The 42,503-nt window shown below is 71.4% G+C and carries 39 protein-coding genes, 1 tRNA gene and 1 riboswitch; of the genes, 29 read left to right on the top strand and 11 right to left on the bottom strand.

The genetic code is table 11. The features are described from left to right. Window positions 1-183: 183 nt before the first annotated feature. The 7 genes from ACFRKB_RS36955 (at window position 184) to ACFRKB_RS36925 (ending at window position 10,052) form a co-directional block, all read left to right on the top strand. On the top strand, window positions 184-1,488 hold the full coding sequence (locus tag ACFRKB_RS36955; protein WP_383110989.1) for an extracellular solute-binding protein: 1,305 nt from the start codon (window positions 184-186) through the stop codon (window positions 1,486-1,488). Between the two features lie 5 nt (window positions 1,489-1,493). Then, window positions 1,494-2,483, top strand: a complete 990-nt coding sequence (locus ACFRKB_RS36950; RefSeq protein WP_383110988.1) for a carbohydrate ABC transporter permease — start codon at window positions 1,494-1,496, stop codon at window positions 2,481-2,483. Between the two features lie 2 nt (window positions 2,484-2,485). Next, complete coding sequence (locus ACFRKB_RS36945; protein WP_365977354.1) at window positions 2,486-3,319, top strand: carbohydrate ABC transporter permease; 834 nt, start codon at window positions 2,486-2,488, stop codon at window positions 3,317-3,319. 11 nt (window positions 3,320-3,330) lie between these two features. Continuing rightward, window positions 3,331-4,974 (top strand): beta-N-acetylhexosaminidase, encoded by a 1,644-nt coding sequence (locus ACFRKB_RS36940; protein WP_383110987.1) that lies wholly within the window; start codon window positions 3,331-3,333, stop codon window positions 4,972-4,974. A 277-nt stretch (window positions 4,975-5,251) separates the two neighbouring features. Continuing rightward, window positions 5,252-6,148: an FAD binding domain-containing protein gene (locus tag ACFRKB_RS36935; protein WP_383110986.1), complete on the top strand. Its 897-nt coding sequence runs from the start codon at window positions 5,252-5,254 to the stop codon at window positions 6,146-6,148. After that, the gene (locus tag ACFRKB_RS36930) at window positions 6,145-7,740 is read left to right on the top strand and encodes a 2Fe-2S iron-sulfur cluster-binding protein (protein WP_383110985.1); all 1,596 of its coding nucleotides are present in this window, start codon (window positions 6,145-6,147) and stop codon (window positions 7,738-7,740) included. Before ACFRKB_RS36935 ends, ACFRKB_RS36930 begins: the two co-directional genes overlap by 4 nt. Beyond that, window positions 7,737-10,052 (top strand): xanthine dehydrogenase family protein molybdopterin-binding subunit, encoded by a 2,316-nt coding sequence (locus ACFRKB_RS36925; protein WP_383110984.1) that lies wholly within the window; start codon window positions 7,737-7,739, stop codon window positions 10,050-10,052. The genes ACFRKB_RS36930 and ACFRKB_RS36925 overlap by 4 nt, the downstream gene beginning before the upstream one ends. Window positions 10,053-10,136: 84 nt before the next feature. On the opposite strand, the gene ACFRKB_RS36920 is transcribed toward ACFRKB_RS36925, so the two are convergent. After that, a tRNA-Cys gene (locus ACFRKB_RS36920) sits at window positions 10,137-10,211 on the bottom strand. A 206-nt stretch (window positions 10,212-10,417) separates the two neighbouring features. Between ACFRKB_RS36920 and ACFRKB_RS36915 the strand changes: the two genes are divergently transcribed. The 5 genes from ACFRKB_RS36915 to ACFRKB_RS36895 all read left to right on the top strand — a co-directional run bounded on the left by ACFRKB_RS36915 (window position 10,418) and on the right by ACFRKB_RS36895 (window position 16,698). Continuing rightward, window positions 10,418-11,917: an MFS transporter gene (locus ACFRKB_RS36915; RefSeq protein ID WP_383110983.1), complete on the top strand. Its 1,500-nt coding sequence runs from the start codon at window positions 10,418-10,420 to the stop codon at window positions 11,915-11,917. Window positions 11,918-11,988: 71 nt separating this feature from the next. After that, complete coding sequence (locus ACFRKB_RS36910; protein WP_383110982.1) at window positions 11,989-12,864, top strand: aldo/keto reductase; 876 nt, start codon at window positions 11,989-11,991, stop codon at window positions 12,862-12,864. 144 nt (window positions 12,865-13,008) lie between these two features. Beyond that, window positions 13,009-14,796, top strand: coding sequence for a DEAD/DEAH box helicase (locus ACFRKB_RS36905; protein ID WP_383110981.1), 1,788 nt, complete (start codon window positions 13,009-13,011; stop codon window positions 14,794-14,796). Window positions 14,797-15,135: 339 nt separating this feature from the next. Continuing rightward, window positions 15,136-15,777, top strand: coding sequence for an IclR family transcriptional regulator (locus tag ACFRKB_RS36900; protein ID WP_030355108.1), 642 nt, complete (start codon window positions 15,136-15,138; stop codon window positions 15,775-15,777). A gap of 126 nt (window positions 15,778-15,903) precedes the next feature. Beyond that, window positions 15,904-16,698, top strand: coding sequence for a S16 family serine protease (locus ACFRKB_RS36895; RefSeq protein ID WP_383110980.1), 795 nt, complete (start codon window positions 15,904-15,906; stop codon window positions 16,696-16,698). Here ACFRKB_RS36895 and ACFRKB_RS36890 read toward each other — a convergent pair. From ACFRKB_RS36890 to ACFRKB_RS36875, 4 genes are all read right to left on the bottom strand, one after another. Beyond that, window positions 16,631-18,061 carry an MFS transporter gene (locus tag ACFRKB_RS36890; protein ID WP_383110979.1) on the bottom strand — a complete coding sequence of 477 codons (1,431 nt, stop codon included), beginning with the start codon at window positions 18,059-18,061 and terminating at the stop codon, window positions 16,631-16,633. The genes ACFRKB_RS36895 and ACFRKB_RS36890 overlap by 68 nt on opposite strands. Continuing rightward, window positions 18,058-18,267 (bottom strand): hypothetical protein, encoded by a 210-nt coding sequence (locus ACFRKB_RS36885; protein ID WP_383110978.1) that lies wholly within the window; start codon window positions 18,265-18,267, stop codon window positions 18,058-18,060. Before ACFRKB_RS36885 ends, ACFRKB_RS36890 begins: the two co-directional genes overlap by 4 nt. 13 nt (window positions 18,268-18,280) lie before the next feature. Beyond that, window positions 18,281-18,928 (bottom strand): ArsR/SmtB family transcription factor, encoded by a 648-nt coding sequence (locus ACFRKB_RS36880; RefSeq protein WP_383110977.1) that lies wholly within the window; start codon window positions 18,926-18,928, stop codon window positions 18,281-18,283. 100 nt (window positions 18,929-19,028) lie between these two features. Then, window positions 19,029-19,961, bottom strand: a complete 933-nt coding sequence (locus ACFRKB_RS36875) for an NAD(P)-dependent oxidoreductase (RefSeq protein ID WP_383110976.1) — start codon at window positions 19,959-19,961, stop codon at window positions 19,029-19,031. A gap of 112 nt (window positions 19,962-20,073) precedes the next feature. On the opposite strand from ACFRKB_RS36875, the gene ACFRKB_RS36870 reads away from it, so the two are divergent. Next, entirely contained in the window at window positions 20,074-20,436 is a 363-nt protein-coding gene (locus ACFRKB_RS36870; RefSeq protein WP_383110975.1) for a winged helix-turn-helix transcriptional regulator, read from the top strand. Here the strand turns inward: ACFRKB_RS36870 and ACFRKB_RS36865 are convergent. Then, on the bottom strand, window positions 20,423-20,917 hold the full coding sequence (locus tag ACFRKB_RS36865; protein WP_383110974.1) for an Lrp/AsnC family transcriptional regulator: 495 nt from the start codon (window positions 20,915-20,917) through the stop codon (window positions 20,423-20,425). The genes ACFRKB_RS36870 and ACFRKB_RS36865 overlap by 14 nt on opposite strands. Window positions 20,918-21,058: 141 nt before the next feature. On the opposite strand from ACFRKB_RS36865, the gene hppD reads away from it, so the two are divergent. After that, window positions 21,059-22,213 (top strand): 4-hydroxyphenylpyruvate dioxygenase, encoded by a 1,155-nt coding sequence (gene hppD / locus ACFRKB_RS36860; RefSeq protein WP_383110973.1) that lies wholly within the window; start codon window positions 21,059-21,061, stop codon window positions 22,211-22,213. A gap of 73 nt (window positions 22,214-22,286) precedes the next feature. On the opposite strand, the gene ACFRKB_RS36855 is transcribed toward hppD, so the two are convergent. Then, entirely contained in the window at window positions 22,287-23,816 is a 1,530-nt protein-coding gene (locus tag ACFRKB_RS36855; RefSeq protein ID WP_383110972.1) for a tetratricopeptide repeat protein, read from the bottom strand. Window positions 23,817-23,914: 98 nt separating this feature from the next. On the opposite strand from ACFRKB_RS36855, the gene ACFRKB_RS36850 reads away from it, so the two are divergent. Beyond that, the gene (locus tag ACFRKB_RS36850; protein ID WP_383110971.1) at window positions 23,915-25,282 is read left to right on the top strand and encodes an FAD-binding oxidoreductase; all 1,368 of its coding nucleotides are present in this window, start codon (window positions 23,915-23,917) and stop codon (window positions 25,280-25,282) included. A 46-nt stretch (window positions 25,283-25,328) separates the two neighbouring features. Here the strand turns inward: ACFRKB_RS36850 and ACFRKB_RS36845 are convergent, their stop codons facing one another. Further along, window positions 25,329-25,805, bottom strand: coding sequence for an SsgA family sporulation/cell division regulator (locus tag ACFRKB_RS36845; RefSeq protein WP_383110970.1), 477 nt, complete (start codon window positions 25,803-25,805; stop codon window positions 25,329-25,331). A gap of 371 nt (window positions 25,806-26,176) precedes the next feature. On the opposite strand from ACFRKB_RS36845, the gene ACFRKB_RS36840 reads away from it, so the two are divergent. Beyond that, window positions 26,177-27,694: an RDD family protein gene (locus ACFRKB_RS36840; protein WP_463291767.1), complete on the top strand. Its 1,518-nt coding sequence runs from the start codon at window positions 26,177-26,179 to the stop codon at window positions 27,692-27,694. Window positions 27,695-27,806: 112 nt separating this feature from the next. Further along, window positions 27,807-28,592, top strand: a complete 786-nt coding sequence (locus tag ACFRKB_RS36835; protein ID WP_383110968.1) for an RDD family protein — start codon at window positions 27,807-27,809, stop codon at window positions 28,590-28,592. On the opposite strand, the gene ACFRKB_RS36830 is transcribed toward ACFRKB_RS36835, so the two are convergent. Continuing rightward, the gene (locus ACFRKB_RS36830) at window positions 28,578-28,868 is read right to left on the bottom strand and encodes a hypothetical protein (RefSeq protein ID WP_365972458.1); all 291 of its coding nucleotides are present in this window, start codon (window positions 28,866-28,868) and stop codon (window positions 28,578-28,580) included. The two genes, ACFRKB_RS36835 and ACFRKB_RS36830, sit on opposite strands and share 15 nt — an antisense overlap. Before the next feature lie 415 nt (window positions 28,869-29,283). On the opposite strand from ACFRKB_RS36830, the gene ACFRKB_RS36825 reads away from it, so the two are divergent. Beyond that, complete coding sequence (locus ACFRKB_RS36825; RefSeq protein WP_383110967.1) at window positions 29,284-31,698, top strand: immune inhibitor A domain-containing protein; 2,415 nt, start codon at window positions 29,284-29,286, stop codon at window positions 31,696-31,698. A gap of 124 nt (window positions 31,699-31,822) precedes the next feature. Continuing rightward, window positions 31,823-32,143, top strand: coding sequence for a hypothetical protein (locus tag ACFRKB_RS36820; RefSeq protein ID WP_030355093.1), 321 nt, complete (start codon window positions 31,823-31,825; stop codon window positions 32,141-32,143). A gap of 106 nt (window positions 32,144-32,249) precedes the next feature. Here ACFRKB_RS36820 and ACFRKB_RS36815 read toward each other — a convergent pair whose 3' ends face one another. Both ACFRKB_RS36815 and ACFRKB_RS36810 read right to left on the bottom strand, forming a co-directional pair. Beyond that, window positions 32,250-32,852 (bottom strand): isochorismatase family protein, encoded by a 603-nt coding sequence (locus ACFRKB_RS36815; protein ID WP_383110966.1) that lies wholly within the window; start codon window positions 32,850-32,852, stop codon window positions 32,250-32,252. Window positions 32,853-33,051: 199 nt separating this feature from the next. Beyond that, complete coding sequence (locus tag ACFRKB_RS36810) at window positions 33,052-34,380, bottom strand: nicotinate phosphoribosyltransferase (protein ID WP_383110965.1); 1,329 nt, start codon at window positions 34,378-34,380, stop codon at window positions 33,052-33,054. Window positions 34,381-34,520: 140 nt separating this feature from the next. Between ACFRKB_RS36810 and clpS the strand changes: the two genes are divergently transcribed. The 10 genes from clpS (at window position 34,521) to ACFRKB_RS36760 (ending at window position 42,259) form a co-directional block, all read left to right on the top strand. Beyond that, entirely contained in the window at window positions 34,521-34,826 is a 306-nt protein-coding gene (clpS, locus tag ACFRKB_RS36805; RefSeq protein ID WP_030355090.1) for an ATP-dependent Clp protease adapter ClpS, read from the top strand. Then, a complete protein-coding gene (locus ACFRKB_RS36800) occupies window positions 34,826-35,404 on the top strand; it encodes a DUF2017 domain-containing protein (protein ID WP_383110964.1) in 579 nt (192 codons plus the stop codon). The genes clpS and ACFRKB_RS36800 overlap by 1 nt, the downstream gene beginning before the upstream one ends. Before the next feature lie 333 nt (window positions 35,405-35,737). Beyond that, window positions 35,738-37,201, top strand: coding sequence for an amino acid permease (locus ACFRKB_RS36795; protein ID WP_383110963.1), 1,464 nt, complete (start codon window positions 35,738-35,740; stop codon window positions 37,199-37,201). An 85-nt stretch (window positions 37,202-37,286) separates the two neighbouring features. Next, window positions 37,287-37,700 (top strand): M67 family metallopeptidase, encoded by a 414-nt coding sequence (locus ACFRKB_RS36790; RefSeq protein ID WP_030355087.1) that lies wholly within the window; start codon window positions 37,287-37,289, stop codon window positions 37,698-37,700. 5 nt (window positions 37,701-37,705) lie between these two features. Next, a riboswitch (cobalamin riboswitch) is annotated at window positions 37,706-37,851 on the top strand. Between the two features lie 49 nt (window positions 37,852-37,900). Further along, on the top strand, window positions 37,901-38,899 hold the full coding sequence (locus ACFRKB_RS36785) for an ABC transporter substrate-binding protein (RefSeq protein ID WP_383110990.1): 999 nt from the start codon (window positions 37,901-37,903) through the stop codon (window positions 38,897-38,899). 9 nt (window positions 38,900-38,908) lie between these two features. Beyond that, window positions 38,909-39,949 (top strand): FecCD family ABC transporter permease, encoded by a 1,041-nt coding sequence (locus ACFRKB_RS36780; protein WP_383110962.1) that lies wholly within the window; start codon window positions 38,909-38,911, stop codon window positions 39,947-39,949. After that, window positions 39,946-40,722 (top strand): ABC transporter ATP-binding protein, encoded by a 777-nt coding sequence (locus tag ACFRKB_RS36775; protein ID WP_383110961.1) that lies wholly within the window; start codon window positions 39,946-39,948, stop codon window positions 40,720-40,722. Before ACFRKB_RS36780 ends, ACFRKB_RS36775 begins: the two co-directional genes overlap by 4 nt. Before the next feature lie 69 nt (window positions 40,723-40,791). Beyond that, window positions 40,792-40,905, top strand: a complete 114-nt coding sequence (locus ACFRKB_RS36770) for a putative leader peptide (RefSeq protein ID WP_365972467.1) — start codon at window positions 40,792-40,794, stop codon at window positions 40,903-40,905. A gap of 101 nt (window positions 40,906-41,006) precedes the next feature. Next, entirely contained in the window at window positions 41,007-41,309 is a 303-nt protein-coding gene (locus tag ACFRKB_RS36765; RefSeq protein WP_383110960.1) for a MoaD/ThiS family protein, read from the top strand. Continuing rightward, the gene (locus ACFRKB_RS36760) at window positions 41,309-42,259 is read left to right on the top strand and encodes a PLP-dependent cysteine synthase family protein (protein ID WP_383110959.1); all 951 of its coding nucleotides are present in this window, start codon (window positions 41,309-41,311) and stop codon (window positions 42,257-42,259) included. Before ACFRKB_RS36765 ends, ACFRKB_RS36760 begins: the two co-directional genes overlap by 1 nt. The last annotated feature ends 244 nt before the right edge of the window (window positions 42,260-42,503 follow it).

The following is a 42,503-nucleotide window of genomic DNA, read 5'->3' as shown; positions in this document are numbered from 1 at the left end:
CCGGGACGCGCGTGCACACGCGCGTCCCGGAGGCCGTCTCGCGTTGTGCTCCGTCCGGGCTTCGCGTCACAGATTGGTTGAGACCACTTGTCGGCGACTTCCAGCCGCGCTTAATCTCCTGCGAGTTGTGCAGCACGAAACGTTCGTTGCGCATGGTGCAACGCCGACCCGTAGGGATCCCGGATGAAGCTTTCCTCCCGCATTGCCGTCCCGGTGGCGGCACTTGCGCTCGCCGGCCTCACCGCCACCGCCTGCGCCCCGCAGACCTCCGACACCAGCGCGACGAAGGACGAGAAGAGCGGCACGCTGCGCGTCTGGCTCTTCCAGGAGGTCAACAACAAGCCCAAGGAGCAGGTCGTCGACGCCGCGGTCGCCGCCTTCGGCAAGAAGCACGAGGGGACGAAGGTCGAGATCGAGTACATCCCCGTCGAGACCCGCGCCCAGCGCATCAAGGCCGCCTTCAACGATCCGAAGAGCGCGCCGGACCTGATCGAGTACGGCAACACCGACACGGCCGGATACGTCAAGGACGGCGGACTCGCCGAGGTCACCGAGGAGTTCAACGCCTGGGACGAGGCCAAGGACACCGACCCGACGGCCCGGCAGTCCGTCACGGTCGACGGCAAGATCTACGGAGCGCCCCTCTTCGTCGGCGTCCGCGCGCTCTACTACCGCACCGATGTCTTCGAGGAGCTGGGGATGGCCGCCCCCAAGTCCCAGGCCGAGCTGATCGCCACGGCCAAGAAGGTCCGCAAGGCGAAGCCGGAGCTGTACGGGCTCGCGGTCGGCGGCGCGTACACCTATGGCGCGATGCCGTTCCTCTGGGCGAACGGCGGCGAACTGGCCCAGGAGAGCGGCGGTACGTACAAGGCCGCCGTCAACAGCCCGGCCGCCCGCAAGGGCATCGAGGCGTACACCTCCCTCTTCGGCGAGGACAACTGTCCGGCCGCCAAGTGCGCCTCGATGGGCGGCAACGCGACGGTGACCGCCTTCGCGTCCGGGAAGGCCGCGATGGCGATCGGCGGCGACTTCAGCCACCAGGCCGTCGAGGCGGGCACGGTGAAGGGCAAGTACGCGGTCGTGCCGCTGCCCGGGGTCGAGGAGGGCTCGGTCGCGCCGGCCTTCGCGGGCGGCAACAACATCGGCGTACTCAAGAGCAGCGCGCACCGCACGCTCGCCGTCGACCTGATGAAGTCGTTCACCGGCAAGGAGACCCAGGCCAAGCTGTTCGACGCGATGGGCTTCCTGCCGACGTACACGGACGTACTGGCCGACTCGGCGAAGAAGCAGCCGTTCATCGAGCCCTTCGTCCAGACCCTGGGCGCGGGCGCCAAGTTCGTCCCCGCGTCGCCGGCCTGGGCGCAGATCGACTCCTCGCTCGTCCTGCCGACGATGTTCCAGGAGATCGTCAGCGGCCGTAAGGACGTCGCCGCGGCATCGGACGACGCGGCGAAGAAGATGGACGCGGCGTTCTCGTCCGCGGGCTGAGCGCCATGACGACCGAAACCGGCCGGATCGACTCCGGCCGTACGGCCACCGGGGGCCCGGGGCCGGTACGCGAGGCCCGGCAGGCGCCCCGGAAGGCCCGGCGGACCCCCCGCCGGGCCGGCCGGGCCGGCTGGACCCCCTGGCTCTATCTCGCGCCCGCGCTCGTCGTCCTCGGCGGGCTGCTGGTCTACCCGATCTACCAACTCGGCCTGATCTCCTTCCTGGAGTACACCCAGGCGCAGGTCAGCGGCGGGGAACCGACCTCCTTCAAGGGCTTCGGCAACTACTCCGCGCTCTTCGGCGACAGCCAGTTCTGGCAGGTGCTGCTGGCGACCGTGCTGTTCGCCGCGGCGTGTGTCGTCGCCACCCTCGCGGTCGGCTGCGCGCTCGCCGTCCTGCTGACGCGGGTACGGGCCGCGCCCCGGCTCGCGCTGATGCTCGCCGCGCTCGGCGCCTGGGCCACCCCCGCGATCACCGGCTCCACGGTCTGGGTCTTCCTCTTCGACCCGGACTACGGCCCGGTCAACCGGCTGCTGGGGCTCGGCGACTTCTCCTGGACGTACGGCCGCTACAGCGCCTTCGCACTTGTCCTGTTCGAAGTGGTCTGGTGCTCGTTCCCGTTCGTGATGGTGACCGTCTACGCGGGCATCAAGGCCATCCCCGGCGAGGTGCTGGAGGCCGCCTCGCTCGACGGCGCCTCGCAGTGGCGGATCTGGCGGTCGGTGACCGCGCCCATGCTGCGGCCGATCCTGGTGGTCGTCACCATCCAGTCGATCATCTGGGACTTCAAGGTCTTCACCCAGATCTATGTGATGACGAACGGCGGCGGAATCGCCGGCCAGAATCTCGTGCTCAATGTCTACGCCTATCAGAAGGCCTTCGCGTCCTCGCAGTACAGCCTGGGCTCGGCGATCGGCGTGGTCATGCTGCTGATTCTGCTGGCGGTCACGCTCGTCTATCTGCGACTGATCCGACGCCGGGGAGAAGAACTGTGAACCTGCTCGGTATTCGCCGTCCCTGGCGGCTGCTGGCCGAGGCATCGGCCCTCGTCATCGCCGTGATCGTGGCCTTTCCGCTGTACTGGATGATCCTCTCCGCGTTCAAACCCGCCGGCGAGATCCAGTCGACGGAAGCCCGTCCCTGGACGCTCTCGCCGTCGCTCGACTCGTTCCGCCGGGTCTTCGAACAGCAGGAATTCGGGCGGTACTTCCTGAACAGTCTGGCGGTCGCGGGAACGGTCGTGATCGCCTCCGCGCTCATCGCGTTTCTGGCCGCGACGGCCGTCACCCGGTTCCGTTTCCGATTCCGTACGACCCTCCTCATCATGTTCCTCGTCGCGCAGATGGTGCCGATCGAGGCGCTGGCCATCCCGCTGTTCTTCCTGATGCGGGACGCCGGGCTGCTCAATACGCTCGGCTCGCTCGTCCTGCCGCATCTCGCCTTCTCGCTTCCGTTCGCCGTCTGGATGCTGCGCGGATTCGTCAAGGCCGTCCCCGAGGCGCTGGAGGAGGCCGCGTACATCGACGGCGCGAGCCGTACCCGTTTCCTGTGGCAGATCCTTTTCCCGCTGGTCTTCCCCGGGCTTGTCGCGACGAGTGTCTTCTCCTTCATCTCGACCTGGAACGACTTCCTGTTCGCCAAGTCCTTCATCATCAGCGACACCTCCCAGTCGACGCTTCCGATGGCGCTGCTGGTCTTCTTCAAACCGGACGAGAACGACTGGGGCGGCATCATGGCCGCGTCTACGGTGATGACCGTTCCCGTGCTGGTTTTCTTTGTGCTCGTACAACGGCGCCTGGTCTCCGGACTCGGCGGCGCCGTCAAGGATTAGAGGTGGACTTCATGGATCTGATCCCGGACCCCAGGCGGGCCTGGCCGGCGCAGCCGGGAGCGGGCGCGTTCCCGCTCGACGGCGAGACCGTGATCGAGGCAGGGCCCGGTACGGAGGGCGTGGCGCGGTGGTTCCGTACCGCCGTCGGAGCCGCGACGGGGCTGCCGTTCGCGGACGACGCCGGGGTCATCGGCGCCGACGACAACCGGATCGTCCTGGGGATCAGCCCGGACATCGCCCGCGAACTGGGCACCGAGGGCTACCGGATCAGCGTCGACGCCGCGGCGATCCGGGTCGAGGGCGGCGCCGCCGCCGGGGTCTTCTGGGGCGCGCAGACCCTCCGCCAGCTGCTCGGGCCCGACGCGTACCGCGGGGCGCCGCTCGACTCCGCGCGCGAGTGGTCCGTACCGATGACCCTCATCGAGGACGCGCCCCGCTTCGGCTGGCGCGGGCTGATGCTCGACGTGGCACGCCACTTCATGCCCAAGGACGGCGTCCTGCGCTATCTGGATCTGCTCGCCGCCCACAAGCTGAATGTCTTCCACTTCCATCTCACCGACGACCAGGGCTGGCGCGTCGAGATCAAGAAGCATCCGCGACTGACCGAAGTCGGCTCCTGGCGCCCGCGCACCAAATGGGGCCACCGCGCCTCCGAGCTCTGGGAAGAGAAGCCGCACGGCGGTTACTACACCCAGGACGACATCCGCGAGATCGTCGCGTACGCCACCGAGCGGCATATCACCGTCGTCCCCGAGATCGATATCCCGGGACATTCGCAGGCCGCCATCGCCGCGTATCCGGAACTCGGCAACACCGATGTCATCGACACGACCTCCCTCACCGTCTGGGACACCTGGGGCATTACCGCGAACGTACTCGCCCCCACTGACAACACCCTGCGGTTCTACGAGGACGTCTTCGAGGAACTGCTCACGCTCTTCCCCTCGACCTTCATCCACATCGGCGGGGACGAGTGCCTCAAGGACCAGTGGAAGGAGTCCCCGGCCGCCCAGGAGCGGATCGCCGCGCTCGGTCTCGCGGACGAGGACGGGCTCCAGTCCTGGTTCATCCGGCACTTCGACCGCTGGCTCGCCGAGCGCGGCCGGCGGCTGATCGGCTGGGACGAGATCCTGGAAGGCGGGCTCGCGCCGGGCGCCGCCGTCTCGTCCTGGCGCGGATACGCGGGCGGGATCGCCGCCGCGAAGGCCGGCCACGACGTCGTCATGTGCCCCGAGCAGCAGGTGTATCTGGACCACCGTCAGGCGGCCGGCGACGACGAGCCGATGCCCATCGGGTACGTACGCACCCTGGAGGACGTCTACCGCTTCGAGCCGCTGCCGCCCGAGCTCACCGAGCAGGAGGCGGCCCATGTCCTCGGCACCCAGGCCAATGTCTGGACCGAGGTGATGCAGGACAGCTCCCGCGTCGACTACCAGGTCTTCCCGCGGCTCGCCGCCTTCGCGGAAGTCGCCTGGTCGGACCTTCCGGCCCCCGCCGAACGTGATTTCGCCGACTTCGAGCAGCGCATGGCGGAGCACTACCGGCGCCTTGACGCACTCGGGGTCGAATACCGGCCGCCCGGCGGTCCGTTGCCCTGGCAGCGCCGCCCGGGCGTGCTGGGGCGCCCGATCGAGGGGGCGCCCCCAAACGTGTGAGCCCACCGGGAGATGGCTGCCCCAGAACGGTGTCCCTGGGACCGTGGTAGTCCGTAAGGATAAGTCGTATAACGACCGCTGAAGAGTGGCATTCCGTATGTGACGGCGAAGAGGTGCGAAACCGGACCTTCCCCCTGGTGGGGGACGGATGCGTCCTTCGCGGACCCTCGCGTCGGGCGGGCCGGAAGATGTGCCAGAGTTGCCACGTCCGGTCTGTGAGCACGTACGGTACGGCCACACGGGCGGGACACCGGGACACCGGAAAGGGGCAGCTGGGTTGACCACGCACGCACCGCAGACGGCGCAGTTCGTGACGCTGCCGGCCACGCTGGACGAGGCCGTGGCGGCACTCACCGCGATGCCTGCCGCCGTGCCCGTCGCGGGTGGGACCGATCTCATGGCGGCCGTCAACAAGGGCCAGCTGCGGCCCGCGGGACTCGTCGGCCTCGGCCGGATCAGCGAACTGCGCGGCTGGCACTACCAGGACGGTCACGCCCTGCTCGGCGCCGGTCTCACCCACGCGCGCATGGGCAGGCCGGACTTCGCGGCCCTCATCCCCGCGCTCGCCGCGTCCGCGCGCGCGGCGGGCCCGCCCCAGATCCGTAACGCCGGGACGCTCGGCGGCAATATCGCCACCGCGGCCCCCACCGGCGACGCGCTGCCCGTACTCGCCGCGCTGGAGGCCGATCTGGTGGTCGGCGGGCCCGGCGGCGCGCGCCGTGAGATCCCCGTCTCGCATCTGCTGGCCGGCCGCGAGATGCTCGCGCCCGCCGAACTCATCGGCTTCGTACGGGTGCCGCTGCTGCACGCCCCCCAGGTCTTCCTCAAGGCGACCGGACGGACCGGGCCCGGCAGGGCCACCGCGTCCGTGGCCGTCGTGCTCGACCCGGCGCGGCGCGGGGTGCGGTGCGCGGTCGGCGCCATCGCCCCGATGCCGCTGCGCCCGCTGGAGGCGGAGCACTGGATCGCCTCACTGATCGACTGGGACGGCGCGCGCGGGCTCGCGCAGGAGGCGCTCGCCGCCTTCGGCGAGTACGTCGCCGCGGCCTGTATCCCGGACCCGCCGGCGCCGGCCGACGGGGGCGAAGTGCCCCCGGCGTCGCCCGCCGTACTGCATCTGCGGCGCACGGTCGCCGCGCTGGCCCGACGAGCACTGGGGAGGGCGCTGTCGTGACCACCAACGAGAACTCCGGTGGCGGCACCGGGGCCCCCGAGGGCCAGGGCGGCTGGCAGCCGCTCCCGCAGGGCGGGGAGTACGACGGCGAGTCGACCGCCTTCGTGCACCTGCCCCCGGAGGACACCTTCGACGCGCCGCTGGCCGCGCCGGGGCACGGATACGTACCGCCGCAGATCGTGCCGCCCGCGCAGGCGGACCCGTCGGCGGCCGACGCCCAGGGCGGGGTCCACTGGCCGGACCCGCAGCAGGGCGGCGGGGCGCAGGACCACGCGCCGTACGCGCAGGGCGGCTATGTCCAGGGCGGATACGCGCAGGGGGGGTACGACCACGGCGGCTACGGGCCCGGCGGCGGCTACGAGCCGCAGGGGACCGGCCAGTGGAACTTCAGCGACACGGGCACGGGCGCGGGCACGGGCACGAGTGACGGCTCCGACGCCGGGGCGGTCGCGGGCGGATCCGAGCTGACCGGCCAGTGGACGATCCCGATCGCCCAGGGTGATCTTCCGGACGAGTCGGGCGAGTTCAGCAAGTCGGTGCTGGCGTCCCAGTGGAACGGCGGCGCCCCGCCGGCGACCCTGCCGGGCGGCGCCGCGGCGCCGTGGGCGACGGAACCGGCACCGCCCGGCGCGGACGCCGGCGTATTCGCCGCCCCGGAGAGCGTCGAGGCGCCGGCTGTCCCGGACGCACCGGCGCCCGTGGAGCCCGAGCCGTCCGCCGTCCTGCCGGACGCCGTACCGGACCTCGCGCACGAGCCCGGCCCGGGGACCCTGCCCGAGGCGGCTCCGGAGACCGTTCCCGAGATCCAGGCCGAGCTCCCGGTCGAGATGCCGGCCGAGCCCGAGCATGCCGCCGAGCCCGTGGCGGAGACCGCGCCGGAGTCCGCACCGGAATCCGTGACCGCGCCGGAAACCGATCCCGAGCCCGAGCCCGCGCCCCTCACCAGCAGCAACGACAGCGCCGAACACCCCTCCGGCTCCTACGTCCTGCGCGTCAACGGCGCCGACCGCCCCGTCACGGACGCCTGGATCGGCGAGTCGCTGCTGTACGTGCTGCGCGAGCGCCTCGGCCTCGCGGGCGCCAAGGACGGCTGCTCCGAGGGCGAATGCGGCGCCTGCAACGTCCAGGTCGACGGCCGGCTCGTCGCCTCCTGCCTGGTCCCCGCCGCCACCGCCGCCGGTTCCGAGGTCCGTACGGTCGAGGGGCTGGCCGCCGACGGCGAACCCTCCGACGTCCAGCGGGCGCTGGCGAAGTGCGGGGCCGTGCAGTGCGGGTTCTGCGTCCCCGGCATGGCCATGACCGTCCACGACCTCCTGGAGGGCAACCACGCCCCCAGCGAGCTGGAGACCCGCCAGGCGCTCTGCGGCAACCTCTGCCGCTGCTCCGGCTACCGGGGCGTGCTCGACGCCGTCAGCGAGGTCGTCGCCGGGCGCAGGGCGAGCGCGGAGGCCGCCGCCGCGGCCTCCGAGGAAGCCCGTATCCCGCACCAGGCACCTCCCGGGGCCGGCGGCGTCCAGCCCCCGCAGGCGAACCCGCACGCCGATCCGCACACCAACTCGCACCCGCACTCGCCCGACGGAGGCATGGCGTGAGCAACGACGCGGCCACCGGGCCCCCGACGCTCGACGGCCCCCAGCAGGAGCCGCCCGCGCACGGCCTCGGCGCATCCCTCCCCCCGGCCGACGCGCGCGCGAAGACCGAGGGCACGTTCCCGTACGCCGCCGACCTGTGGGCCGAGGGTCTGCTGTGGGCGGCGGTCCTGCGCTCGCCGCACCCGCACGCCTGTATCGTCTCGATCGACACCGCCGCGGCGGCCGGGATGCCGGGCGTACGCGCCGTCATCACGCACGAGGACGTCCCGGGCGACTCGGCGTACGGCAGGCGGATCGCCGACCGGCCGGTCTTCGCCTCGGAGGTCGTGCGCCACCACGGCGAGGCGATCGCCGCCGTCGCCGCCGACCACCCCGACACGGCCCGGCTCGCCGCCGCCGCGATCGCCGTCGAGTACGAGGTGCTCGACCCGGTCACCGACCCCGAGAAGGCGTTCGCCGCCGAGCCGCTGCACCCCGACGGCAATCTGATCCGCCATATCCCGCTGCGCTACGGCGATCCGGACATCACCGGCGAGGTGGTCGTGGAGGGGCTGTACCGCATCGGCCGCCAGGACCCCGCGCCCATCGGCGCCGAGGCGGGCCTCGCCGTACCGAGACCGGACGGCGGCGTCGAGATCTACACCGCCTCCACCGACCCGCACACCGACCGCGATCTGGCCGCCGCCTGCTTCGGCCTGGAGCCGGACCGGGTGAAGATCGTCGTCACCGGCGTCCCCGGCGCAACCGGCGACCGCGAGGACCCCGGCTTCCAGATCCCGCTCGGCCTGCTCGCGCTGCGCACCGGCTGCCCGGTCAAACTCGCCGCCACCCGCGAGGAGTCCTTCCTCGGCCACGCCCACCGCCACCCGACGCTGCTGCGCTACCGCCACCACGCGGACGCCGAGGGCCGGCTCGTCAAGGTCGAGGCCCAGATCCTGCTGGACGCGGGCGCGTACGCGGACGCCTCGTCCGAGTCCCTGGCGGCGGCGGTCGCCTTCGCCTGCGGCCCGTACGTCGTCCCGCATGCCTTCATCGAGGGCTGGGCCGTACGCACGAACAACCCGCCCTCCGGCCATGTACGGGGCGAGGGCGCCATGCAGGTGTGCACGGCGTACGAGGGCCAGATGGACAAGCTGGCCGCCAAGCTGGGCGTGGAACCGGCCGAGCTGCGGCTGCGCAACGCCCTGGCCACCGGCGACATCCTGCCCACCAGCCAGACGGTGACCTGCCCGGCGCCCGTGGCCGAACTGCTCCGTTCCGTACGCGACTTCCCGCTGCCCCCGCTCCCCAAGGACACCCCCGAGGCGGCCTGGCTGCTGCCCGGCGGCCCCGAGGGCGCGGGTGAGCCGGGGGCCGTACGCCGGGGCGTCGGCTACGCGCTCGGCATGGTCCATATGCTCGGCGCGGAGGGCGCGGACGAGGTCTCCACGGCCACCGTCAAGGTCCACGACGGCGTGGCCACGGTCATCTGCGCGGCCGTCGAGACCGGCCAGGGCTTCGCCACCCTCGCCCGGCAGATCGTGCAGGAGACGCTGGGCATCGAGGAGGTCCATGTCGCCTCGGTCGACACGGACCAGCCCCCGGCGGGCCCGGCGGCCCACGGCCGGCACACCTGGGTCTCGGGCGGCGCGGTCGAGCGGGCGGCGAAGATGGTCCGTACGCAGCTGCTCCAGCCGCTGGCCCACAAGTTCGGGATGTCCACCGAACTGCTCCAGATCACGGACGGCAAGATCACCTCGTACGACGGGGTGCTGTCCACGACGGTCACCGAGGCGATGGACGGCAAGGAACTCTGGGCGACGGCGCAGTGCCGCCCGCACCCCACCGAACCCCTCGACGCCTCGGGACAGGGCGACGCCTTCGTGGGGCTGGCCTTCTGCGCGATCCGCGCGGTCGTGGACGTCGACATCGAACTGGGCTCGATCCGGGTCGTGGAGATGGCCGTGGCCCAGGACGTCGGGCGGGTCCTCAACCCGGCGCAGCTGGCCACCCGCATCGAGGCGGGCGTCACGCAGGGCATCGGTACGGCCCTGACGGAGAACCTCCGCACGACCCGCGGCGTGGTCCGCCGCCCCGACCTCACGGGGTACGCGCTGCCGACGTCCCTGGACGCGCCGGACATCCGGATCGTCAAGCTGGTCGAGGAGCGCGACGTGGTGGCCCCGTTCGGCGCCAAGCCCGCGAGCGCGGTGCCGGTGGTCACCTCCCCGGCGGCGGTCGCCTCGGCGGTCCGCGCGGCCACGGGCCGGCCCATCAGCCGCCTCCCGATCCGCCCGCAGGCGGCGGTGGCGGCGGTGCCCGCGGGCTCGTAGGCGCCGCCGTACGCGACACCGAGCGGCCCACGACATCGAGCGGCCGCCCCCGGAATCCCCCGGGGGCGGCCGCTTTCGTGGTCCTGGAGGCCGTGGCGGGAATCGAACCCGCGTAACTCGCTTTGCAGGCGAGCCCCTGAACCACTCGGGCACACGGCCGTGTCCTGTCTCCTGGTCATGACCGTAGGCCGGTGCCGGGCGGGGCTCAAGGCGTCCGGGCGGGCCGCAACGCGACTGCCACACTCCGTTCACGGTGGGCCGTCGCGCCGGTGGGGCCGGGCCGGGGGAGGCGTACGTCCAAGGGACCACATCCGATCAGCCCTACGACAGGGCCGAATCAGGGCTGTGCCCCTTACGCTGAGTCCATGACCGCCCTGGACCCACGCGACGCCGATGTCGCTCCCACCGACATATCCGCCCTGACGAAGCCCACATCGCAACCCCCGGCCCGCGACCAGGGCGGCGCCCCCGACCAGGGCGGTGTGCTGGGTCCTGAGCATCGGGCGCTCAGTATCGGCATCGTCTCCGTCGTCCTGCTCATCGCCTTCGAGGCGACCGCCGTCGGTACCGCGATGCCGGTCGCCGCGCGCGAGCTGAACGGGATTCCGCTGTACGCCTTCGCGTTCTCCGCGTACTTCACCACCAGCCTCTTCGCCATGGTGCTCTCCGGCCAGTGGGCCGACCGCAGCGGGCCGCTCGCGCCGCTCGCCACCGGGATCAGCGCCTTCGGGGCCGGGCTGCTGCTGTCGGGCACGGCGGGCACCATGTGGCTGTTCATCCTCGGCCGCGCCGTCCAGGGCCTCGGCGGCGGGCTGGTCATCGTCGCGCTCTATGTCGTCGTCAGCCGGGCCTACCCGGAGCGGCTGCGGCCCTCGATCATGGCCGCGTTCGCCGCGAGCTGGGTGATCCCCTCCGTCGTCGGGCCGCTCGCCTCCGGCACCGTCACCGAACACCTCGGCTGGCGCTGGGTCTTCATCGGTATCCCCGTCCTGGTCGTGCTGCCGCTGGCGCTCGCGCTGCCCGCGATCCGCCGCAAGGCGTCGGGGCCCGCCGACGCCGAGGGGTCCGTACCGGCCTTCGACCGGCGCCGGATCCGGCTGGCGCTGGGGATCTCGCTGGGCGCGGGACTGCTCCAGTACGCGGGCCAGGACCTGCGCTGGCTCTCGCTCCTCCCCGCGCTGGCCGGCATCGCGTTCCTCGTCCCCGCCGTCCTCGGGCTGCTGCCGCACGGCACCTGGCGCGCCGCGCGCGGGCTGCCCTCCGTGGTGCTGCTGCGCGGCGTCGCCGCCGGGGCGTTCATCGCCGCCGAGAGCTTCGTACCGCTGATGCTCGTCACCCAGCGCGGGCTGTCGCCGACGATGGCCGGGCTCTCGCTCGCGGTGGGCGGCGCGACCTGGGCGCTCGGCTCGTACGTCCAGTCCAGGCCGCGTCTGGAGCCGTACCGCGAGCGGCTGATGGCGGGCGGGATGGTGCTGGTCGCCCTGTCGATCGCGACCGCGCCGAGTGTGCTCATCGAATCCGTACCGGTATGGATCGTCGCGGTCGCCTGGGCCTTCGGCTGTCTCGGCATGGGCGCCGTGATCGCCTCGACCAGCGTGCTGCTGCTCAAGCTGTCGGCGCCGGAGGAGGCGGGCGCGAACTCGGCCGCGCTCCAGATCTCCGACGGGCTGTCGAACGTCCTCCTGCTGGCGGCGGGCGGCGCGGCGTTCGCGGCCCTGGGCGGCGGCGCGGTGGGCGGCCACGCGGTCTCGGCCGCGTCGGGCGCCGCGGGATCCCACCCGGCGGCCTTCGCGGCGGTGTTCCTCCCGATGGCGGCGGTGGCGCTGGTGGGGGTGTGGGTGGCGACGCGGATACGGACCCGCTGAGTACTGCCCACGCCAGGCCCAACCGCCCTGTTACGTTGGCCTCTTGACCGAGGGGGGGCGGAGACAGGGCGATGACAGCGACCACGTTTCGTATCGGCGGGGACCTGGGCGTACGGCGGCTCGGATTCGGAGCGATGCAGCTGCCGACCGAGCGGGGTCCCGCCCGCGAGGCATCCCTCCGTGTCGCCCGCAGGGCCGTCGAGCTGGGCGTCACACTGATCGACACCGCCCATCTGTACGGCGGGGGAGCCAACGAGGAACTGCTCGCCGAGGCCCTGTACCCCTACGCGGACGGGCTGCTCGTCACCACCAAGGTCGGCGTCGCGCGGTCGGCGGAGTCGGGCGAGTGGGGGCTCGACGGCCGGCCCGAGGTCCTGCGCGACCAGGTCGAGAACGCCCTGCGCCGGCTGCGGGTCGAGCGGCTCGAACTGCTCCAGCTGCACCGCATCGACCCGGAGGTGCCCCTCGCCGACCAGCTCGGCGCGCTGCGGGAGTTGCAGACGGCGGGCAAGGTCGGCCGGCTCGGGCTGTCGGAGATCACCGTCGCGGAACTCGACGAGGCGCGGGCGATCATCGACGTCGCGTCCGTACAGAACCGCTACAGCCTGCTCGACCGCGAGCACGAGTCCGTGCTCGCGGCCTGCGAGGCGGCGGGGATCGCGTTCCTGCCGTGGCGGCCCGTCGCCGGAGCGGCGTCGGGCGCGTCCGCCGCGGCTGCCGAGATCACGGCCGTGGCGGACGAACTGGGCGCCACCCCCGCGCAGGTCTCCCTCGCCTGGCTCCTCGACCGCTCCCCGGTCGTCCTCCCGATCCCGGGCACCGCCCGGATCGACCACCTGGAGGAGAACGTCGCCGCGGCGGACCTCCGTCTGACCCCGGCCCATCACGACCGCCTCGACCGTCTCGACGACCTCGGCCGTCCCGGCCGGCCGGCCGAGCGGGCATAGCGCCCCGTCACGTCGTACGGAATGTGGCGCCCGTCGCACCTGGGCCCTGTACGTACGAGGGTCGCGCGGGGCCACCGGTAGGGTGGCCCGGTTGTCGTACGTACCCCCGTCCCACCCCGCCAACCCGCGCCCGAACCGGAGACCGTGACTACTACCGCCTCCTCCCACCACCTCTCACCCGCCTTCCCGGGCCGCGCCCCCTGGGGCACCGCGAACAAGCTGCGTGCCTGGCAGGAGGGTGCGCTCGGCCGCTATCTGGAGAAGCAGCCACGTGACTTCCTCGCCGTCGCCACCCCCGGCGCCGGGAAGACGACCTTCGCTCTGACGCTCGCCTCATGGCTGCTGCATCACCATGTCGTCCAGCAGGTGACCGTCGTCGCGCCGACCGAGCACCTCAAGAAGCAGTGGGCGGAGGCCGCCGCGCGGATCGGCATCAAGCTCGACCCGGACTACTCCGCGGGGCCGGTGAGCAAGGAGTACGACGGCGTCGCCATCACCTACGCGGGCGTCGGGGTGCGGCCCATGCTGCACCGCAACCGGTGCGAGCAGCGCAAGACCCTGGTCATCCTCGACGAGATCCACCACGCGGGCGACTCCAAGTCCTGGGGCGAGGCGTGCCTTGAGGCGTTCGAGCCCGCGACCCGGCGGCTCGCGCTGACCGGCACGCCGTTCAGGTCCGACACCAACCCCATCCCCTTCGTGGCGTACGAGGAGGGCAACGACGGCATCCGCCGCTCGGCCGCCGACTACACCTACGGGTACGGCAACGCCCTCGGCGACGGCGTCGTCCGGCCCGTCATCTTCCTCAGCTACAGCGGCAATATGCGCTGGCGCACCAAGGCCGGTGACGAGATCGCGGCCAAGCTCGGCGAGCCCATGACCAAGGACGCCGTCTCGCAGGCGTGGCGCACCGCGCTCGACCCGCGCGGCGACTGGATGCCCAATGTGCTGCGCGCGGCGGACCAGCGGCTGACCGAGGTGCGCAAGGGCATCCCGGACGCCGGCGGTCTGGTCATCGCGACCGACCAGGACGCGGCGCGCGCGTACGCCAAGCTCATCCGCGAGATCACCGGCTCGAAGGCGACCGTCGTCCTCTCCGACGACACCGGCGCGTCGAAGCGGATCGATGAGTTCAGCGGGAGCGACGACCGCTGGATGGTCGCGGTCCGGATGGTGTCGGAGGGCGTCGACGTACCGCGGCTGGCCGTCGGCGTGTACGCCACCACCATCTCGACCCCGCTCTTCTTCGCGCAGGCCGTGGGCCGTTTCGTACGGTCACGGCGGCGTGGCGAGACCGCGTCCGTCTTCCTGCCCACCATCCCGGGCCTGCTCGGCTTCGCCGCCGAGATGGAGGTCGAGCGCGACCACGTACTCGACAAGCCGAAGAAGAACGGCGAGGAGGACCCCTACGCCGAGTCCGAGAAGGAGCTGGCGGAGGCCGAGAAGCTCCAGGACGAGGACACCGGCGAGCAGGACATGCTGCCCTTCGAGGCGCTGGAGTCCGACGCCGTCTTCGACCGGGTGCTCTACGACGGCGCCGAATTCGGCATGCAGGCCCACCCGGGCAGCGAGGAGGAGCAGGACTACCTCGGCATCCCCGGGCTGCTGGAGCCCGACCAGGTGCAACTGCTCCTCCAGAAGCGGCAGGCGCGGCAGATCGCGCACAGCCGCAAGAAGCCGGACGCCGAGGCGGATCTGCTGGAGCTGTCGGCCGAGCGGCGGCCCGTGGTCTCCCACAAGGAACTGCTGGAGCTGCGCAAGCAGCTGAACACGATGGTCGGCGCGTACGTCCACCAGAGCGGCAAGCCGCACGGCGTGATCCACACGGAGCTGCGCCGGGTGTGCGGAGGGCCGCCGAGCGCCGAGGCGACGGCGGGGCAGATCCGGGAGCGGATCGCGAAAGTGGGGGAGTGGGCCACCCGGATGCGGTGATGCGGTGGAGATTTCCGGCGGGCACCGTGGCGGTGATCGAGAGAGGTCGTAGCGGTTTTCGCGCGCCGTGGCCGCCGCCGGGCACGGCGGCGGCCGTTTCCGCCTCCGGGGCCGTCCGGTATGGCGTGAATGATCGATCCAAGTCCCCGTTCTGTCGGATTTTGTCCGCGAATAGGGATCAACTCTCCTTCTGTGCCCGGATTCTGGACGAGGTCTTCCGCTGAGCGGTGTCCATGGTTAGTGTCCCCGCAATGTAAACGCTCCGTGGCAACTCCGCCGCGTAGCGCAGCCGGTGGTGCCGAGGCCCGCCGGCGGCCTCACTCCGAAGGAGAAGGCGTCGTGACCGCGGAGACGTCCCAGACGCTCGACCGGGGACTGCGCGTCCTCAAGCTGCTCGCCGACACCGATCACGGTCTGACGGTCACTGAGCTGTCCAACAAGCTCGGGGTGAACCGGACGGTGGTCTACCGGCTGCTCGCCACCCTCGAACAGCACGCACTGGTCCGCCGCGACCTGGGCGGCCGGGCCCGGGTGGGCCTCGGCGTGCTGCGCCTGGGCCGCCAGGTGCATCCGCTGGTACGGGAGGCCGCGCTGCCCGCCCTGCGCTCGCTCGCCGAGGACATCGGCGCCACCGCGCATCTGACGCTGGTGGACGGGGCGGAGGCGCTGGCCGTCGCGGTCGTCGAACCGACCTGGACCGACTACCACGTCGCCTATCGGGCCGGCTTCCGCCATCCGCTCGACCGGGGCGCCGCGGGCAAGGCGATTCTCGCCGCCCGCCAGGCCGCCCTCACCGAGCCGCGCTGCACGCTCACCCACGGTGAGCTGGAGGCCGGTGCCAGCGGGGCCGCCGCCGCGCTGATCGGGGTCACCGGGATAGAGGGCAGCGTGGGTGTGGTGATGCTCGCGGACGCCGTACCCGAACGGGTGGGGCCGCGGGTCGTGGACGCGGCCCGGGAGGTCGCGGACGCGCTGCGCTGAGCCCCGGCCGGCGGTCCCACCCGTTCGGACCGGCCGGCGGTCAGTCGTACCGGCCGGCGGCCGGTCCTGCCGGCCTCACGTACACGCCGTCCCGCGCGCCCGAGCGCGCCAGATAGATTGACACCCGTGTTCTCTCGTCTCTCGCGCCCCGGCGCCCTCGCACTCTGCGCCGTCCCGATCGTCGCGCTGTTCGCCGTGGTCGGGGCCGCGCCACTGCCGTACTCCGTGGCACAGCCGGGCATGACCGCGGATGTCCTCGGCGCGGACCAGGGCCGGCAGATCATCACGATCAGCGGGGCGCCCACCAGGAAGACCGAGGGACAGCTCCGGATGACGACCATCGTGGCGACCGGCCCCTCCGCCGATGTCGACTTCGGCGATGTGGTCGAGGGCTGGCTCCGTACGGACCGCGCCGTGCTGCCGCGTGACGCGGTCTACCCGTCGGGACAGTCCGACAAGGAGATCGAGCGGCACAACACCCACGACATGGTGGAGTCCCAGAACTCCGCGACCCAGGCCGCCCTGGGCCTGCTCGGCAAGGACCCGAAGACCGTCGACGTCAGCCTCCATCTCGCCGACGTCGGCGGCCCCAGTGCCGGTCTGCTCTTCGCCCTCGGCATCGTCGACAAACTCGACGGCGACGGCTCGGGCGGCGATCTGACCGGCGGCCGCAAGATCGCGGGTACGGGCACGATCAGCGCCGACGGCGCGGTCGGCGCGGTCGGCGGGGTGTCCCTGAAGACCCAGGCCGCGGGGCGCGACGGGGCGACGGTCTTCCTCGTCCCGAAGGCGGAGTGCGGGGACGCCGGGAGCGAGCTGCCGAAGGGGATGCGGCTGATCCCGGTCAGTACGCTCAAGGGCGCGGTGTCGGCGCTCCGGGCGCTGGAGCGGGGCGAGACGGACCAGGTGCCGAGCTGCTGATGTCCCCGCCGCTGATGTCCCTGCCGCTGCTGTCACCGACCGCGGCGGCTTCGGCCGTCAGGTCCGGCGTCAGCGGTGTCTCCGGGCTCCGCGATGTCTCCGGGATCCGTTCCATGGAGCGCCAGGCGGGGAAGACCAGCGGGCTCAGCGTCGCCAGGAGATAGACGCCGCCGACGGCCAGCAGCGTGTTGCCCAGCCCCGCGCGCTCGACCAGCAGGCCCGCGACCAGACCGCCGAGCGGCATGGTCAGTTCGACTCCCGCCGTGGTCACACTCGACACCCGGCTGCGCAGCTCGTCCGGCACCCGCTCGTAGGTGACGGTGGTGAGGATCGGATTGAGCACCCCGGCCGCCAGTCCGCCCGCGGCCATCGTCACGGCCAGCGGTACGGTCCCGTCAGTGAGCGCCGCCACGACGTACTTCGGTGCCCCGCAGAGCAGGAAGGCGCCCGCGAACACGACGCGGCGCGGGAAGCGTTCGCCGTACGCCCCGTACAGCAGGGCCCCCAGCAGCGCCGCCCCGCCGAACAGCGCGGTGAGCAGCCCGAGATCGGCGGACCCGCCCAGCTCCTGCCGGGCATGGACCGGCAGCAGGACCGAACTCCAGCTCTGGTCCAGACCGTTGGTGATCATCACCATCACGGTGATGCCGAGCAGCAGCCGCGTACGGATCAGGAAGGCATAGCCCTCGCGGAGTTCGGTGCGGTACGTCGCGAGTGAGACCGGGGCCCGGCGCTGTGGCTCCGCCGCGCGAATCCCCCGCAGTCCGGTGGCTATCAGCGCCGCCGACGCCATGAAGGTCACGGCGTCCAGCAGCAGGACCGCCTCCGCGCCCATGACCGCGATCAGCAGTCCGGCGAGCGCGGCGCCGATCATGCGCGCCCCGCGGGAGGCCGCGTCGTACAGACTCGCGGCGCGCGGCAGGGTCGTCCCGGCGCGTTCGGCGAGGTCCGGCAGGAGGACGTAGCGGGCGGTGATCCCCGGGGTGTGGACGAGGCCGCTGACCGCCATCAGCGCGCACAGCATCCAGAACTCCAGCACGCCCGCGAAGTGCAGGAGCGGGACCGCGGCCACGGCGAATCCGCAGATCAGGTCGGAGGCGACGGACACCCGCCGCCGCCCGAGCCGGTCGATGACCGGACCACCGACGAGGGCGGAGACGACGACCGGCAGCGTCGCGCAGAAGGCGACGATCCCGGCCCTGGCGGGGCTGCCGGTGGTCTGGAGAACGAACCAGGGCACCCCGATCAGGGTGAGTGAACTCCCCGCGATGGAAATGGTGTTGGCGGCGAGGGTGGCGACGAAGGGCCGCCGCTCGGCAGTGGGTCTGTGCCCGCCGGCTCCGGGGCCGGTCTTCCCGGTCATGCGGCGTACGGTCGTACGAGCCGACGCCCGGACACCGCCGGCCGGTTGACGAGGCGCAGCCCCAACTCGACCAGGGTCCAGCCGAGTCGGGTACGGAGGTTCGCGCGCGGCGGGCGGTGGCGGGACCCGGCCGCCGCGCGGCGCAGTTCGGCGGCGCGCAGGGCGTGCAGCCGGAGATGCAGGTCGGGGTGTGTGCCGGGATACACGGCGGGGTCTCCTTCAGCTTCGGCCGGTGGAACCGGTGCGGGGGAAGGAATGCAGATGGACGCGGACCTGCGGGGCTTCCTCGTCGCCGGGACCGGCCGTGCGGTAGCTCTCGACGACCTCGTGCAGCTTCTCGTTCATCTCGTACAGCTGCTCGGCGGTCAGGCGCAGGGTGAAGTCGCTGAGGTCCGCGGAGTGCGACCACTCCTGGGGCCAGTCGCTCGCGGTCCCCAGCCAGGTGGCGACCTCTTGCGTATGGATGCCGGCGATCTCGTGCAGGAAGAGGTCGAGCGCGCCGCGTACCGCCGGGTTGGTGTCGGCGTGCAGGTCGGGGCCGAATCTCACGCCTTCCTCGGAGGCCCTCCACCACCGCTCGCGGCCCTTTCCCCGCGTCGGATCGTCCTCGACGAAGCCGTGCGTGGCGAGCTGTCGCAGGTGGTAGCTGGTGGCACCGCTGGACTCGCCCAGCCGCTCGGCGAGCTGGGAGGCGGTGGCGGGGCCGTCGTGGCGGAGCGTGGCCAGCAGCCGTATCCGCAGGGGGTGGGCCAGACCGCGGAGCGAGCGGGCGTCGAGGGTGCGCTCCCTGTGCTCCGGAGGCTGCGGTGGCTGCGGCGGCGTTTCCGCCGGCTTCACGGGTTCTGCGGGTTCTGCGGGCTCGGGCATGCCCCTACCGTAGCCATGCAAAGACTTCGTTGCAACATGTTCTTTGCAACGAAGTCTTTGTGTACTCGGCGGATCCCGGTCCGCCCCGTCCGTCAGCCGTTCAGCCGTTGCCGTCCCGCGTCAGCAACTCGACGAGCCCCGTGATGCCCTCCGCCCCATGACCACCCTCCAGCCGCCGCTTCATCAGGTCGAAGTACGGGGTCAGCAGCTCGGGGCTCACTCCCTGCTCCCGCGCCGTCCCCACGAAGGTCCGCACCCCCGCGACCTGCATGGCCAGGTTGGACACCACGTCCGAGGTGTAGTCGCCGCTCTCCAGCTGCGCGGCGACCTGCTCGACCGTCGGGGACATCGACATCAGCCAGCCGGTCAGCAGCGGTGTGAACTCCTTCAGCGAGATCTCCGCCTCGCCGCGCACCAGCGCGAAGGCGTGCGTGATGCCCGCGAGCATGCCGTACATCCCGCTCAGCAGTGCCACGTCCTGGAGGGCGGCATGGCCGGCGTCCGCGCCGACGTACCGCGTGCCGACCGGGACCGCCAGCGCCGCCCGGTGCGTCTCGAAGAGCTCGGCCGAGCCGCTGTAGAAGACATAGCCGCCCGCCTCGGGAACCCCGACCATCGGCGGTACGGCCATGATCCCGCCGCTGAGGAACCGCGCCCCGCGCGCCGCGGCCCACTCGCCGCGCGCCCGTGCCTGGCCCGGGGTCCCGGTGGTGAGGTCCACCAGGTCCTTGCCGGTCGGGTCGGCACCCTCCAGCGCGGCGCCGACCGAGGCGTCGTCCAGCAGACAGGTGACGACGAGCGCGTTCGCGGCCACGGCCTCGGCGGCGCTCGCGGCGGCCGTGGCGCCCTCGGCCACCAGGGCGCCGGCCCGGCCCGCCGTACGGTTCCAGACGGTCACGGAGTATCCGGCGGCGAGCCAGGCCCGCGCGAAGGCCGTACCCATGGCCCCCAGCCCGAGAAGGGAGACGGACCGAGAGACGGATCGAGAAGGGGAGAGGGAAGAGGAAAGAGCGTCAGAAGTGTTGTCGGTCATGACGAATACGCTGGTCGACAACCCGGGGACCAACAAGTACGCACTCCGAAGTGGGTGGTTCCCCCGAGGTATGTGACCAGGTGACCAGGTCGGAGAGGGAGGGCCGAGGACGATGGCGACCGTGGGCAGGCCGGGCGCGCCCGACGCGTATCACTGCGGGATCGACGCGGCCATGGATGTGATCGGCGGCAAGTGGAAGGTGCTGATCCTCTGGGCGCTGGACGAGAGCCCGCGCCGCTTCGGCGAGCTCCGCCGGATGCTCCCCGGCGTCACGGAGAAGGTCCTCACCAGCCAGCTGCGTGAGCTGGAGACGGACGGCATCGTCTCCCGCGAGGTGTACGACGAGATCCCGCCGCGCGTCGAGTACGCGCTGACCGGGCGCGGTGTCGCCCTCGGGGCCGCCCTCCAGCCGCTCGGCCTGTGGGGGCGGGAACACGTCCTGGGGAAAGCTTCACAAGGAGCTACCTCGTCCTGACGCCCTCCCCGGCGGAGTCCTCGGCGGCCTGCTCCACCAGCGGGATGATCCGCAGCGGCACGGGGTTCTCCATGACGATCGCCGTGGCGGCCCGCACGATGCCCTCGAAACCGACGACCCGGTCGATCACCCGCTGGAGATCGGCGTTGGAGCGCGCCACGAGCCGGCAGAGCATGTCGCCCTCGCCCGTGGTGGTGTGCAGTTCGAGCACCTCGGGGACGGTCGTCAGATGGGCCCGTACGTCGGCGCCCTGCCCCTGCTTGATCTCCAGCGTGGCGAAGGCGGTCACGGGGTAGCCGAGGGCGGCCGGATCCACGGCCGGGCCGAACCCCCTGATCACCCCGTTCGACTGAAGCCGGTCGAGCCGCGCCTGAACCGTGCCGCGCGCCACCCCGAGCCGGCGCGATGCCTCCAGCACCCCGATCCTGGGCTCCCGCGCGAGCAGCACGATCAGCCGGCCGTCGAGTGCGTCGATGCTCATGGTCCGCTCCCCAAAGCGTTGCCGAATCAAACGTAGTCATACTGTGCAGATAGCCCCGCCATTCTGCTATTTCGCTCTACATATTGCCCAGCGAATCAGCGAACTGTTGCGCACCTTGTGGAACGGCGCGAGGCTGAGGCCATGGCTGACACCTCGATGCACCTCGACACCGCTCCCCACACCGCGCGTGAGGCCGACCCCTTCCCGGTCAAGGGAATGGACGCGGTCGTCTTCGCCGTGGGCAACGCCAAGCAGGCCGCGCACTACTACTCCACGGCCTTCGGCATGAAGCTCGTCGCCTACTCCGGACCGGAGAACGGCAGCCGCGAGACCGCGAGTTACGTCCTCACCAATGGCGCGGCCCGCTTCGTCCTGACGTCCGTCATCAAGCCGTCCACCGAGTGGGGCCGCTTCCTCACGGACCATGTCGCCGAGCACGGCGACGGCGTGGTCGACCTCGCGATCGAGGTGCCGGACGCACGGGCCGCGTACGCGTACGCCACCGAGCACGGCGCCCGCGGCATCCAGGAGCCGTACGAGCTCAAGGACGAGCACGGCACGGTCGTGCTCGCCGCGATCGCCACGTACGGCAACACCCGCCACACCCTCGTCGAGCGCTCCGGGTACGACGGCCCGTATCTGCCGGGCTTCACCGCCGCGGCACCGATCGTCGAGCCCGCCGCCAAGCGCACCTTCCAGGCCATCGACCACTGCGTGGGCAATGTCGAGCTCGGGAAGATGAACGAGTGGGTCGGCTTCTACAACAAGGTCATGGGCTTCACGAACATGAAGGAGTTCGTGGGCGACGACATCGCCACCGAGTACTCCGCGCTCATGTCGAAGGTCGTCGCGGACGGCACGCTCAAGGTGAAGTTCCCGATCAACGAGCCCGCGATCGCCAAGAAGAAGTCGCAGATCGACGAGTATCTGGAGTTCTACGGCGGGGCCGGCGTCCAGCACATCGCGCTCGCCACGAACGACATCGTCGCGTCCGTACGGGCGATGCGGGCGGCGGGCGTGCAGTTCCTCGACACCCCCGACTCGTACTACGACACGCTGGGGGAGTGGGCGGGCGAGACGCGGGTGCCGGTGGAGACGCTGCGCGAGCTGAAGATCCTGGTGGACCGTGACGAGGACGGGTATCTGCTGCAGATCTTCACCAAGCCCGTCCAGGACCGGCCGACCGTCTTCTTCGAGATGATCGAGCGCCATGGCTCGATGGGCTTCGGCAAGGGCAACTTCAAGGCGCTCTTCGAGGCGATCGAGCGCGAGCAGGAGAAGCGCGGCAACCTCTGATTCCGACGGAGCGCGTGGCGCGTGCCGGGGGCTGCCATCCCCGGCACGCGCCCCTTCGCAGGCGCCCGGACTCTCAGACCTGCGGCGGAGGCGCCGGCTCCCGCCGCTCCAGCGTGGGCTTCTCGGGCCCCGAGCCGTAGAAGTCCTTCGGCCCGCCCTCCTCCGGCTCGCCGAGCGCGTCCAGCGCCTCCCGGGCCGTCGTCTCCAGCAGCGGCGAGAAGTGCGGATCCGTCCGCAGGGCCTCCTCGATATGGCGGCGGGCCGCACCGTACATCCCCAGCGACCGCTCGATCTCTCCGCGGTGGTACGAGAACAGCGCGCTGCGCCGCCCCGGCTCGGTCGCCTTCGTCGCGTACGCCAGCGCCTCGCGTCCCCGGCCCGCCCGGTACAGCGCCCAGCCCAGCGCGTCCGCGACCTCCATGCTCCGGTGCGACCGCGCCCACTCCGCACGCAGCCGCGCGACCGCCGCCTTCGGATCGCCGTGGTCGGCCTCGAAGCGGCCGAGGACCAGCTCCTCGTTCACCCCGTTCCCCCGGGCGCGCTCGGCCCGTTCCCGCAGCGTCTCGTACTGCGTCTGGGCATCCCCGTCCAGCCCCATCGAGTCATACAACTCGCCCAGCTCCAGGGCGTATTCGGGCAGGGGCAGCTTGGCCAGCGCCGACTGGTAGTCGCGTGTCGCCTCCTCCGACCTGCCCAGCGAGGCCAGCGCCCTGGCCCGCCCCGCCAGTGACTGGGCCCGGTCGCGCACCGCCGTCAGCGCCGCCTCGTAGTGGCCCAGCGCCTCGGCCGGCTCGCCCCGCTCCCAGGCCAGCTCACCGAGCGCGTCCAGCGCCGTCGCACGCTCCGCGGGTGAACCGGCGTGCGCCGCGGCGTCGGTGGCCTTGGCCACCGCGTCCTCGCGCCGGCCGCGGTCGCGGTACACCTCGGCGGCGCGGATCAGCACCGGCGCCCCCGAGTGCAGTTCGCGCAGCTTCTCCAGCGCCTTGCCCGCCGACTTGTAGTCGCCCAGACCGGAGTACGCGTCGATCAGCACCGGATACGACGTCCACGCCGCGGGCCGCTGCGCCCGTACCGACTCGCCCCACCGCTTGGCGGCGACGAAGTCATGGCGGGCGTTGGCCAGTGAGGCGAGCCCCACCATCGCCTCCGGAGTGCCCGTCCTGATGCCCTTGCCGGGCTTGGAGTCCTCCGCGCTCCCGCCGTGCTTGCCGGACCCGGCGTCCCCGGCCCGCTCCTCGCCGGGGTCGCCCGGCGACACCGCCAGCGACCGCTGGAGCGCCCGGTCGGCCTTCGGGAAGTACGCCGGATCCGCCGCCGCGACCCCGCGCTCCACATACGCCGAGCCGAGCACCGCCCATGCCTGTCCGTCCTCCGGGTGCGTGCGCAGCCAGTTCTCCCGCTCGTGGATGAGCGCGGTCAGATCCGACAGCGCGGCGGGCGCCCCCACGCCCACCGCGGCCATCGCCCGCGCCTCGGGGCCCTGGGGCGGCTGCTCCTCGTCGGGGACGAACAGCAGCACGCCCCCCACCAGCACCGCCCCCACCCCGGCGGCCAGCGCCGCCTTTCTGACCTGTCTGACCTGCTCCGTTTTCATGGCGTTCATGGCGATTACTGTGCGTCAATATGATGAGCGCACTCGTGCTCGCCATGGTGGATCGCAGACGGGTTCACACCGATGGCCCCGGATGTCAGTCTGGGATCATGGACGATCTCCTCGCACAACTGCGGGCCGGGCTCCCCTCCGAAGCCCTGATCACCGACCCCGACGTCACGGTCTCCTACGCCAACGACATGGCGAGCTTCTGCGAGGCGGGCACGCCCTCCGTGGTCGTGCTGCCGCGTACGGTCGAGCAGGTCCAGCATGTGATGCGCACGGCGACCGCGCTGCGCGTCCCCGTCGTCCCGCAGGGGGCCCGTACGGGGCTGTCCGGCGCCGCGAACGCCACGGACGGGTGCATCGTCCTCTCCCTGACGAAGATGGACCGGATCCTGGAGATCAACCCCGTCGACCGGATCGCCGTCGTCGAGCCGGGTGTCATCAACGCGACGCTCTCCCGCGCCGTCGGTGAGCGGGGCCTCTACTACCCGCCGGACCCGTCCAGCTGGGAGATGTGCACCATCGGCGGGAACATCGGCACCGCGTCCGGCGGGCTGTGCTGCGTCAAGTACGGCGTCACCGCGGAGTATGTGCTGGGCCTGGACGTCGTCCTCGCCGACGGCCGGCTGCTCACCACCGGCCGCCGCACCGCCAAGGGCGTCGCCGGCTACGACCTGACCCGGCTCTTCGTCGGCTCGGAGGGCAGCCTCGGCATCGTCGTCAAGGCCGTGCTCGCGCTCCGGCCGCAGCCGCCCCAGCAGCTCGTCCTGGCCGCCGAGTTCGCCTCCGCTGCCGCCGCCTGTGACGCCGTCTGCCGGATCATGGAGCGCGGCCACACCCCGTCCCTCCTCGAACTCATGGACCGTACGACCATCCGCGCCGTCAACGCGATGGCCGGCATGGGGCTCCCCGACACCACCGAGGCGCTGCTGCTCGCGGCCTTCGACACCCCCGACCCCGCTGCCGATCTGGCCGCCGTCGGCGAGCTGTGCACGGCGGCGGGCGCCACCGAAGTGGTCCCCGCCGAGGACGCCGCCGAGTCGGAACTGCTGCTCCAGGCCCGCCGGCTGTCGCTCACCGCGCTGGAGACCATCAAGTCGGCCACCATGATCGACGACGTGTGCGTGCCCCGCTCGCGCCTCGCCGAGATGCTCGACGGCACCGCGGCCGTCGCCGCGAAGTACGACCTGACCATCGGCGTCTGCGCGCACGCGGGCGACGGCAACACCCACCCCGTCGTCTGCTTCGACCAGGCCGACCCGGACGAGTCACGGCGGGCCCGGGAATCCTTCGACGAGATCATGGCGCTCGGTCTCGAACTCGGCGGCACGATCACCGGCGAACACGGCGTCGGCACGCTCAAGAAGGAGTGGCTGTCGCGCGAACTGGGGCCGGTGGGCCTGGAGTTGCAGCGGGGCATCAAGCGGACCTTCGACCCGCTGGGCCTGCTCAACCCCGGGAAGCTCTTCTAGGCCCTGTCCGGACTCCCCCGTCCAGGGCCTGTCCGCCGGACAGGCCCTAGACATCGCCGTCAGCGGACTCGTCCGAGGGCCACGGGTCCCGCAGCCACAGATCGTCGGCCGGCGTCGGGGCCAGCAGTCTGGCCAGCCCGTCGTCGAGGCCGAGTTGCTCGGACTCCGTACCCGGTGGCACGATCCGCAGCGTCCGTTCCAGCCACGCGGACACCGCCGGGCAGGGCGCCTCCAGCAGCGCGTCGCCGTCGGGCGAGGAGAGGGCGACACACAGGACCGTGCGCCCGCCGACCTTCGTCGGCCAGATCCGTACATCGCCGTGCCCGCAGGGCCTGAACACCCCTTCCACCAGCAGTTCGCGGGCGAAGGTCCACTTCACCGGGGTGTCCGAGCCGATGTGGAAGGTGATGTGCACGGCGTACGGATCGTCCGTGCGGTAGACCAGCCGGGCCGGGACAGGGATGCTGCGCTCGGGCGACAGCACCAGATTCAGTTCCAGTTCGCGTTCCACCACGGTGTGCATGAGCGGCACTTCCTTTCCTGGCGAGTGGCCCGATGCGGGGGCCGTACCAGTCGAGAGGCGCTACCCCGCCGACTATGACGCGACTTTCGGCAAGGAATTTCCGGGACGTCCGACGCACTCGTCCCGGGCGGTGGCCGGGCGGCGTGGGGGCGGTGGCCGGACGGGGGCCGGATGGGGACTCGCCACCCGGGCGGGCACGTGCGTACGGTGTTCCGTACGCCCTGGCGAACGAATCCCACCCCGCAGCCTCACGCTTCGCATCGGCGTCCACGGTCCGCCGGGGGAACGCGGCCGTTTCTGCCGGTCTCCTTCCTCAGGGCCTCGTGTTCTTCGTTACTGTCCTCCTTGGACAATGGTGTGAGTGAACGGAGTTGGGGTCAGTGGCTACTCCTCCTGGTGACGGCGGGAACGTACCCCGGGAAGGGTTTTACCCGGACCCGTCCATCCCTGGATATGTCCGGTACTGGAACGGCGCGGCCTGGGTGCCCGGCACGAGCCGGCCCGCGCCGCAGGACGGTGAGGCGACGCCCGGTACCGCCCCGGCGGCGTCCGCCGCCTCCGCGCCGGCCGCCGCCGTCGAGGAGACCGGGCCGGTCTTCTTCGACGAGGACCCTCCCGAGGCGCCGCGCCAGGAACCGGCGTCCGCGTGGCAGGCCGACGCCTCGCGGCAGACCGGCTTCGGCGGTGAGCGCGATGCCCGGGTGTCCTGGGGAGCGGCCCGGCCGGATCCGCGCGTTCCCGGCCCGGCGCCCGAGCCGTCCCGTGAGCTGCCCACGGCCACGCCCGGCGACCCGACCGGCGGTGCCCTGCCCGGCGTACGCGCACTGGGCCCGGGCGCGGGTTCCGGGTCCGGGTCCGGCGCCGATCCCGGGCCCGGCGCGGGCGACGGTCCGCCGCTCACCGACGGTACGGTCGCCATCCGCTCCATGCGACACGGAGTCGGGCCCGGCTCCGGCCCCGGAGGGAGTGCGGGCGCGGGATCCGGTACCGGCCTCCCGGAAGGCCCGGCCGATCCGCTCGGGGCACCGGCGCCCCGCGAGGGCGGACAGCCGGCGGTCGACAGCACCATGGCCATCCGCGCCCTGCGCGCCGCCCGCCGGGCCAAGGACGAGGAGGGCCCGGCCGGCGGTACGGCACGGCCCGAGGGCACCATGACCCTCGGCGCGCTGACCCAGGGCGCCGACGGTACGGGCCGGGCGGCGGAGCCGCGGCAGCTTCCCGTACCGCAGCAGTCCCCGCAGGCGGCCGGACCGCACGCGCCCGTCGGCCCCGGCGCCGGCGGCGGCGCCGCGTCCTGGGCCCAGCAGGCGCACCAGCTCGCGCGGCCGGACCAGCCGGAGCAGCCCGTCGTGCCGTGGAAGCCCCCGGTCGACGACCCGTTCCTGCGGGCCGCGCAGGCCCAGGCGAACGCCAGGCCCGCGGCCCTCGGCAAGCGTTTCGCGGCCCGGCTGATCGACACCGTGGTGCTGGGCGCGCTCGTCGGCGCCCTCGCCTTCCCGCTCGTGTCCAAGGCCCTCGCCCATGTCGACGACAAGATCGCGGCGGCCGAGCGGACCGGTGAGACCGTCACCGTCTGGCTGCTCGACGGCACGACCGGCGCCTGTCTCGGCGGCGCGCTCGCCGTGCTGCTGATCGTCGGGGCGCTCTACGAGGCGCTGCCGACCGCCAAATGGGGCCGCACGCTGGGCAAGAAGCTCTGCGGTCTGGACGTACGGGACATCGAGTCCCACGAGCCCCCGGCGTTCGGCGCCGCGCTGCGCCGCTGGCTGGTCTACGGCGTGCTGGGGGTGCTCGTCGTGGGCGTCCTCAATGTGCTCTGGTGTCTGATCGACCGGCCCTGGCGGCAGTGCTGGCACGACAAGGCGGCCCGTACGTTCGTGTCGGGCTGACCGGCGGCCGGTGACCTGACCCGCCGGCCCGTCGGCCGCCGGGGCCGGGTCGTTCCTCCGAACGGCGGGCAAGCCGTTGCGGGCCCCTGCCCGGCGCGGTGCACTGCCCTACATGAGCCGTGATCAGCCGCCGCCCGGCGAGCCCCCCGAGGAAGACCCTTTCCTCAAGAAGCCGCAGGGGCCTTCGCCCGGGGAGCCTCCCCCCGGGGAGCCGCCGTCCGGAGGGCCCCCGCCCGAGGGTCCTCCGCCCGAGGGGCCCCCGCCCGAGGGGCCCCCGCCGTCGCAGGGCCCGCCGCCGGGATCTCCGTACGACTCCTCGTACGGTGCCCCCTACGGCGGCGCCAGTGGGCAGCCGCCCCCGGGCTCCCCGTACGGCTCGAACGTCTACGGCGAGGAACCGTACGGCGGCACGGACCCGCTCGCCGGGATGCCGCCGCTCGCGCCCTTCGGCACGCGGTTTCTGGCCCGGGTCATCGACGCCCTGATCATCTTCATCCCACTGGGGATCGTGTCGCTGTTCGTCGGAGGCTGGAACACCGCGAACAACACCGGCGCGTGGGACGAGGTCACCAATCAGGTGAATACCGGCACGCAGTGGATCTGGTCGGTCATCTCGATCGTGCTGTACGTCAGCTACGACACCTTGATGAACCGCAAGTTCGGCCAGACCCTCGGCAAACGCTGGCTGAAGCTGCGCGTCGCGATGCTGAACGACGGCGCGGTCCCCGACACCGGCTCCGCGTTTCTGCGGGCGGTGGTGCTCTGGGTGCCCGCGCTGCTGTGCTGCCTCTGTATCTGGTGGGCCATCATCATCGTGTCGATCGTGGTCAGCAGGCCCTACCGGCAGGGCCTGCACGACAAGGCCGCCAGAACGGTCGTGGTCTCAGCGGCGCAGTGAGGGCTGGCGTATGCGGGCCTCGGCGCGCGGTCCGGTCGGCTGAGCGCTCGTCGCGGGGAGCGTGGCGGGCCGTGGCGCGGGTGCCGTACGCGCCGTCGCGGTACGGCCGTTGGCCGGGACGGTCAGGGCGACCAGCAGCCCGAGGCCGAGGGCGGCGAGTCCGATCACCGCGATGCCCAGGCCGGCGGTGGTGCCGGAGAGCAGAAGCATGACGAGGGTGGAACAGACGACGGTGGCGGTGCCGTAGGCGAGCTGGGCGGCAGTCGGACGCGGCATGGCGGAATCCGTCCCTCGGGGCGTCATATTCGGGGGTGTTGGGGGTGTTTCGCATGTCTCGCACGTACGTCGCAGGGCGTGTCGCCTGCCAAGCGACTCTACGACGGTGGATGCCCGAGCGGAGCGAGTAGTAAGCGTGACCTCACCCACGGTGCCGGTGCACGGGGGGCGCATCGAGTCACGCCCCCCTTTGATGGGCCGGATCGATGCGCCGGTTGTCCGAATTCCTCCGGCCCTGACGTCATGTCCGGATAGCGGAAGCGGAAGGCCGCATAGTGCAGTTGACCAGTTCAAGTCAAGGTCTGTCTTTTCTTCCTTAACTCCGGTCCAATGTCGTCACTTATGACGCGCAGACGCGCGCGGATCCCTCACTCCCGGTCCGCGGAACGCGTGCGCCGGGGAGGACAAGCATCAAGTGATCAGGAATCGACGGGCGAGAAGACTGTCCGCGGTGATCGTGGCGCTGGCCGCGACCGCTGCGACGGCCTCAGCCTTCACCACGGCTCAGGCCCAGGACAACCCCGCGTCCGGCTCCACGGACATCGAGCGCCGTGACCCGGCGCCCCAGAAGGGCCATGTCGAACACGACTTGGACGGCCCGTTCAGCAAGCAGCAGGCGCAGCAGCGCGAGGCGGCGCTCCAGCAGGTCATCGCCGGGGACGCCACCGTGCAGAAGCGCGGCGGCTCCCAGGTGGTCAAGCTCGACGACAAGAAGTATGTCGAGCTGGGCCGGGAGAAGACCGACAAGATCTTCACCATCCTCGTGGAGTTCGGCGACAAGGTCGACGACACCACCATGTACGACCCGGACGGCGCCGACGGACCGCTGCCGCCCGTCAAGAAGTACGGCGGCGAGCCCGGCCCCCTGCACAACCAGATAGCCGAGCCCGACCGCAAGGTCGACAACTCCACCGCCTGGCAGGCCGATTACAACCAGGCGCACTTCCAGGACCTCTACTTCGGCGAGGGCAAGGACGCGAGCGGCAAGCAGAAGGAGTCGCTCAAGACCTACTACGAGAAGACCTCCTCCGGCCGCTACTCGGTCGACGGCGAGGTCTCCGACTGGGTCAAGGTCGACTACAACGAGGCCCGTTACGGCTCGAACTACTGCGGCAGCAGCAACTGCGCCAACGTCTGGGACGCGGTGCGCGACGGCGTCACCGCCTGGACCGCGGACCAGAAGGCGCAGGGCAAGTCGGACGCCGACATCAAGGCGGCCCTCGCCGAGTACGACCAGTGGGACCGCTACGACTTCGACAACGACGGCGACTTCAACGAGCCCGACGGCTACATCGATCACTTCCAGATCGTGCACGCGGGCGAGGACGAGTCGGCCGGTGGCGGCGCCCAGGGCCAGAACGCCCTGTGGGCGCACCGCTGGTACGCGTACGGCACGAGCGCGGGCAGCACGGGTCCGGCCGACAACAAGGCCGGCGGCACGCAGATCGGCGACACCGGCGTCTGGGTCGGCGACTACACCATGCAGCCGGAGAACGGCGGCCTCGGGGTCTTCGCCCACGAGTACGGCCACGACCTGGGCCTGCCCGACCTGTACGACACCGCGGGCGGCGAGAACTCCACCGCCTTCTGGACCCTGATGTCGTCGGGTTCCTGGCTGGGCACCGGCAAGGACGCGATAGGCGACCTGCCGGGCGACATGACCGCCTGGGACAAGCTCCAGCTCGGCTGGCTCAACTACGCCAAGGGCAAGGCGGCGACGAACTCCACCCACAAGCTGGGTGTCTCGGCGTACAACACCAAGAACCCGCAGGCGCTCATCGTCGACCTGCCCAAGAAGTCCACGACCACCAGCGTGGTGAAGCCCACCGAGGGCACCAAGCAGTGGTGGAGCGACATGGGTGACGACCTCAAGAACACCCTCACCCGTTCGGTCGATCTGACCGGCAAGTCCACGGCGTCGCTGGAGCTCCAGGGCTGGTGGGACATCGAGGCCGACTACGACTACCTGTACGCCGAGGTGTCGACGGACGGCGGCGCCAACTACACGCCGGTGGACGGCACGGCCGACGGCAAGTCGCTCCCGCGTGACGCCGCCGACAAGCCGGCGCTGACCGGTGTCTCGGGCGCGTACAAGAAGCTCGTCTACTCGCTGGACGCCTACGCGGGCAAGAAGGTCGACCTCCGCTTCCGCTACCAGACGGACGGCGGCGCGGGCGGCAAGGGCTTCACCGCGGACGAGATCAGCCTGCTCGCCGACGGCGCGCCGGTGTTCACGGACAACGCCGAGGGCGACGACGCGGGCTGGACCGCGAAGGGCTTCTCGCGTATCGGTGAGTCCTTCACCCAGGACTACGACCAGTACTACATCGCCGAGAACCGGCAGTACGTCTCGTACGACAAGACCCTCCAGGTCGGCCCGTACAACTTCGGCTTCACCGCGCCGAACGACGGCAAGGTCGAGCACTTCGCGTACCAGCCCGGTCTCATGATCTGGCAGTGGGACACCTCGCAGAAGAACAACAACACCAGCCAGCACCCGGGCCAGGGTCTGATCCTGCCGGTGGACGCCCACGCCAAGCCGCTGAAGTGGGCGGACGGCACGCTGATGCGCAACAGGATCCAGGCGTACGACGCGGCGTTCAGCTGGTGGCCGACGTCCGGTCTGTCGCTGCACAAGGCGGACAAGCTGACGCGGATCGCGCCCCAGCCCGGTGTCCCGGTCTTCGACGACCGCAAGGGCACCTACTGGAGCGAGGAGAACAAGGGCGGAAGCGTCCGGGTAACTGACACGAACACCCGGATCAGCATCGTCAGCCAGCCCCTGGACGGGCAGACGATGACGGTCAAGGTGGGCCCCTCGGGGAAGTAACCGCAAGTAACCGCAGGTCAAAAGCATGATCGGCCGTCGCCCTCTAGCGGGCGGCGGCCGTTCGTGTTTAGGTGCGTCCTACTATCTCTTATTGACACGATGTCTCACGGGGGAGATGAAGGACATGGCAGGCGGAGGCTTCAGCAAGCTCCCGAACGGCACGGTGGTGGTGGCACTGACCCTGCCCAGCCCGGCGGCCGAGGGCGATACGGTGCGCGTTCTGGTGCACGCCGCGAACCGGGCCCGCGCCCTGACCAGGCTGCGGAACCTGGGGCTGCGGGCGGTCTATCTGCGGGGCAACGCGGAGCCCCCGACGCCGGACGAGATCACCGCGGTGCTGCATCACCCGGACGGCCTGCTGTGGCGGACCACGCCGGAGTGCCTGGAGCAGCTCTGGCAGCCGATACGAGCGCTGCTGAGACCCGCGGCGCGGGCGGGGTACTGACGGGTACCGGGAGGGCTTGAGCGCGGCGTCGGACGTGAGCCGGGCTCTGCGGACGTGAGCGGGGCTCTACGGACGTGAGCGGGGCCCGGGAGACCCGGGGACGCTCTCAGACGGCGTGGACGACCGGCCTGCCGGTCAGCTCCGCCCCCGCCGCCCGCAGCTCCTCCATGGCCCGCTCCGTGGTCTCCGGTGCCACGCCCGCGGTCAGATCGAGCAGTACGCGCGTGACGAAGCCCTCACGGACCGCGTCCAGCGCGGTCGCGCGTACGCAGTGGTCCATGGCGATACCGACCACATCGACCTCGGTGACGGCACGCGCCCGCAGCCAGTCCGCCAGCCGGACGCTGTTCTCGTCGGCGCCCTCGAAGCCGCTGTACGCCGCCGAGTACGCGCCCTTGTCGAAGACCGCGTCGATCGCGCCGGAGGCGACGGCCGGGGCGAAGTTCGGGTGGAACCCCACACCCTCCGTGCCCGCCACGCAGTGCACCGGCCAGGTGTGGACGAAGTCGGGGGCGGCCGGGGGCTTCGCGAAGTGATCGCCGGGGTCGATGTGGTGATCACGGGTGGCGACCACATAGCGGTACCCGGGGGTCGCGCGGCCGATCAGATCGGTGACGGCGGCGGCCACCTCGGAACCCCCCGCCACCGGGACGCTGCCGCCCTCACAGAAGTCGTTCTGCACGTCTACGACGATCAATGCGCGGTGCATGGCGGTCATCCTTCGATGGGGAGCGGGTGGTGCGGGGGGCGGGAGACGGGGAGTGTTCGGGGACGTTTTCGAGCCTAGAGACTCCAGCCTCGTCTCGGGAGGGTTAGACCCCGAACGGCCGTGTCGGCGGAGTCCCGTACTCCACCGCTACCACCGCCCCGTCCGCCTCACACGTCCCCGCTCCGCCACCTGCCCGGTCTCAGAGGTACTCGGTCGGGATCACCGGCTCGCCCCGCGACAGCTGGATGGCCGACATCGGCAGACCCGCGCGCGCCGCGATATGCCGGTCGCGCACGGTGTCCAGCGGCTCGCGCGCGACGATCTCGCCGCCCTTGACCAGCTCCACCAGCAGCTGCCGGTCCAGCAGCTCCGGCGGTACGGGGCCCGTGCCGACCACCTCGGCCTCCGCGTACCCCTCGGCGTCCCGCCGCCGCGCGGCCCATTTGCGGCCGCCGATGGAGGTCTTGCCGCCCAGCGACTTCTTCGCCACGGGGTGCAGCGGGGCCTTCGGGTCGGCGGAGGTCGCGCGGGCGACGATCTTGTAGACCATGGAGCAGGTCGGATGGCCGCTGCCGGTGACCAGCTGGGTGCCGACGCCGTACGCGTCCACCGGCGCCGCCGCCAGCGAGGCGATCGCGTACTCGTCCAGGTCGGAGGTCACCACGATCTTGGTGTTCACCGCGCCCAGTTCGTCCAGCTGCTGCCGTACCCGGTGCGCGACCAGCAGCAGATCCCCGGAGTCGATCCGGACGGCGCCCAGCTCGGGCCCCGCGATCTCCACGGCGGTCCGTACGGCCTCCGCCACGTCGTACGTGTCGACGAGCAGCGTCGTCCCCCGGCCGAGCGAGTCGATCTGCGCCCGGAAGGCGTCACGTTCGCTGTCGTGCAGCAGGGTGAACGCGTGCGCGCTGGTGCCCACCGTCGGAATGCCGTAGCGGAACCCGGCCGCCAGGTCCGAGGTGGTGTCGAAGCCCCCGACGTACGCGGCGCGCGAGGCGGCGACCGCGGCCAGCTCGTGCGTACGGCGCGCGCCCATCTCGATCAGCCCGCGCCCGCCCGCCGCCGCCGCCATCCGGGAGGCCGCCGCGGCGATCGCGGAGTCATGGTTGAGGATCGACAGGATCACCGTCTCCAGCAGCACGCACTCGGCGAAGGAGCCCTCGACCCGCAGGATCGGCGAGCCCGGGAAGTACACCTCGCCCTCCGGGTAGCCCCAGATGTCCCCGCTGAAGCGGTACGAGGCCAGCCACCCGAGCGTCGCCTCGTCCACGATGTCCTGTTCCCGGAGGAAGCCCAGCACATCAGGGTCGAACCGGAAGTTCTCCACGGCGTCCAGGACACGTCCGGTGCCGGCCACGACCCCGTACCGGCGCCCGCCGGGCAGCCGCCGGGTGAAGACCTCGAAGACCGAGCGCCGGCCGGCCGTGCCGGCCTGGAGCGCGGCCCGGAGCATCGTCAGCTCGTACTGATCGGTGAAGAGCGCGGTCGACGGGACGGCGACCGGCAATCCAAGGTCCGGAGTGTTCATACGACGATGCTACCCAATACTCGTCACTTTGACGATTTCTCGTGGCCGTTTGTGCGACACGCCGCGACGGGTGGCAGCATGGGTCATGTGAGGCTGTGAATTCCGGCACGCCCCCGCAGAGAAGAAGGTCGTCCCGAACCGTGAGTGTTGCCCCGACTGAGATCGAACGCCCCGAATCGGCCGAGGAGACTTTCGCCGTCCCCGAACCCGATGTGCCGTGGGTGACGATCGTGCACAACGACCCGGTCAACCTGATGAGTTATGTGGCGTACGTCTTCCAGACCTATTTCGGCTATCCGAAGGACAAGGCGCACAAGCTGATGCTCGACGTCCACCACAAGGGCCGCGCGATCGTCTCCAGCGGCAGCCGCGAGGAGATGGAGCGCGACGTACAGGCGATGCACGGCTTCGGGCTGTGGGCCACCCTCTCGCAGGACCGCGCCTGATGGCCGGGCAGTTCGAGGCGATCCCCGGCGGCGGCGCGGCCGTCGCGCTCGACGAGGTCGAGATCTCGATCCTGCGCTCGCTCGCCGTACAGCTGCTGGAGCTGATAGGGCCGGGCGACGAGCCCGCCCAGGGCGAGGACCCGCTCGCCTCGCTCTTCAGCGAGGGCCCCAGCGAGCCGCCCGAGGACCCGGCGCTGGCCCGGCTCTTCCCGGACGCGTACGGCGATGACGACGACGAACTACGCGAATTCTCCGCGGAGTTCAGGCGCTTCACGGAGAACGACCTGCGCGGCCGCAAGCGCGAGGACGGCATGGCGCTCGTCCGCACGCTGGACGCGCTCGCCGTGGAGGGCGGGGGCGCCGCCGTACTCAAGCTGACCCCCGACGACTGTCAGCACTGGCTCGGCGCGCTCAACGATCTGCGGCTGACGATCGGCACGCGCCTGGAGGTCAGCGACGAGGACGAGGGCGGCGAGCTGTACCGGCTGCCCGACTCCGACCCGCGTAAGCCGATGGTGATGGCGTACCTCTGGCTCGGCGCGCTCCAGGAATCGCTCGTAGAGACGCTGATGCCCTGACTCCCGCATGTCATATGCCGGTTGCCGGCGGGCCCCCTTCCGTACGCTCAGGTGACGCTCAATTCGGCATAACGATCGCGTCACCGCTCCGGCGACCTTTGCGGTTCGCGGTGCGATTTGTCCGCTTCTCCCTGTGGGCTGTGCCACAGCGCGCTCCGCTGACCGCCCAGTTCACCGTGATAGATCTGCACGACCCCCGGGGACGCCACCCCTGTCCCCGGGGGTGCTTCAGCCGGCCGACCGCCGGCGGCACTCCATCCATATCCGGGGGGATCGGGAACGGGTCCGCGGCCGAGCACGGCGCGGATCCGCATGGAGAAAGGGCGCACGACCATGACCTCTGCGCAGGTCGACAAGGAGTACGGCGGCGACGGGGCCGCCGCGGGACCGGCCGGCGGCAGCGCCACGGAGGAGGGCTACGAGCGCGGGCTCGGCAGCCGTCAGGTCCAGATGATCGCCATCGGCGGCGCCATCGGCGTCGGGCTCTTCATGGGCGCCGGAGCGAATATCGCCAAGGCCGGACCCAGCATCATCCTCATGTACGCCCTCGCCGGCGTCGTGATCTTCTTCATCATGCGGGCGCTCGGCGAGCTGCTCCTCTACCGGCCGGTCTCCGGCTCCTTCGCGGAGTACGCCAGAGAGTTCCTCGGCCCGTTCTTCGGCTTCGCCACCGGCTGGACGTACTGGCTGATGTGGGTCGTCACCGGGATGGCGGAACTGACCGCCGCGGCCATCTATATCCACTTCTGGTTCCCCCAGATCCCGCAGTGGGTGAGCGCCCTGGTCTTCCTGGTGGTGCTCTTCGGCGTCAACCTGATCTCGGTGAAGATCTTCGGCGAGGTCGAGTTCTGGTTCTCGATGATCAAGGTCACCGCGATCATCGGAATGATCGTCATCGGTCTCGGCGTGCTCACCCTCGGCTTCTCCGACGCCGGTGACACCGCCACCGCCACCAACCTCTGGGCACACGACGGGATCTTCCCCAACGGCATCGGCTCCAGCCTGATGACCCTCCAGGGCGTGATGTTCGCCTACCTCGCCGTCGAGCTGGTCGGCGTCACCGCGGGCGAGTCCGAGAACCCGGAGAAGACCCTCCCCAAGGCGATCAACACCCTGCCCTGGCGCATCATCGTCTTCTACGTGGGCGCGCTGACCGTCATCCTCGCGGTCGTCAAGTGGACCGAGTTCTCGGCGGGCGCCAGCCCCTTCGTGCACGCCTTCGAGAAGATGGGCATCCCGCTCGCGGCCGGCATCGTCAACTTCGTCGTGCTGACCGCCGCGCTCTCCTCCTGCAACTCGGGCATGTACTCCACGGGCCGGATGCTGCGCGACCTCGCGGCCAACAGCGAGGCGCCGAAGCTCTTCGGCAAGCTCAACTCCCGCAAGACCCCGGCGTTCGGCATCACCGTCTCGGTCGCCCTCATGGGCATCGGTGTGGTCCTCAACTACATCGTTCCGGAGAAGGCCTTCGGCTATGTGACGTCCGTGGCCACCGCCGCCGGTATCTGGACCTGGATGATGATCCTGATCAGCCATATCCGCTACCGCCGCGGGGTACGGGCGGGCCTGCTGCCCGCCTCGTCGTTCCCCGCCCCGGGCGGTTCCGTGTTCAGCTGGGTCGCGGTCGGCTTCCTCGCCCTGGTCACGTGTCTGATCGCGTACGACAAGGACGCGCGGATCTCCCTCTACGTGGGGGCGGTCTGGGCGGTGGGTCTCCTCATCGGCTGGCAGCTCCTCCAGCGCCGCACTCAGCGGCCCGCGGAAAGCGCCGCCCCGGAGTACGCCTCCGCCGAGTAGCCCCGCGAGACCTCTGACGGCCCCTGGAACCCCGGAAGCTCCCTCCCGGATCCGGGGGCCGTACTCGTCCCTTTATATTTTCTCCATGCTCACCATCACCCAGGCCCTGCACGACAAGATCGTCGAGCACGCGCGCGCCGACCATCCCGACGAGGCGTGCGGCGTGGTCGCGGGTCCCGCCGGGACCGGCCGGGCCGAGCGGTTCATCCCCATGCTCAACGCCGCACGCTCGCCCACCTTCTACGAGTTCGACTCGGCGGATCTGCTCAAGCTCTACCGGGAGATGGACGACCGCGACGAAGAGCCGGTGATCATCTACCACTCGCACACCGCGACCGAGGCGTACCCGTCCCGTACGGACATCACCTACGCCAACGAGCCGGGCGCCCACTATGTCCTCGTCTCCACCGCCGACCACGACGACGCGGGCCCCTTCCAGTTCCGCTCGTACCGCATCGTCGAGGGCACGGTCACGGAAGAGGACGTCGAGATCGTCTGAGGCTCCCCTCCCGACGCGCGGAAGATCTGACAAACTGAGCGCCGAACCGAGGCGGCAGGGATCAGGAAGCCGGTGTGAATCCGGCGCGGTCCCGCCACTGTGACCAAGCCCAGCTTGGCAGCCAGGAACTGACCTGCCGCCCTTCTCCCACCAGCCAGGGGACGCGGAAATCCCCCGGAGGAGGCCCTGCCGTGTCTGTGCTGTCCCGGCGCCGCCGTGCGCTCACGCCCGCCGTCATCACCGCCGTACTGCTCCCGCTCACCGCCTGCGGCGGCTCCCCCTCCACGGACGCGAAGGACGGCGCGCGGGCCGCGACCACCGCGCCCGGCTTCCCGTACACCGTCACCAACTGCGGGGTGAAAACCACCTATCAGGCGCCGCCGAAGCGGGCCGTCACCATGAACCAGCACGTCACCGAAGTGATGCTGGCGCTCGGCCTGGAGAAGTCCCTCGTCGGCACCGCCTGGCTGGACGACCGGATACTCCCCGCCTACGAGAAGGCGTACAAGAGCGTCCCGGTGCTCGCCAAGGAGTACCCCTCCAAGGAGCGGCTGCTCGCCGTCAACCCCGACTTCGTCTACGGCGGTTACGCCAGCGCCTTCGCCGCCAAGGACGGCCGCAGCCGCGACGACCTCCAGTCCGCCGGCATCCGCACCCGGCTCAACCTGGAGAACTGCCCCCAGGACAGGACGTCCCTCGACGACGTGTACCAGGAGGTCCGGGAAACCGGCCGCACCTTCGGCGTCCCCGACCGGGCCGAGAAGTGGATCGCCGCCTCCCGCACCACCGTCACGGACACCGCCGCCCTGCTCAAGGGCGTCGCGCCGGTCTCCGTCTTCGTCTACGACAGCGGTGACAAGACCGCCTTCACCGCCGGCGGCAAGGGCATCGGCAACGAACTGATCACCCGCGCCGGCGGCCGCAATGTCTTCGCCGGCCTCGACAAGTCCTTCGGCGACGCCACCTGGGAACAGGTCGTCGCCCGCAAGCCCGACGTCATCGTCATCTACGACTACGGCTCCACCACCGTCGCCCAGAAGAAGAAGCGGCTGCTGGAGGACCCCGTGCTCAAGGACGTACCGGCCGTCAGGAACAAGCGGTTCGCCGTCATGCCGCTCTCGGACGTGGTCCTCGGCGTCCGCGCGCCCGACGCCATCGAACGGCTCGCCACGCAGCTCCACCCCGAGTCCGTCAAGTAAGCCCCGGCCATGACCCGGACCACCCCGCCCGGCCACGGGCGGCTGCGCTACACCCTGGTGCTCGGCTGCCTCGCCGCCGCGCTCGCCACCGCCGTCGTCGCGGGCCTCGCCCTCGGCTCCGTACGCATCCCGCCCGGCCAGGTGATCACCATCCTCACCGGCGGCGCCGACCCCGGCCCCTTCCGCACCATCGTGCTCGACGTACGGCTGCCCCGCGTGCTGCTCGGGGTGGTCGTCGGCGCCGGGCTCGCCGTCGTCGGCACCGTCCTCCAGGCGCTCGTACGCAACCGGCTCGCCGACCCCTTCCTCCTCGGCATCTCCTCCGGAGCCTCCGCCGGCGCCGTGCTGGTCATGGTCCTCGGCATCGGCGGCGGGATCACCACCACCGTCGCCATGCCCGCCGCGGCCTTCGCCGGCTCGCTGCTCGCACTGGCGCTGGTGTACGGGCTGGCCCGCCGGCGCGGCGCGATGACCGGCGGACGGCTCGTCCTCGCCGGGGTGGCCGTCGCGTACATCCTCACCGCGCTCACCACCCTCATCCTGATCGTCTCGGCACGCCCCGAGCACTTCCAGGAAGCCATGTACTGGACCTTCGGCGGCCTCGGCAGCGCCCGCTGGTCCACCCTGCTCCTGCCCGCGGTCGCCCTCACCCTCGGCACCGCGCTGCTCATGGCCCTGGCCCGGCCGCTCGACCTGCTGCTGGCGGGCGAGGAGGGCGCGACCGTACTCGGGCTGGACACCTCGCGCTTCCGCGCCGCGGTCTTCGTCCTCGCCTCCCTGGTCACCGGCGTGATGGTGGCCGCCAGCGGCGCCGTCGGCTTCATCGGACTGCTCGTCCCGCACGCCGCCAGGATGGCCGTCGGCGCGAGCCATCGCGCCCTGCTGCCGGTCGCCGCGCTGGGCGGAGCCGTCATCCTCGTCGCCGCCGACCTCGCGGCCCGTACCGTCGCCGCACCCCAGGACGTACCCGTCGGTGTCCTCACCGCGCTCACCGGCGGCCCCGCCTTCCTGTGGCTGATGCGCCGCCGCCCCGAAGGAGCCCCCGTATGACGGCGACACTCCGGCTCGAAGGACTCTCCTACGCGACCGACGGCCGCCGGCTCGTCGACAGCGCCGACCTGACCGCCGCCCCCGGCGAGACCGTCGGACTCGTCGGCCCCAACGGCAGCGGCAAGACCACCCTCCTGCGCTGCGTCTACGGAACGCTCCGCCCCAGCCATGGACGGGCCCTGCTCGACGGCGACGACCTCCTCACCATGACCCCCAGAGCCAGGGCGCGCCGCGTCGCCACCGTCCCGCAGGACGGACAGCTGGACTTCGAGCTGACCGTCCGCGAGGTCGTCGCGATGGGCCGCTCCCCGCACAAACGCTTCTGGGAGGCCGACACCGCCGCCGACGCGGCCCTCGCGGAAGCCGCCCTCGGCCGCGTCGGGATCGCCGGCCTCGCGGACCGCGCCTTCCCCTCCCTCTCCGGCGGCGAACGCCAGCGCGCGCTGGTCGCCCGCGCCCTGGTCCAGCGGACCGCCCTCCTCGTACTCGACGAGCCGACCAACCACCTGGACATCCGCTACCAGCTCGACATCCTCAACCTGATCAGGGAATCCGGGACCACCAACCTGCTCGCCCTGCACGATCTGAACCTCGCCGCGTACTACTGCGACCGCGTCTATGTCCTCCAGGAAGGCCGGATCGTCGCCTCCGGCACCCCGCACGAGGTCCTCACCGCCGAGCTGCTCGCCACCGTCTACGGGGTGACCGCCGAGGTCAGCACGCACCCCGCCACCGGCGCGCCCACCGTCGTCTATCTCCCGCCGTCCGCCTGACGGATACGGACCGTCCGGGATACGAGATCACATGCCGGAACGCCGACCGGGAATCGATACGATGACCGCATGGTTTTCCAGGACGTGAGCGACAAGACGCCGAGCACCCCGCTGCTCGTGGCGCGGCTGCACGTCGACCTGTGCCGCCTCGCCAGTGCCATCTGTCCCAGCGCTGCCGGCTGAGCGACGTTCCCGAGCGCAGCTTTTCGTCTTCGCACCACCCCCTCGCGCGGGGGTCCGAGCCGCGCGCCCGTCACGCCATCTCCCGATCAGGAGTCCACGCCATGGCCATCGAGGTCCGCATCCCGACCATCCTCCGCACCTACACCGACGGCGCCAAGGCCGTCGAGGGCAAGGGCGACACGCTCTCCGAGCTCTTCGACGACCTCGAATCCCGGCACACCGGCATCCGGGAGCGGCTCCTCGACCCGGCCAAGGACAACCAGCTCCGCCGCTTCGTGAACGTCTACCTCAACGACGAGGACGTCCGCTTCCTCGACGGCGTCTCCACCCAGCTCGCCGACGGCGACAGCGTCACCATCCTCCCGGCCGTGGCCGGCGGCGCCCTCGACACGCACACGGTCTGATGCGGTACGACTCCCCGCTGGCGGCGGTCGGCAACACGCCCCTGGTCCGGCTCCCACGGCTCTCACCGTCGGACGACGTCCGGATCTGGGCCAAGCTGGAGGACCGCAACCCGACCGGCTCGATCAAGGACCGGCCCGCCCTGCACATGGTCGAACAGGCCGAGAAGGACGGACGGCTCACCCCGGGCTGCACGATCCTGGAGCCCACCAGCGGCAATACCGGCATCTCACTCGCCATGGCGGCCAGGCTCAAGGGCTACCGCATCGTCTGCGTGATGCCGGAGAACACCTCCCAGGAGCGGCGCGACCTGCTCACCATGTGGGGGGCGGAGATCGTCCCGTCCCCCGCGGCGGGCGGCTCCAACACGGCCGTACGGGTCGCCAAGGAGCTGGCGGCCGAGAACCCGTCCTGGGTGATGCTCTACCAGTACGGCAACCCGGACAACGCGGGCGCCCACTACGCCACCACCGGCCCGGAGATCCTGGCCGACCTGCCCTCCATCACCCACTTCGTGGCGGGCCTGGGCACGACGGGCACGCTGATGGGCGTGGGGCGCTATCTGCGCGAGAACGTCGAGGGCATCCAGATCGTCGCCGCGGAGCCGCGCTACGACGACCTGGTCTACGGCCTGCGCAACCTGGACGAGGGCTTCGTCCCGGAGCTGTACGACGCGTCCGTCCTCACGACCCGCTTCTCCGTAGGCTCCGCCGACGCGGTCACGCGCACCCGTGAACTGCTGCAGCAGGAAGGTATCTTCGCGGGCGTCTCGACGGGAGCGGCGTTGCACGCGGCGATCGGTGTGGGCCGGAAGGCGGTGAAGGCGGGCCAGAGCGCGGACATCGTGTTCGTGGTCGCGGACGGGGGCTGGAAGTACTTGTCGACGGGCGTCTATACGGCGCCGACGACGGAAGAAGCGATCGAAACGCTGCGGGGTCAGCTTTGGGCGTAGCGCCTCCCGGCGGGGGGCCGTGGGTCCGGGGTGCGTTTCGGCTGGGGCCGGTGGTCGGGTGCGGGTTGTTGCCGGGGTGCGCTCCGGGGCTCGCGCCCGGGACGGCATGATTTACGGCGCGCAGCTGCCCGACGTCTGGACACTGGCGGTCGCGCGCCACAAATCACGCTTTAGTGTCCCGGACACGACCCCTGCGCGCCCCCCTTCACCGCCCGCGCAAGCGACCCGGCCGTGCGCGAGGCGG

This window comes from Streptomyces scopuliridis (genome assembly GCF_042790125.1).
Classification (GTDB): domain Bacteria; phylum Actinomycetota; class Actinomycetes; order Streptomycetales; family Streptomycetaceae; genus Streptomyces; species Streptomyces scopuliridis_A.
This window is presented reverse-complemented; position numbering and strand designations above follow the sequence as displayed.

What these genes read in the sequence shown, in the direction of transcription:
- ACFRKB_RS36955 (WP_383110989.1), top strand. Translation starts at nt 184, where the DNA reads ATGAAGCTTTCCTCCCGCATTGCCGTCCCGGTGGCGGCACTTGCGCTC.
- ACFRKB_RS36950 (WP_383110988.1), top strand. Translation starts at nt 1,494, where the DNA reads ATGACGACCGAAACCGGCCGGATCGACTCCGGCCGTACGGCCACCGGG.
- ACFRKB_RS36940 (WP_383110987.1), top strand. Translation starts at nt 3,331, where the DNA reads ATGGATCTGATCCCGGACCCCAGGCGGGCCTGGCCGGCGCAGCCGGGA.
- ACFRKB_RS36915 (WP_383110983.1), top strand. Translation starts at nt 10,418, where the DNA reads ATGACCGCCCTGGACCCACGCGACGCCGATGTCGCTCCCACCGACATA.
- ACFRKB_RS36910 (WP_383110982.1), top strand. Translation starts at nt 11,989, where the DNA reads ATGACAGCGACCACGTTTCGTATCGGCGGGGACCTGGGCGTACGGCGG.
- ACFRKB_RS36890 (WP_383110979.1), bottom strand. Translation starts at nt 18,061, where the DNA reads ATGACCGGGAAGACCGGCCCCGGAGCCGGCGGGCACAGACCCACTGCC.
- ACFRKB_RS36880 (WP_383110977.1), bottom strand. Translation starts at nt 18,928, where the DNA reads ATGCCCGAGCCCGCAGAACCCGCAGAACCCGTGAAGCCGGCGGAAACG.
- ACFRKB_RS36875 (WP_383110976.1), bottom strand. Translation starts at nt 19,961, where the DNA reads ATGACCGACAACACTTCTGACGCTCTTTCCTCTTCCCTCTCCCCTTCT.
- ACFRKB_RS36870 (WP_383110975.1), top strand. Translation starts at nt 20,074, where the DNA reads ATGGCGACCGTGGGCAGGCCGGGCGCGCCCGACGCGTATCACTGCGGG.
- ACFRKB_RS36865 (WP_383110974.1), bottom strand. Translation starts at nt 20,917, where the DNA reads ATGAGCATCGACGCACTCGACGGCCGGCTGATCGTGCTGCTCGCGCGG.
- hppD (WP_383110973.1), top strand. Translation starts at nt 21,059, where the DNA reads ATGGCTGACACCTCGATGCACCTCGACACCGCTCCCCACACCGCGCGT.
- ACFRKB_RS36855 (WP_383110972.1), bottom strand. Translation starts at nt 23,816, where the DNA reads ATGAACGCCATGAAAACGGAGCAGGTCAGACAGGTCAGAAAGGCGGCG.
- ACFRKB_RS36850 (WP_383110971.1), top strand. Translation starts at nt 23,915, where the DNA reads ATGGACGATCTCCTCGCACAACTGCGGGCCGGGCTCCCCTCCGAAGCC.
- ACFRKB_RS36845 (WP_383110970.1), bottom strand. Translation starts at nt 25,805, where the DNA reads ATGCACACCGTGGTGGAACGCGAACTGGAACTGAATCTGGTGCTGTCG.
- ACFRKB_RS36835 (WP_383110968.1), top strand. Translation starts at nt 27,807, where the DNA reads ATGAGCCGTGATCAGCCGCCGCCCGGCGAGCCCCCCGAGGAAGACCCT.
- ACFRKB_RS36830 (WP_365972458.1), bottom strand. Translation starts at nt 28,868, where the DNA reads ATGCCGCGTCCGACTGCCGCCCAGCTCGCCTACGGCACCGCCACCGTC.
- ACFRKB_RS36820 (WP_030355093.1), top strand. Translation starts at nt 31,823, where the DNA reads ATGGCAGGCGGAGGCTTCAGCAAGCTCCCGAACGGCACGGTGGTGGTG.
- ACFRKB_RS36815 (WP_383110966.1), bottom strand. Translation starts at nt 32,852, where the DNA reads ATGCACCGCGCATTGATCGTCGTAGACGTGCAGAACGACTTCTGTGAG.
- ACFRKB_RS36810 (WP_383110965.1), bottom strand. Translation starts at nt 34,380, where the DNA reads ATGAACACTCCGGACCTTGGATTGCCGGTCGCCGTCCCGTCGACCGCG.
- ACFRKB_RS36800 (WP_383110964.1), top strand. Translation starts at nt 34,826, where the DNA reads ATGGCCGGGCAGTTCGAGGCGATCCCCGGCGGCGGCGCGGCCGTCGCG.
- ACFRKB_RS36795 (WP_383110963.1), top strand. Translation starts at nt 35,738, where the DNA reads ATGACCTCTGCGCAGGTCGACAAGGAGTACGGCGGCGACGGGGCCGCC.
- ACFRKB_RS36790 (WP_030355087.1), top strand. Translation starts at nt 37,287, where the DNA reads ATGCTCACCATCACCCAGGCCCTGCACGACAAGATCGTCGAGCACGCG.
- ACFRKB_RS36780 (WP_383110962.1), top strand. Translation starts at nt 38,909, where the DNA reads ATGACCCGGACCACCCCGCCCGGCCACGGGCGGCTGCGCTACACCCTG.
- ACFRKB_RS36775 (WP_383110961.1), top strand. Translation starts at nt 39,946, where the DNA reads ATGACGGCGACACTCCGGCTCGAAGGACTCTCCTACGCGACCGACGGC.
- ACFRKB_RS36770 (WP_365972467.1), top strand. Translation starts at nt 40,792, where the DNA reads ATGGTTTTCCAGGACGTGAGCGACAAGACGCCGAGCACCCCGCTGCTC.
- ACFRKB_RS36765 (WP_383110960.1), top strand. Translation starts at nt 41,007, where the DNA reads ATGGCCATCGAGGTCCGCATCCCGACCATCCTCCGCACCTACACCGAC.
- ACFRKB_RS36760 (WP_383110959.1), top strand. Translation starts at nt 41,309, where the DNA reads ATGCGGTACGACTCCCCGCTGGCGGCGGTCGGCAACACGCCCCTGGTC.